The organism is Staphylococcus sp. GDY8P94P, assembly GCF_017892255.1.
GTDB classification, from domain to species: domain Bacteria; phylum Bacillota; class Bacilli; order Staphylococcales; family Staphylococcaceae; genus Staphylococcus; species Staphylococcus cohnii.
In genome coordinates this window covers 173,015-230,685 of record NZ_JAESKU010000012.1, presented here as the reverse complement: position 1 = coordinate 230,685, position 57,671 = coordinate 173,015, and the positions used below count along the sequence as shown (strand labels likewise).

The following is a 57,671-nucleotide window of genomic DNA, read 5'->3' as shown; positions in this document are numbered from 1 at the left end:
TCCATTCAAGAACAATTGATAAGTCAGATCGCCACGTTTATCGTCCGTATGGAATAATCTGAAATCATCTGTAAAACCACCGTGATTATTGATGTATGCACAGGTGCTTGGAATGCTTTCTTGCATATTCGTTGAACGATTTTCATCTTCTAATAGATTTGTGTAGCGATATTTTTCGGTTTCATCGTTGTAGTTGGCCACACCTGTATTATTGTTGTAAGTGACTGCACCGCTTCTTGAACTACGCACTACCACTGAATCGTTAAATAGTATTGAATTCATGGTATCTACACTAATGTGATTATAGATTGTATGGTAGGATTTTTGTCCTTTTGGTGACTTCGGTGCAAAGATATGTGTCGCTTTATCTATCGTATCTTTATTGGTAATAATTTCTGTGTAAGGTTGCATATGCTTATGCTGGTTTTCCAATGCTTGTGTGAATTTATCTGTCTTCACCGTTGTGGTCATGCGTACAACGTTATGTCTATCTTTACTAATCGCATAAAGTTTAATTTTGCCGTCTTGATTGTTATCTATTAACAAGCGATCAAATTTAAAGTTGTTGGGTACTTTGGCATTGATATTTAATACTTGGCCTAAATATGTAGCAAGTGGCATATCATAGGTGAAGTCCAATACTAAAAATTCATCGCTCAAGTCTGGAATAATTAAATTATGATTGCTGTGCATTTGTTCAGCGTGTAATACACGATGATTTTTTAAGGGTTTAATGATTTCTTCGACATTGCTGCGTGTTGCTTCCATACCTTCTGTGCTTTCACCTTTAGAGTGAATGACTTGGTATGGTGTGATCACTTGAGGCATTCCTTGTTTCAAAGGTTTACCGATTGTATTTGATTTCGCTTCTTTTTTACTATTGTCTTGTTTATCTACATTAGCCAAATCAGGTGAAAAGTTCCATGTCATATACGTCAAAATCGCACTCATGAGTACTAAAAGAAATAGGATAATAGATTTAATTAGTTCTTTACTCTGCATCCCAATCACCATCTTCTAGTACTTCACATGGAAGTGTAATAAAGATTGACGTACCTTGTCCTTCTACACTATTTGCCCAGATGCGACCGTTATGTGCTTCGACAATTTCTTTAGAAATGGCTAGTCCTAATCCTGTACCACCCATTTTTCGCGTCCGTGCTTTATCTACACGGTAGAAACGGTCAAAGATTTTATCTACTTTATTGATAGGGATACCAATGCCGTTATCTTTGACGCGGATGGTCATACGATTATACAGTGAGTTCTGTTTCACGTGAAACTCAACACGTTTATCACCACGTGAATACTTCATTGCGTTGGTAATGACATTGTCAAACACTTGTGTCATCTTATCTGGATCAATTTCTGTAAAGATTGTTTGTTTTGGAATCTCACGTACAAATGTTGTATCCTTCGCTGACATTTCATGGCGGTTAATAATTTTATTGATAAACATATTAAAATCGACAATTTCTTTGGTAATTTGATCTGATTCGTTATCCATTTTTGATAGTTGTAGTAAATCATTTACGAGTCGAATCATACGTTCCGTTTCTTCACGTGTCACTGATAAGAATTGTGGCGCTAACGCATCATCTTTCCATGCACCACTTTCTAATGCTTCGATATAACTATTCATGGATGTTAACGGCGTACGTAATTCATGTGAAACATTTGCCACGAATTCGCGACGTTCTTGTTCAACTTGTTGTTGTTCTGTTACGTCATGAAGTACGGCAATATAACCTGTAACGAAGCCGGTCTCTTGTACGATTGTACTGAAGTTTACACGAGCGATAATACCTTCACTTTCATTGATATCTAATAAGAAACTATCATTATTTTCTTGAATTTCATCTAATGAAAAATCTTCTTCTAATTTAAGCATATTTAACATGTAATGACCGATAATTTCTTCTTTCATCATGCCTAGCATCGTTAATGCCATATCGTTGACAATACGCACACGGCCGCGACGATCGGTTGCGATAATACCATCACTCATATGCGTAATGACAGAGTCTAGACGTCGTTTTTCACTTTCAGTATTTGCTTGTGCTTCTTGTACACGTTTGGATAAATTATTAAAGGCTAGTGCAAGTTCACCAATTTCATCATTACCGTAAATTTTAACACGTTGCGTATAGTTACCTTTAGACATCTCAACGGTTTGGTTACGCATATCGGTAATTGGCTTTGTGATTGTGCGCGCAATAAAGAAACCTAGTATCACTGTAATTAATAGCGAGATGCCTGTCCCAACAATAAATATTTGGTTGATGTTACTTAATTGGTTATAGACATCGTTGATATCTGCTTCTATATAAACATCGCCAATTGTGCCATCATCCGATGTTTTCACTGGTAAATTGTAGACCCACACACGTTGTTTTCCATTACCATAGTCTTTTAATACTGTATGGCTATTAATTTCTCCTAGAGATAGCGCTTTTTGTATGGAGCTGTCATTAGCTTTTTGATTTATTAGACTACGCGTAGACTGCTTTGAGGTAGCCATGATAATTTGATCTTTATCAATAAAACGAATTTCTTCTATTTCTTGTCTATTGGCATACTCATTCAATAAATTTTGGACTTCTTTTTGTGCATTGACTGAGTTGTCTTCGTCATAGACTTTTTCTATATTAATTTCTATTTGTTTCGCGTATTGCGAGATATTATTTTTAAATGTTTGTGTTAATTCTTTTTCTAGACTATTGGTAAAGTATAAACCGATAATCTGCATACCGATTACGATTAACAATACATAGACAATAACAAGTTTCGTGTGTAGAGATTGAAAATGTTTAAGCCACTTCATTTAATATTGTCCCCTAATCGTGTTGTTGGAGGAAGTATCCAACACCACGGCGCGTCACTATATATTCTGGATGTGATGGATCGTCTTCAATTTTTTCACGTAAGCGACGAATCGTTACGTCTACTGTACGTACATCACCAAAATAGTCATAGCCCCAAACAGTTTGTAATAAATGTTCACGTGTCATAACTTGACCCATGTGTTTAGATAAATAATGGAACAGTTCGAATTCACGGTGTGTTAATTCAATATCTGTACCACGTTTTTTAATAGAATATGCATCTGGATAGATAACAATATCTTTAATTGTAATTTCATTAGATGCATCGTTCACTTCTTGTGCTGGTTGTGAATAATGACGACGTAAGTTTGCTTTGACACGCGCAATTAATTCACGCGTGCTAAATGGTTTCGTCACGTAGTCATCGGCGCCAAGTTCAAGACCCAATACTTTATCGATTTCTGAGTCTTTTGCGGTTAACATAATTATTGGCATTTCATATTTTTTGCGTACTTCACGGCATACTTCCATGCCATCGCGACCAGGTAACATAATGTCTAATAAGACAATGTCTGGTTCTTCATCATATATTAAATCTACTGCGTCATTACCATCATATGCACAGAATACTTCATAACCCTCTTTTTTCAAGTTGAACTCTAAAATATCAGCAATTGGTTTTTCGTCATCTACTACCACAACTTTTCTAGCCATATTTATAAACCTCATTTCTAAATTGTAGTACGTTTACATATTTTTCTACGCATTTCTCTATAATATAATTTACCATTTATAGCGTGCTAATTCTATTTTTCTAAACAAAAAAATAAATTGGTATATTGTAAAATTATAACATTTTTTACTATTAATAGGTTAATTATAGATATATTAAGCCTACACAACATGATATCACTGTGCGACTATATTGCCCATAGTCTATAAAAAAGTGATACATATCTCAGCAAAGGTCATGTTATTTTGACTAAGGTATTTGAGATAACTTAGTCATAATTTGAACATGATGTCGCTTAAACTGGATATGCATCACTAATAATATTAAATATTTTTAGATTTTTTAACGAAGAGCGATAATATAAATCCGATAACTGTCAATATTACAATAAAGAAACAGGCATATTGGATACCATAAGACAGTACAACTTCTTGTTCTGCATTTGGATGGCTTGCGCCAAAGGTACGCATTGCTGTGCTATAAATCGTAATGGCAATTGCAGTACCGGCTGAACCTGCTACTTGTATTAACGTTGTAATCGTTGCTGAACCATCAGCATAAAGGTGGTGCGGCAATTGATTTAAGGCATTTGTCTGTGCTGGCATCATGACCATCGATATGCCAAAGAAAAGTACGATGAATGCCAAAATAATAGCCCAAACAGGTGTAGAAACTGAAATCATTAATGCAAACGTTAACGCTGCAATAAACATCAGTAAAAATCCGAAAATGCCAAAGTATCTAGCACCAAAACGATCAAATAAGGAACCAACAATCGGGGATAAGATTAAATTGATTGCATTACCTGGTAATAAAATTAAACCAGCAATAATCGAATTAAATAATAAAGCACCTTTTAAATATAGCGGCAACAATATACCCATAGATAGGATGCATAATATCGTAACGAAAACCATTGCAGCCCCTATGACAAACATTGGATATTTAAATACGTTTAAATTAAGCATCGGCGAATCAATCTTGAATTGTCGTACGATAAAGATAGCCAGTGCAACAATGCCGATCAATAACGGCAACCATACAATAGTACTTGTAAATGGTGCTTCAGCTAATGTGCTTAATGCAAAGATTAATCCCGCAAATCCTATTGTAGATAATGCAATAGAAATCATATCAATTTTAGGTTTGGTAATTTCTCCAACATTTTCTACTTTTGAAATTGCCATAAATAAAACGATAAGGTATAAAACCGCACTAATCCAAAAAATATAATGCCAGCTGGAAGCTGAGATAATGATACCTGACAGCGTTGGTCCAAGCGCAGGTCCAGCGGTAATCACTAGACCCATAATGCCCATCACGGCACCGCGTTTTTCTATTGGGAATATAAGCATCAATACTGTCACCATGATTGGTAGTAAAATACCTGTGCCAAGTGCTTGTACAATACGTCCTAATAATAAGAAACTAAAATTTGGCGCGAGCGCACCAATAATAACGCCTAATAGTGATAATACAATTCCTGTAATAATAAGTGGTTTCGTATTAAACCACTTGATTAAATAAGAAGAAGCAGGTACTAAACAAGCCATAACGAGTAAATATCCCGTCGTCAGCCATTGCACCACTGCAGCTGAAACTTGAAAATCAGCCATAATGTCTGTGAGCGCCATGTTTAACGCTGTTTCACTAAATAATCCCATAAATCCACCAATCATAAGTACAAGTGCGTACATGCTTGGGTTCTTTACTTTTACTTGCGTTGTCATTTTAAATACTCCTTTTTAATGGTTCCATGAAGTATAAGTATTATTAAGAGACCTAACATTGATATGTAATGCTGTCGCACGTGATAAACTTCGTACGCATTTACCTTTAAAATTAATCTCTTCGATCCATAACTTATCTCGATATACCATTCAAATTTGTTTTATATCATTGAGCATTTACAATATGAATTTTAAATGATAAACACATCTTTTCATTGATATGTATACGTTATTTGTTACTTCAAAGTAATGTCCTCGAACGATCAACTTCATTACTGTATCAAAATTTCTCTTTTATTGTCAACTAGGTTGACAATATTTAGTGCAAAATTAAAAGTATTGTAACCACTGCTTTTAAAATGGCACAATACTTCATGCTTGGATATTTTATTGTAAGTCTTCTAGTTGCCAGTCTTGATGTAAAATCGTTTTAAATAGCTGTAATTGCTCAGTTCCAATGACTTGTGCAATGTGTTTTTCAATGGATTGTTTATAAGTCATATACTGTTCAATGCATTCGATGCCGCTATCTGTTAATGACACACATTTCTCTTTTTTATTATGAACTAAGTTTTCAACTTTAACTAATTCTTTTTCTTCTAATTGTTTAATCGCTTTATGAATGGCTTGCCTTGTTAAATTAACCGATTGTGTTACTTCAACAAACGTCAGTTTACTTACGTATAATTTTGCCATGATATACCATTCTGAACTGGAGTTGTGGATCCCGTTCTTGTCATTTGCTTTGTTTTCAACAATATTCCTCAATGCACCGTGTCGTTCGCTAAGGACATCTAGCATATCTAAATTTTTCAATTCTGGATCTACAGTCATCATTGTTTCACCTCTTGTCTCACTCAATACATTTAGTTTAACCTTTTTTATTTTAATTGTATAAAAAAGTGTTATTGCAAAGCAGCATCGCATTTACAATGATACTTTTATGAACTGTGCTAATCTGCACTAACATGAAGCATTTAAATTAAGCATTCACATATCATCCGCTTGTTTCACAAACGAATGTGCACGCTTTAATGTTTATACATAAATAACTACTATCTTCAATAGAATGAAGTTTAAAATATATATCGTAGAAAATTGTACAAAAAAATGCCCATCCTATTGGATGGGCAATACGGTCTCGACGGGAATCGAACCCGCGATCTCCTGCGTGACAGGCAGGCGTGTTAACCGCTACACTACGAGACCTAAAAATGGTGACTCCTACGGGACTCGAACCCGTGTTACCGCCGTGAAAGGGCGGTGTCTTAACCGCTTGACCAAGGAGCCTCTCTTAAGCACAAGATAAATTATATCAACTCTCATTATGGTTGACAAGCTATTTTTTAAATTAATTTAGTATAATTTTCTATCATTAATGTATAAAGTAAGAAAATAATACTCGAAGCTGTCAAAACAGTATTTTATTTGCTTATTAACTCACTTTTGAGAGACATTGATGTACAATCACTACTATAATTATGTTCTTTTTCATTTTTATTTCAAAATGTAAATAATAAATACAAAATCTTTTTTGTTTTAAATTCATTTTGCTAAAATTATAATTAGTATAAATAAGGAGGCGCAATATTGGCAAAAATATTATTTGTTAATCCAGGTTCTGCTGGACATGTAAACCCAACAATTGCAGTTGTTAAAGCATTAGTTGATCGTGGCGAAGAAGTTGTTTATTACGCTAGCGATATGTATAAAGATAAATTGAAAGATACTGGCGCTGAAATTAGAACGCTACCTACAGAAGCGATTATGACAGCATTCACTGATCATGAAAATCATCATTTATTCAATGTTATCAATGGCTTATTAAAAACTGTAGATATCATTGTGCCACAAATTTTAAGAGAAACTGAAAATGAGCATTTTGATTATATGATTCATGATTCTATGTTTAGTTGTGGCTATATATTAGCCCAAAAATTAAATTTACCATCGATTTCATCTGTATCTTCATTTGCTCATACAAAGACATCTTTTGAAACATTTATTAATCATTTAACTTCTACTGTGAGCAATCAAGAAATTCAACACGCTGATGAAACCTTTAATCATTTAAAAGCCCATGTTGAATCAACATATGATGTAACCATTCCTTCTCGTTTTGAAGTTATGAATAACCCGGGAAATATTAATATCACTTATGTAATGAAAGGTTTCCAAATTGGTTATGACGCCTTTGATCCTGAATATTACAAGTTTGTTGGTCCTTCCATACTGGAACCTAAAGATTCTGGCTTTATGGACAACATTGATACCACACGACCAGTCGTCTATATTTCTCTTGGAACGGTATTTAATCAAAATATTGAATTTTTCAATCTCTGTTTTGAAGCATTTGCAAATATCGACGCTTCATTTGTTGTATCCATTGGTCATGATAATCAACTTGAAGATTTTAATGCGATACCATCTAATTTTACGGTTGCACATGTTGTTCCACAAACAGAGTTATTGCAACATACGTCACTCTTTTTAACACACGCGGGTATGAATAGTACGAATGAAGCGATGTTGATGGAAGTACCTATGTTAGCTTTTCCTCAAAGTGCAGATCAACCCGTTGTAGCTCGCCAAATCGAAAAACTACTTGTTGGTCGTCAGTTACAACTAGAAAATATAACGTCTCAAGAGTTAAAACAAATTGTCTTAGACATGTTAGATGATATACCGAACTATCAGCGTAATATTAGAAAAGTTAAATCTATACAATCTAGTAATAAAACAGGTTATCAGTTAGCAGTCGATCACATTCTAAATTTTCATGATCAATATATAACACATTCAAATATATAAATAAAAAACACCTTGTAAGATGGCCATATCAGGCTACATCAACAAGGTGTTTCTTTCATTTCAACATTTTACTTTTTAAATTTATAAATCAGTTTTTATAGGTAAATGGCTTACCATAATGATTTTAATAAGTTTGTTTGGTTACGATCTGGTCCTACAGAGAAGATTGAAATTTGAACGTCACACAATTCAGAGATACGTTCTAAATATCTACGTGCATTGTCTGGTAACTCATCTAATGAGCGACAACCTGTAACATCTTCTGTCCAACCAGGTAATGTTTCAAAGATTGGCTTACAACGTTGTAAGTCTTTTAAATTCGCTGGATATTCAGTGATTTCTTTACCGTCCAATTCATATGCCGTACAGATCTTCACTTCTTTAAGGCCTGTTAAGACATCGATAGAGTTGATTGATAAATCAGTAATACCACTCGCACGACGAGAGTGACGTAATACAACTGAATCGAACCAACCTACACGACGTGGACGTCCAGTAGTTGTACCGTACTCACGGCCAACTTCACGGATGTGGTGTCCATCATCATCAAATAGTTCTGTTGGGAATGGGCCATCACCGACACGTGATGTATAAGCTTTACATACGCCAATGACTTTAGATACGTATGTTGGACCAACACCACCACCGACAGTGACATTACCTGCAACTGGGTTACTTGACGTAACGAATGGGTATGTACCGTGGTCGATATCTAACATAACGCCTTGAGCACCTTCAAATAATACTTTTTCTTCTGCTACAAATGCATCGTCCAATACTTTTGCAGTATCCGTAACGAACTCTGCTAAACGTTGGCCTGCTGCGTAATAAGTTTCAAAGATTTCTTCAAATGAAGGACATGCTTTATCAAACATACCTTTGAAATATGCTGATTTGTATTCAATATTTTCTTTTAATAATTTTTCAAACGTTTCTTTATCTAATAAATCTGCAACACGAATACCAATACGTTGTGCTTTATCTACATAAGCTGGACCGATACCTTTTTTCGTAGTACCGATTTTATTATCTCCACGACGTTCTTCTTCATATTCATCTTGTTTAATATGATAAGGTAAAATAACTTGCGCACGGTTTGAAATACGTAAATTATCTGTTGAAATACCTCTTTCATTTAAAGCGTCTAATTCTTTTAATAGTGCTACTGGATCGACAACGACACCGTTACCAATGACTGCTAATTTTTCTTTATAGAAAATACCAGATGGTACTAAGTGCAATTTATATGTTTCGCCACCAAATTTAATTGTGTGGCCTGCATTATTACCGCCTGAAAAACGTGCAATAACATCTGCTTGTTCTGCTAAAAAGTCTGTGATTTTACCTTTACCTTCGTCTCCCCATTGTGTCCCAACAACTACGATTGATGACATATGAGCACCTCCAAGTTTTTCTCAATTAACCATTAAGTATTCTACCAATACCACACTAATAATGCAAACAAAAATCGAACATTGGTTTTTTACATTTTCTCGAATTTCATTAAATGTTTAAAAATGCAATCACACATCTTAAACATAGTGTCATCAAGGTTTTCAAAGCGATATCCATTTAATTACAACACATACTTCATTAAAAAAGAAAGAACCAAATGCAAACAAAAACCGTACGATAAATAAATAAATTTATAAATCATACGGAAAAAAATAAATTTTATTCTTTTTTCTTAACCCATGTCTGCATGTGCATAATCGATATCAGTAAATTTATTATACTGCTTCATAAAGTGTAATTTAACAGTCCCTGTTGGACCATTACGTTGCTTCGCTATTATAATTTCAATCTCACCATTATCATCATTTGTTTGTGGTTCAAAGTTCGTATCTCCATCATCATCGTCTTCATCTTCGCCACGATTATAGTAATCATCACGATATAAGAATGCGACGATATCAGCATCTTGCTCGATTGATCCTGATTCACGAATATCACTCATCATTGGTCGTTTGTCTTGACGTTGCTCTACACCACGTGACAACTGACTTAGTGCAATGACTGGACATTCCATTTCTCTAGCAATCGCTTTTAATGTACGAGAAATCTCTGATACTTCTTGTTGTCGGTTATCTGAGAATCTTGAACCACTACCTGAGATTAATTGCAGATAATCAATCACTACCATGTCTAAACCGTGTTCTTGTTTTAAACGACGGCATTTTGAGCGAATATCTGTAATTCGAATACCTGGTGTATCATCAATAAATATCTTTGTTCTAGATAATTTACCTACTGCAATTGTAAAGCGATTCCAGTCTTCTTCTGTCATCATACCCGTTCTTAAACGGTTCGAATCTACGTTACCAGAACTACAAATCATACGTGTTGCTAGTTGATCAGCACCCATTTCTAGCGAGAATATACCGACTGAGAAATGGTCTTCATGTGTAGCAACTTTTTGTGCAATATTAAGTGCGAAGGCAGTCTTACCTACTGATGGTCTGGCAGCCAGAATGATTAGATCATTACGGTTAAAACCCGCGGTCATCTGATCTAGATCTCGATAACCAGTTGGGATACCAGGTGTTTGACCACTATTTTGATCAAGTAATTCTGCATTCTCATACACTTCTCCAAGCACATCTCTAATATCTTTAAATCCATCGCTTTCACGTGTAGATGACAATTCTAATATTCGACGTTCTGCATCGTTCAATATTGTATCTAATTCTAATTCATCATTATAACCATCGTTAGCAATGCTATCGGCAGTTTGTATCAACTTACGTTTTGTCGCATGCTTAAATACGATATCTGTATAATATTGAATATTTCGAGTTGTCGGTACATTACTAGATAATTCTGCTAGATATTGTGGGCCACCCGCTTCATTCAGTCGTCCTTCATACGACAGTTGATCCATAATTGTAACCACGTCAATATCTTTATTATCTTCGTTGAGGTTCATCATGGCTCTAAAGATGTGTTGATGCGCGCCTCTATAAAAGGACTCAGGAAGTAAGACTTCCTGAGTTCTATTTATCAATTCCGGATCTATGATAATGGCACCTAAGACAGATTGTTCAGCCTCATTACTGTGGGGCATTTGATTTTGTTCATACATTCCATCCATTATGATTACACCTCATATCTCAATCCGTTTTTATTGTTCAACTGTGTGTACACGAATTGTACCTTCTACTTCTTTATCTAATTTAACTGGTACATTTGTGTAACCCAATGCATGTATACCGTTTGGTAAATCCATTTTACGCTTGTCTATTTTAATATCATGTTGTTGTTGTAATGCTTGCGCGATTTGTTTTGTACTAACTGAACCGAATAATTTTCCAGCATCACCTGTTTTAGCAGATACTTCAACTTCAATATGACTTAATGTTTCTTTTAATTTTTTAGCATCTTCAATTTCTTGTTGGCGTTCCGCTTCTGCAGCTTCATTTTTCTTTTCAAGCTGTTTTAAATTACCTGGTGTAGCTTCTACTGCATAATTTTTCTTCAATAAGAAATTGTTTGCATAGCCTACAGGTACATCTTTAACTTCGCCTTTTTTACCTTTACCTTTAACATCTTGTGTGAATATTACTTTCATGAATTTTCACTCCTACTCATTTGTTCTGTTATAGCTTGTTGTAATTGTTCTATTGCTTCATCAACAGTGACATCTTTTAATTGTGTAGCTGCATTAGTTAAATGACCACCGCCACCAAGTGCTTCCATTGTCAATTGAACGTTAACTGCACCGAGTGATCGGGCAGACATACCGACTAGATTATCTTCTCTTCTAGCAACTACATACGAAGCTTCTACACCATCTAAACTTAACAGTTCATCAGCTGCTTGTGCAACTGTTACAGGATGATAGATTTTTTCGTTCGAACCATGTGCAATTGCGACACCGTTCTCTTGTAGTTTCACTGTTTGGATTAATTCAGTACGATTAATGTACGTATCTAAATCATCTTTCAAGAAATGCTGCGTTAATATTGTATCTGCACCATGTGCACGTAAATAACTTGCCGCATCAAATGTTCTTGAACCTGTACGTAATGTGAAATTACGTGTATCTACAATAATACCTGCAAACATAATTGTCGACTCTAAACGTGTTAATCGTTGTTCTGTTGGTTGGTATTCTAGCAATTCAGTCACTAGCTCTGCAGTTGAACTTGCATATGGTTCCATATAAACAAGTAATGGACTAGAGATAAAGCTTTCACCACGTCTATGATGATCGATCACAACTTTACGATTTGCCTTGTTTAATATATTTTCGTCGATAACCATTTCAGGTTTATGCGTATCTACAATTACTAAAGTTGTCTTAGACGTCATGACATCCCATGCTTCATCAGATGTGATAAAACGCTCTTTTAGTTCAGGCTTTTCATCGACTGCATTCATCACACGACGCAGCGTCGGATCAATATCTGAATCATTTAACACAATATAAGCATCTAAATTGTTCATCATGGCGAACCTTGAGACACCAATGGCTGCGCCTATAGCATCTAAGTCTGGACGCGTATGTCCCATAATGATGACTTTGTCGCCTTCCATTAAAATATCTTTTAAGGCATGAGAGATAACACGCGCTCTTACACGTGTACGTTTTTCCATAGGGTCAGTCTTACCGCCATAGAAACGCACATTTCCGTTCATATGCTTAATTGCAACTTGGTCACCACCACGACCTAGTGCTAAATCAAGTCCAGATTGAGATAATTCACCTAAATCGATTAAGTTCTCTGAACCTTCACCTACACCAATACTTAATGTCAATTGCGCACGGTAACCCACACTTTTTTCACGTAATTGACTCAGTATACTAAAATTAGATGCTTCGATTTCATTTAGAATGCGTTGGTTTAAATAAGCAACAAATTGATCTGAACTATAACGTTTGAAATAAATGTCATATTCAGTTGCCCATCTACTTATGACGCGGGTAACCATAGAGTTAATTTCTGAACGTTGTGTATCATTCATATTTTGCGTAATTTCATCATAGTTATCTAAAAACAGTGTTGCAATAATTGGTTTAGATGCTTCATATAACTCTTGTGTATGTATTTCTTCAGTAATGTCGAAGAAATACAATACATGTTCTTTTTCTGAATATCTTACACGATAGTGATATTCATTTTCTTGAATTTCCACTTCTTGTGTTTTTTCTAACTGTTTTAATATATTAGGATATACTTCATTGACTGGATCAGAAATGACATTTCGATCTAGACGATCCGACATAAATTGGTTCATCCACTCTATGTTTTCATTTTCATCTAAGATAATCATCCCAATAGGTAACCTTTTAATAGCAGTATTACTGCTTGCTGAGATTTTTCCACTCAGATTATCTACATAGTTATCCAATTTTTGTAAAGCTTGTCTTACCATCAATACTGTCCCTACAATTATGATAAGTAATACAACAGTAGCTATACCTGCAATCAATTGGTTAAAAATAAACCAAACGACGACAAGCGCTATCGCTGTAAGCACCATAATAATAAATGGTAAAATCAACGCTTTTTTAGTGGATTGACGGTTCATTTTTCCACCTCAAATCATTTTTTAATGATACGTTTTAAATTGATACATAAATCTACAAATCCCAGGAGACTCACAATATGTGTTAATGGCATTAAAATTGTCCCTATCACCATTAATATCACAGTAAGTGCTGGCGGCATTGATTTCGCTTTTCCGAAAAAGTGAATCACACTTAACCCCTGAATGTACATACATAATGATAACACAATTTCAAAGTTTAAGACGATCGTTTGAAACGCACTTGGTTGCGTTGAAAACATAACACAAATTAATACAATAACATACATCCATAAGATAGAACGCTTCATTTGCCAAGCATATAATGGTTTAAATATGGGTGTAGCGATTTTGAATTTACGCAAGATTGGAAAAGTGATAATTAAATTGATTAATATAAGTAGAAATACGCCAACAATCATATAACTTGGTAGTTGCACTGCTGATTGGCGGAAAGCCTCTTCAAACATTTGTTTATAATCCGCGTTGACTGAAGCGCTAGAAATTATGTTATACATCTGTTCTTTAATCGGTTTGATTAATGATGCAGCACTTGGTATTTTTTTAAATGCTTGTAACACCATAAATGCAATTAATGCAATGATACTAATAAACGTTGTTGTTATATAAAGTATACGTTCTTTTGATGTACGTTCTTTTAATAATTGACCCACTACAACACTCACTACGAACAAGAGGATCATGATACTTAACACGAATATATTACCTAATAACGTAGTTAGCACAACTGTAATGACTGCTGTTAAGCCAAAAGATTCTACAGATTTATGCCATAAAATAATACCTGGAATTGTTGCAAATAAACTCAACACGAGTCCAAGTAGCGGTAATATATGTAAAGCTAAAGCTACTATAATTAACGTGATTACACTAAGTATAGTGGCTTTAGTATGTATTTTAGAAAACAAATTCGCCACTCCTATACAATTTTTGTCTATGTTTATTATTTTAACCTCTTTAAAACTTTTATACAATTATTGACAATTCTTTTTGTCAGAAGTTCAATATCAGCGACAAAATCTGAAAATGAGCACCTTTTTAAATTACATCTCCTCGTTAACGCCAACTTCAAATTTCACATTTTACTCACCATAAAAATAAGACATCATAGGAACACAGTTATTTCCACTTTCATTTAAGTATAAAATAACTATCCCAGACGTCTTATAATACAAAATGAACTAAAATGTAGCATATCGTCATTTTCTTTTGAACTTAGAAACTTTTAAAAAGTGATACAAATTGGGTGCCCAATCATTAAAGTTCAGTAAGAAACCATCATGTCCTACATTATCTGGCACAAAGCAATGCTTATGATATTTAAATCGTGCACCTGTAGCATATACTAAATCGTCTGGATATAATAAATCATCCGTAAAACCCATAGTCATAACTTTAGTATCTAGACGTCCAAACACTTCATCTACATCAGTACGATCTCTATCTATATCATGGCTATCTAAGACGTCTAGCAGGGTTAAATAACTCAATGGATCAAAGTGCTTTTTGAACTTATTTCCCTGATGCTTCTGGTAGTTTACAACTTGGTCTGGTGTAAATCGTCTATCGTAACTTTTAGAAGAACGATACGTTAAGAAACCAAGTTGTCTTGCAATACTCATACCTTCACCATGATCTAATCGAATCGCCTGTCTCGCAATTTCATTAAATGCGCGACTATATGAGGAAGTCTTGTCTGTTGCAGCTAAAATGACTGCTTTATCTACTTCAAATTTATGATTATACAATAATTCCAGCGCTTGCATACCTCCTAAAGACCCACCGATTAAAATACTAATTCGATCAAACCCTAATGTTTGAATACCTAATTCTATTGCATTGACAATATCACGCAATGTTAAATGCGTGGGGAAGTCAGCATCTGTAAGTGGCGAACTCGAGCCATATGGACTACCTATCACGTTGAATGTTAAAAATTGATAATCATGTATTGGCATGTACCCTCCATCTATAATCTCTCGCCACCAACCAGGATTGTCATCCGTCCCGTATGTCAAATGATTACCTGTCAGCGCATGGCATACAAGTACAAGTGGCTGCCCTTCATATCCAACATGTTCATAACGTAATTTTAAATTTAAGATCGTTTCACCTGATTCAGTTGTAAATGGTCCCAATTCTAATGTATCAACCGTATAATTTGTCATCATTTACCTCCTACTTAGTAAAAAAACTTCCTACCTATTTATAATAAGTAAGAAGTTACAATACTTATTATTCGAGCGAATCGTTGGTATTAGCACCGTGCTTCTAAAGTCGGTTGCTGAAGCTTCATTGGGCCAAGTCCCTCTGCTTCTCGAAATAAGATTTAATTTTAATTGTAAAAAGCTGTGTATAAATCAAACATCTATTTTAACAAGTATTCCTTTAAAATTATCAAAATTTTCTAATTATTGCTATTCTAACGGATAATGTGAACCACTTCAATAATATATTTAAAATATCCATCTTAAAACTGCCATTATTAAAATACCACTGACAATCGTAATCGTTAAACTCCGTGTAATAATGGCAATGATTATTGTTAGAAGCATCGTCACTAAAAACGGTAAATTAATACTATACACCATTGAACCTTCATGTTGTTCTAGGACGCCGTCTACAATCAATGCCGTAAATAATGTAATAGGAATGAAGGAAAGCCACTTTACAACTGTCTCAGATAGTTTAATTTTTGTAATTAATATAAACGGTATAATTCGTGTTAACCAAGTGACCACACCACATAAAACAATGATTAATAGCATATGTAAGGTCGTTGTCATTTATCGATCACCACCCCTAACCCCGCAGTAATTGTCGAAGCTAAGATAATTGCTACATATGAAGGCATAAAGAAACTTAAAATGAGCATTAATATGATCACACAAACAATTAATACTAAATATGTTTTAAATTGTGATTGCTTAATAGCATCAAATTGGGAAACAGCTAAGAATATAAACATTGCAGTAATAGCAAAATCTAACCCAAATGCATCTGGGTTTGTTATGTATTTACCAAAAACAGCACCAACAACACTTGCAAATGTCCAAAATAAATAAGCTGTGATATTTAATCCATGCAGCCATCGATCATTGATTTTTTCACCTTTTAGATGTGGTGTAATAGCGACACCAAATGTTTCATCTGTAATCAAAGAAGACATACCTATACGGTTCCAAAACCCATATCCTTTATAACTTGGCGCTAAGGTCATACTTAATAAAAACATCCTAGAATTTACAATAAATGTCGTTAATACAATTGCAGAAATTGGAGTTCCAGCAATGACTAACGCACAAATAATGAATTGTGCCGCGCCAGCATAGACAAGTAAGCATAATAAAATGATTTCAATCAAATTGAAACCTGAAGTAACTGCAACAATACCAAATGAAAGACCAACACCAGCATAACCTAACAAAGTCGGTACACATTCTTTTACACCTTGCTTAAAAGTTAAATGTGTTGCCATCATGCCACCTCCCACACATTTTATAAAAATAATAGAATTAGTTTAATACAAACTGAAATATACATTCAATGTTTTTAGACCGACGTATGTATAACCTAAGGCTTACGTTTGTCTAAAAATACTGTTATTATAGTATTTTAAATTCTAGAATATTGTGTTATTATTTTAGACTTACCTCTCATTTTTTGAATAAAATAAGGCCTTCAATAAATGAGATAACCTACAAAACGAGATATTTAACACCTCCCCTACCCTTTCTTTACTTTAAAAGTATTTAAGGTATTTAGAAGATCAGAAGGATCATTGTTCATATAAAATGAGAGGTTGAGACATCCATTTGTCTCAACCTCTATTTGCATTTCATCATTTTGTAGCATCTATTTTGAAAGTTCAACACTTGAGCTAACTCAAATACCGCTGATGATATTCATTACAACTAATCTTATTTTTCTTTAACTGGGTGAATCACTGTTTTACCACCCATATATGGTACTAATGCATCTGGAATAGTAACTGAACCATCTTCATTTTGATAGTTTTCTACGATTGCAGCAAACGTACGTCCTACTGCTAAACCACTACCATTCAATGTGTGCACTAATTCTGGTTTTGCTGTTTTATCACGTTTAAAACGAATGTTAGAACGACGTGCTTGGAAATCAGTAATATTTGAGCAAGAGCTAATTTCTTTGTACTCATTATAGCTTGGTAACCAAACTTCTAAGTCATAAGTTTTACTTGAGCCAAAGCCTATGTCACCTGTACATAAAATAACTCTACGATACGGTAAGCCTAACTCTTCTAAAATTGCTTCTGCATGTTCTGTCATTTCTTCTAATGCTTGCCAAGAGTCTTCTGGTTTTTCAAAACGTACCATCTCTACTTTATCGAATTGGTGTAAACGGATTAACCCTCTTGTATCTCTACCAGCTGAACCCGCTTCACTACGATAACACGCTGATTGCGCTGTGAATTTAGCAGGTAAGACATCCGGACCAATAATTTCATTACGATAATAATTCGTTAATGGTACTTCTGCCGTTGGTATTGTATATAATCCTTCTTTTTCAATTTTGAATAAATCTTCTTCAAATTTTGGTAATTGTCCAGTACCGTACATTGAATCAGCATTTACTAATTGTGGTACCATCATTTCTGTGTAACCATGTTGCGTCGTATGTTTCGTGACCATATAGTTCATTAATGCTCTTTCTAACTGTGCACCTTCGCCAGTTAAGAACACAAATCTTGCACCAGAAACTTTTGCACCGCGTTCAAAATTAGCCATTTGTAATGACTCTACTAAATCCCAGTGTGCTTTTTCATCAAAATCAAATTTTCTTGGTGTACCCCAACGCTTTAATTCTACATTCTCTTCATCAGAATCACCCACAGGCACATCATCATGAATTGTATTTGGAATACGAGATAATAAGTCTTCTAGCTCTTTATCCACATTATTTAAATCATTATCTAACAGTTTGATGTCGTCACCTAATTTTCTCATTTCCGCAATAACATCATCTGCATTTTCTTTATTGCGTTTTTTTTCCGCAATTTCACCGCTCACTTTGTTACGTTCAGCTTTCATTTCCTCAGCTTTACGAATTAATTCACGGCGCTTGTCATCAAGTGATAATACATCATCTACTACTTTTGTATCCATACCACGTTTTGCAACTTTGTCTTTTAAAAACTCTGGGTCATTACGAAATAGTTTAATGTCTAACATGTCATTTTCCATCCTTTCAATTTCTATTTTTTAAGAATAGAACACAAAAAAGACCACATCCCTGCACAAGGGACGTGGTCTTTACGCGTTGCCACCCTATTTAACAGCCAAAAGAGACTGCACTTTCACCAAAATAACGGTTAAACCCGATTGTTCTCATATAGTAGGTAGATTCACATTGACCCTGATTACTTGTTCTCACTAACCACAAGCTCTCTGAAACCAGAAGTACAATACTACTTAGCCTACGAACAATAGCTTTATTAACTTGATTTTAATATAGCAAATAACCTATCACTTTTCAAGGCCAAGGATATGCAATCGCTGAATGTTCATTAAAAATTCACTCAACCTTAATTAGCATAAGCGTGATCTAATAAATACTGTGAAACAGCTTCTATGTCTTTATGAAATTGGCGGTCTTCAGTGATAGATGGTACCACTTTTCGTAAAGCTTGATATTTTTCATAGGTTTTAGGTGATAATTTTTCAATATCTTTATATTCTACTGCTTGAAGTGCGATGATTGTTTCTATTGCTAAAACACGTCGTGCATTTTCAATCATTTGGTAACCATGGCGTGAAGCAAACGTCCCCATAGAAACGTGGTCTTCTTGATTAGCTGATGATGGAATAGAATCTACACTAGCTGGGTGTGCGAGTGTCTTATTTTCCGAAACAAGACTTGCAGCTGCATATTGCATGATCATTGCACCACTCTGTAAACCCGGTTGAGGGCTTAAAAACGCCGGTAAACCATTGTTCAATTGTGGGTTTACTAATCTCTCTAAACGTCTTTCTGAAACATTGGCTAATTCACTTACGCCTAACTTTAAGAAGTCTAACGCGAATGCAATCGGTTGACCATGGAAATTACCTCCAGAAATAACTAATGTCTCATCATCTTCATCAAATATTAATGGATTATCGTTCGCCGCATTCATTTCAAATTCAAGCTTTTCTTTTACATAATTAAAAATTTGGAAGCTTGCGCCATGTATTTGTGGAATACAGCGTAATGTATAAGCATCTTGTACCCGAATTTCTCCCTGTGTCGTTGTTAATTTAGAACCTTCAAGCCAGTCTAACATGCGCGAAGCAACATCTATCTGTTCTGGAAAATTTCGGACGCGATGCACTTTTTCATGATATGCATCAGTAATACCATTTAATGCTTGATGCGTAAGAGCAGCAATCCACTCCGCTTGGTAACCAATATCTTCCGCTTCTATATAATTAATTACACCTTGTGCAGTCATAGCTTGCGTACCATTAATTAAAGCAAGACCTTCTTTAGCCTGTAAGCTCAAAGGTTCACGATTTAATAAATTTAAGACATACCGACTGTCTACTTCTTCACCTTTATAATAGACGCTACCTTCTCCAATCAATGCCAAAGCTAAATGTGAAAGTGGTGCTAAATCACCTGAAGCACCAAGAGACCCCTGTTGTGGAATGACTGGAATAATTCTATTGTTAATAAAATATATGATTTGATTCACTAAATCGATTGTCACACCAGAATGACCTTTTAGCAATGTGTTTAGACGTAAAATCATCATCACTAACGCGACATCCTGTGAAAAAGGTTTTCCGATACCACATGCATGTGAACGAATTAAATTTACTTGTAATTGGTTATATTCTCCCTCATCAATACGCACATCACTGAATAAACCAAATCCAGTCGTTATACCATAAATTGTTTCTTTATCATCTATAATCTTTTCTACTGTTACCCTGCTCTGTTTTACACGTTCATATGCATCCTCTGTTACTTTCACATCATCACTTTGATATAAAAATTCTTTAATTGCATTAATTGTTAAATTTTCACCATTAAGCTGTAATGTCATTTCCCCATCTCCTTACTTCTGATGATTTTCAATTAATTAAAGTATACGCTTCCATATTTTTAAGAACAATAGGTTCGTCCATATCCGTAACATGGTATTAAATTAGTATTTTAATAAGATAAAGAAGGCAAATTTATTATTTCTAAAAATAAACAAATTCTTAATGCTTTTACCTATTGACTAAAATGCAAAGCAGGTATAATATTTTCTATTGTATTTAAAAAGTAGATTAATAAAAAAGCTACAGAGAAAACCTTTCATAAAGCTTATAAATATATAATTCTTATCAAAAAGTACAAACTTACGAATCAACAAAATAATGATCAAATATACAAATTAAAAGTTGAAATAACTAATATGATTAAAGGGGGTTTCAATGTTGGAAACAATTTCATCAGTAAGCATTCCAAAACGTAAAGATGAAACGCATAAAGGTGATTATGGCAAAATTCTTTTAATTGGAGGTAATGCGAATCTAGGTGGGGCAATCATGCTTGCTGCACGCGCTTGTGTCTATAGTGGCAGTGGTTTAATTACGGTAGCTACACATCCAACAAACCATGCTGCGCTACATTCACGTTGTCCTGAAGCAATGGTAATTGATATCAATGATACTAAAATGCTCACTAAAATGATTGAAAATACAGATTGTATCTTAATTGGTCCTGGATTGGGGTGTGATTTCAAAGGAAATAATGCTATCACGTTCTTATTACAAAACATTCAACCGCACCAAACACTTATAGTGGATGGAGATGCTATTACTATATTTAGTAAATTAAAGCCAGATATTCCAACTTGCAATGTTATTTTCACACCACATCAAAAAGAGTGGGAACGTTTAAGTGGTATCGCAATAGAAGAACAAACCTATGAACGTAATCGCGAAGCTGCTGATAGAATTGGAGCAACGATTGTATTAAAAATGCACGGCACTGAAATCTATTTCAAAAACGGAGATTACAAACTACCAATTGGTACACCTGCGATGGCTACAGGCGGTATGGGTGATACACTTGCCGGTATGATTACAAGTTTTGTAGGTCAATTCAATGACACGAAAGAAGCGGTTACGAGTGCTACTTATACACACAGTTATATTGGTGAAGAGTTATCAAAGAAAATGTATGTCGTACCACCTTCTCATTTAATTAGCGAAATTCCATATGCTATGAAAGCATTGGAAAGTTAAATAAGCACCTGTGATATAAATATATTAAACCAAAATAAAATGAGTCTGGAACATAAAGTTCTTGGACAAGTGAAAAGGCAATTTCTATTGAAATAATATGGAAATTGCCTTTTTTATTATTGTTTTGGTTATATTTATTTCTTTGAACTACTACTTTTCTAATATTAAGTGCCGTCAATACAAAAAGTTAAAGATGTTAATAGGGCATCTACTTTAGTATTTACTCTAAAACGATTAATTGTATTAGAAGAAGGCGTTTGATTTTGTGATAGCCACATCATTCGGATACAATCATTAAGTAGTTTTTCTATTTTATGACTAGAGATTTTGTAATGTGCGGACGCCCGGGGGAATAGTATGAGTGAGAGACTACAGGCTCGAGCCATATACCCAGGCAAGCATGCACAGTCAAAATCGTAAGATTTTTATATAAAATGGACTCATCCATCGTGTGTATTCATATTAAGTTATATCTTTTGGTTAATTAAAAATATGACTTTCTATTAGTTGTATAAGTTAAATAATATGAAGCTTTTTTCTATTGTATTAAAAAACATCACTTATAGAGATTTTGCATCGTGCTGACGCCCGGGGAAATGATATGAGCGAGAGACTACAGGCTCGAGCCATATACCCAGGCAAGCATGCACGATCAAAATCGTAATATTTTAAATATAAAGAGGACCAATCCATATTAAGGATTGGCCCTCTTAATTTGAGAATAGGGATTTATGTCCCAGATTCATTTGTATATTTAAATTTTTCAATTTTAAATGTAGCTGTTGGTTTACTTATAGAAATTGAGATTATTCGTCATCTTCGTTTTCAGTGTCTTCATTATCACTATTATCGATGTCTTCATTGATACGATCCATAAAGTCTTTTCTCACTTCTTGACGACCATCTTCATCTGTATCTTCTTCAACTTCGGTATGAACGATACCTTCTGATAAATCATCAGTTACTACAGATTCTGATTGTTGACCGTCACTTGAAGAGCCTTCAATTTGTTCATTCTCTGTTTCTTGAAGTTCAATTTCTTCAGCTTCTTTTTCTTCTTCATCTACTTTAGCAACTGTAGAAACAAATTGATCGTCGTTTAATTTAATCAATCTTACACCTTGAGCTGCACGTCCATTTTGTGAAATATCTTCAACGCCGATACGGATAATTACACCAGCATTTGTAACAATCATCAAGTCTTCTTTACCTTCGACGGATGTGATACATACAACTTGACCGTTACGTTCTGTAATCGTAGCAGTCTTAATACCTTTACCGCCACGATTAGATAAACGATATTCACTAACTGGTGTACGTTTACCGTAGCCATTTTCAGTCACGACTAGAATTTCATCATCTGTTTCTGCTTTAGTAACATCTAATCCAATGACGCTGTCGCCTTCTCTTAATGTAATACCTTTAACACCAGCAGCTGTACGACCTAAAGGACGTAATGCAGTTTCGTTAAAGCGAATTAAAGAACCATGAGCAGTACCGATTAATACATCATCTTCACCATCTGTTAATCTCACTGCAATCAATTCATCATCTTCTTTGAAACCAATCGCAATCTTACCGTTTTTATTAATGTGTGAGAAATTACGTAATGCTGAACGTTTAACGATACCATTTAACGTTGCAAATACTAAGTAGTCTTCTTCACTTTCTAAATCTTTGACGGCAATCATTGTACTAATCGTTTCATCATTATCCAGTTCAATCGCATTGACTACTGGGATACCTTTAGACTGACGGGAGAGTTCTGGCACTTCATAACCTTTAAGTTTATACACTCTACCTTTATTCGTGAAGAATAAGACATGATCGTGTGTACTCAATGTAACAAGTTGACTTACAAAATCTTCTTCTAATGTTTGCATACCTTGTACACCACGACCACCGCGATGTTGAGCTCTATATGTTGAAACGGGTAGACGTTTAATATAGTTATTGTGACTTAATGTGATGACGATTTGTTCTTCTGGGATTAGGTCTTCGTCTTCAATATTGTCGAGACCACCCATTTGAATTTCTGTTTTACGTTCGTCACCATAGCGTTCACGAACATCAATTAACTCATCACGAACAAGTTGTAATAGTTTTTCTTCGTCTGCAAGAATCGCTTTTAATTCTTCTATATATGCAATTAATTCATTATACTCAGATTCAATTTTATCTCTTTCTAAACCTGTTAGACGTCTTAATCGCATATCAAGGATGGCTTGCGCTTGTCGTTCAGTAAGTTTAAATTGTTCTTGCAAGCTTACCATTGCAACTTTATCTGTATCAGATTCACGGATCACACGAATAATTTCATCAATGTGATCTAAAGCAATTCTTAAGCCTTCTAAAATATGTGCACGGTCTTGTGCCTTCTTCAAGTTGTATTCTGTTCTTCTTCTTACAACTATCTTTTGATGTTCAAGATATTCAACCAATGCTTCTTTAAGGTTAATCAATTTCGGTCTGCCATCAACTAAAGCAATCATGTTAACACCAAATGACGTTTGTAATGGTGTCTGTTTATACAAGTTATTTAATACAACACTGGCATTGGCATCTTTACGTATGTCAACCACAACACGCACGCCAGTACGTAAACTTGTTTCGTCACGTAAATCTGTAATGCCATCGATTTTTTTATCACGTGCTAATTCAGCAATTTTTTCAATCATGCGGGCCTTATTTACTTGATATGGAACCTCTGTTACAACGATACGTTGACGACCGCCACCACGTTCTTCAATTTCAGCTCTTGCTCTCATTTGAACTGAACCACGTCCAGTTTCAAATGCACGGCGTATACCACTTTTACCAAGAATAATACCTGCTGTAGGGAAGTCTGGCCCTTGAACATCTTCCATTAATTCTGCAATCGTAATATCTGGATTATAGCTTAAACTTAATACGCCATTGATTACTTCAGTCAAGTTATGTGGAGGTATATTAGTTGCCATACCTACTGCGATACCTGATGCACCGTTTACAAGTAAATTTGGAAATCTTGAAGGTAAGACTGCCGGCTCTCTTTCGTTACCGTCATAGTTATCAACAAAATCAATCGTATCTTTGTTAATATCTCTCAACATTTCGAGTGTGATTTTAGACATACGCGCTTCTGTATAACGCATCGCCGCTGCACCATCACCATCCATAGAACCAAAGTTACCTTGGCCATCAATTAAAGGATATCGATAGCTGAAGTCCTGGGCCATTCTAACCATAGCTTCGTAAATTGAGAAGTCTCCGTGAGGGTGATATTTACCCATAACGTCCCCAACAATACGCGCAGATTTCTTATATGATTTATCAGGTGTCATACCTTGTTCGTGTAAGCCGTAAAGTATACGTCGATGTACTGGTTTTAAACCATCTCTAACATCTGGTAGCGCACGTGAAACGATAACGCTCATCGCATAATCTAGGAACGATTCACGCATCTCATTCGTTATATTTCGTTCATTTATTCTTGATTCAGGTAATTCAGCCATCAAGATATCCTCCTTCAAAAATTCAGTTCATTGTCTTAGAAATCTAAGTTTGCATAAACTGCATTATCTTCAATAAACTGTCTACGGTTCTCAACAACATCGCCCATTAACATTTCAAAAACTTGGTCAGCTTCAATCGCATCATCTAATGATACTTGTAACATAGCTCTGTTTTCTGGATTCATAGTTGTTTCCCATAATTGATCAGCATTCATTTCACCAAGACCTTTGTAACGTGCAATAGACCATTTTGGACTTGGATCCAATTGAGCTTTAAGTTTTTCTAATTCACGTTCGTTAAACACATAGTATTTCTGTTTACCTTGTGTCAATTTGAATAATGGTGGTTGTGCAATATAAACATATCCAGCTTCAATTAACGGTCTCATAAAGCGATAAAAGAATGTTAATAATAAAGTTCTAATATGTGCACCATCAACATCGGCATCTGTCATAAGGATAATCTTGTGATAGCGTGCCTTACTTAAATCAAACTCTCCACCAATACCAGTACCAAAAGCAGTAATCATAGAACGTATTTCATTATTATTTAAAATTCTATCTAAACGTGCTTTTTCAACGTTCAATATCTTACCACGTAATGGTAAAATGGCTTGCGTTTCTGAGTCACGACCAGATTTTGTAGACCCTCCGGCAGAGTCACCTTCGACGATGAAAATTTCACTTCGAGAAGGGTCTTTACTAGAACAATCTGCAAGTTTCCCTGGTAAACTTGAAATTTCTAACGCAGACTTACGACGTGTCACTTCACGCGCTTTTTTAGCTGCAAGACGTGCTTGTGATGCCATAATCCCTTTTTCTACGATTGTTCGGCCTACTTGTGGATTTTCGTATAAAAAGCGTTCAAACAACTCGGAGAATGTACGATCAACAACTTGACGTACTTCGGAGTTACCTAGTTTAGTTTTAGTTTGTCCTTCAAATTGTGGGTCACCATGTTTGATTGAAACAACAGCCGTTAAGCCTTCACGTGTATCTTCACCTGAAAGTCTTTCTTTATCTTCTTTCATGATTTTACTGTTAAGACCGTAGCTATTTAACACACGAGAGAGCGCTCGTTTAAAGCCTTCTTCATGAGTACCACCTTCATAAGTGTGAATATTATTCGCGTATGTTAAAAGATTTGTAGCATAGCCTTTATTGTATTGAAGCGCGATTTCAACTTCAATATCATCTTTTGATTGATGTACATAAATCGGTTCTTCATGAATAGGTTCTTTATTTTCATTTAACATTTCAACGTAAGATTTTATACCACCTTCGTAGTGATAAGTATCTTCACGAACCTCTTCTTCTCTTTCATCTCTTAATGTAATTGAGATACCTTTATTTAAAAACGCCAGTTCTCTGATACGTTGTTGCAATACTTCATAATTATATGTTGTTGTTTCAGTGAATATCTCAGGATCAGCTTTAAAACGAATCGCAGTACCTGTAGAACCAGTACTTTCATCAGTTTCACCAATGATTTTTAAATCAAACTGAGGTATGCCTTTTTTATATGCTTGATGATATATATTTTCATCCTTGTATACATACACTTCCAAATCTTCTGATAAAGCATTTACAACAGAAGAACCTACACCATGTAGACCACCGGAAACTTTATAACCGCCACCGCCGAATTTACCACCAGCGTGTAGTACAGTTAGAATAACCTCAACGGCAGGTCGTCCCATTTTTTCTTGTATACCAACAGGAATACCACGACCATTGTCTGTTACTTTTATCCAATTATCTTCTTCAATAATAACGTCGATTTGGTCAGCATAACCTGCAAGTGCTTCGTCAATACTGTTATCAACAATTTCCCAAACTAAGTGATGTAGTCCTCTTTCTGAAGTTGAGCCTATATACATACCTGGTCTCTTACGAACCGCTTCTAGACCTTCTAATACCTGAATCTGACCAGCACCATAATCTTCCGTGTTGTTCACATCTGACAATGCTTCCACCTTCACTTTCCGTTACTTTATAATTTCGCCATTATTAATGCGATAAAGTTTAGCGTTTTTCATAATTTCATGATCAATGCCATCAACTGATGTTGTCGTCACAAATGTCTGCACCTTGTGTTGAATTGTGCTCAATAAATGAGACTGACGTGAATCATCTAATTCACTTAACACATCATCTAGTAATAGGATGGGATACTCACCTACCTCAATATTCATCAGTTCGATTTCTGCAAGTTTGATTGATAAAGCCGTCGTTCTTTGCTGTCCTTGCGAACCGTAAGTTTGAGCATCCATACCATTTACGTTGAAACCTAAATCATCTCTGTGAGGGCCAAACAAACAGACACCTCTATCTTTTTCACGATCTTTATTATCATCTAGTAAAGTTAAGACTTCCTCTAAGCGTTCCGTCTCACTTTTTTCTTCCGCATCTAATTTGATACTAGGAAGGTACCTTAATGATAGTGTTTCATTCTCGTCTGTAATACCAGAATGAATAGGTTTGGCTAATGATTCAAGTTCTTTAATAAAATGTTCACGTCTTAATGTAACTTTGAGTGCATATGTTGCAAATTGTTGGTTTAAGACATCAAGCATAGTGCTGTCAGTCTTTTGACCATATTGCAATTGCTTCAAATAATTATTCTTTTGTTTTAAAATTCTTTGATATTGAGACAAATCATTTAAATATACAGCTGAAATTTGTCCAAGTTCCATATCTATAAATCTACGTCTTATTTGAGGTGCGCCTTTGACAATATTCAAATCTTCAGGTGCAAACAAGACAACGTTTAAGTGACCGATATATTGTGTCAGTCTACTTTGTTCTAAGTGATTGATTTTAACCTGCTTACCCTTTTTAGTTATAAACATCGTTAAAGGCATTTCTCCATATCTATAACTGAGTTCACCCTCTATTTTAGCATAGTCTCGATCAAAACGTATGAGTTCTTTATCATTTGATGTTCTGTGACTTTTGGCTAATGCTAGTGTATAAATAGATTCCAATAAATTAGTCTTCCCTTGCGCATTCTCGCCAATCAATATATTGACTTCAGGGTGACAATTTAGAGTAATTGACTCATAGTTACGATAATTGTCTAGCTGGAGTGTCTTTAGTTTCATTCTTCACCTTGATGTATAATCAAAAATGAACCGACTTCTGGTATAACGATGTTATCTTGATGGTTTAATTTTTTACCACGACGCATTTCGCGCCCACCATTGATCATTACTTCAAAATCTTGCAGGAACCATTTCGCTTGACCACCAGATTCAATAATACCTTCTGTCTTTAGAAATTGCCCTAAAGTAATGTCTCCATCAACAATTACTTCTTCAACCAAATCAATCACTCCATTCCTTTTAAACTCATCTATATATTATACCTTTTTTCGAGAAAAATTTCATGCAAAATGCAGATAGAAAGCGTTTTCTTATGTATAATTTTTACTATTATTGAAATTTATTTACAAAAGTACTTTTAACAAGGTAACACTCATATATTATAACAAACTTTTCTTCCTAATATTCTATCTTCTTAAAAAAAGATTCTACTTAAAAATTATTAATGTTTTTAACTACGCAATATTTCATAAAAAATTTTAATATGCGTTCAACGACAATGTTATGATTTTGAATTTTAATGACTTTCTCAGCTTAATTATTAGTTTTAGGTATCATAAGTCTAAAAAAGTTTAAATTGCTTATATTTAAGCTCTAAATAGCATGTAAGTAGCGTTAAATGTTTATGATTAATATATCTCTATCAATATACACGTTTTATTTTATGAAATTACTTCGAAATAAAAAAGAGTGAAGCAATGGTTTATATGTGACAGAGGTTGAGACATAATAGATTCGCCTCAAACGCATTTCATATTGGCAGTAGATGACTGAATTGAAAATGGGTTTTAAATCAAGCTTCTGTCCACACCTCTAAGTTATGCTTACTATGATTTAAATATCCACAATATAAAAAACCCGAGACATAAATCTGTCTCAGGCTCTATCTCTTGAACAAAAGCTTAATATGTTCTAATTGGTAAAATTAATTGTGTAACTGAATCGTCATCTTTTGGTTTTAAAATAAATGGTTTCATCGTACCAAAGAATTCAACTTCAACTTCATCGTTATCGATTGCTTTAAGTGCATCCATCATATATTTAGAGTTAAATGAAATTTTTAAATTGCCGCCATCAACGTTATCCGCTTTTACTTCTTCTTTCACAGTACCAATTTCTGGTGATGTAGAAGATAACTCGACTAATTCATTACCTGTACTTAATTTAATAACATTGTTTCCACCTTCACGTGCTAATAGAGATGCACGATCAATAGCATGATAGAATTCTCCGTTATCTATGCCTATTTTAATTTCATAGTTTTCTGGGAATAAACGTGAAGTATCTGGATAGTGACCTTCTAAGAGACGTGAAATAAAGTTTACATTTCCGACTTTAAATAATACTTGGTTTGATGCAAAGAAAATATCGATATCTTCTTCACTATCAGACATAATTTTATTTAATTCTGCTAAAGCTTTACCTGGAATAATGACATTTTTATTTTCAGATTCATCTTCTAAAGCTACTTTTCGCACAGCCAAGCGGTGTGAGTCAGTCGCTGTGCATATTAATTCATTATCTTGTATAAGCCAGTTAACACCAGTGAGTACTGGGCGTGTTTCTGAGGTGGACACTGCGAAATTCGTTTGTGCTATCACGTTTTTAAGCACTTTTACAGATAATTGAATGGCATCATCACGAGAAACTTGTGGTAATAAAGGATATTGATCTGGATCTAAACCACTTAAATTAAATTCTGAATGTCCAGAAGTTATTAAAGTTTGGAATTGTTCATTTGTTGATAATTTAACTTCTTTTCCTGGTAGTTTTTTAATAATATCTACAAAGAAACGACCAGGGAGTACAACTGAACCAGTTTCTGTAATTTCAATAATGTCTTCTCCATCTACTTGTTTAGGAATTGTAATTTCTATTGAGATTTCTGAATCTGAACCAGTAAGTATGACTTCATTGTTTTTAACTTCAATTTTTATACCCGTTAGTATAGGTAATGTAGTTCTTGGTGAGATTGCTTTTAATGTGTCATTTAATTGATTTATAAAATAATCTCTTCTAATTGTAAATTCCATTTTTAAACTCCTTCCAGTCGTTTATATAATAATTATATAGGTTTTAAACCCGTAGTAATAGTAGTAGGGCTTGTGGATTAGGGGATAACTCAAATTAATACAATCATGTCATTGTTTGACGACTGTGGATAACTTGTGCACAGTGTGTATTACTTTTGCACATTGTCCACAAAGTTAAAAAATAAGTTATTTTGTTATACCTCTAAATTGATTTATTAATCTGTTATAGTACAGATTGTTTTATTGGTTTCTAATTTCTTTTTCAAGATTTTCAACTTCTTGCTTAAATGTCGGATCATTATTGATATCTTTTACTATTTTTTCATGTGCGTGAATAACAGTAGTATGATCACGTCCACCAAACTCTTCTCCGATTTTAGGCAGCGAAAAGTCAGTTAATTCACGTGATAAATACATAGCAATTTGACGTGGATAAGCAATCGATTTTGTACGTTTCTTGGCACTAAAGTCTTCTATTCTTACACTATAGTATTCTCCAACAACTTTTTGGATATCTTGTATAGTAATTTTTTTAGATTTAGGTGCTTGGATGATATCTTTCAGTGCAGCTGCTGTTAATTCAGTTGTGATAGGTTGCCCTTGTAACTTTGAAAAGGCCAATACACGATTAAGTGCGCCTTCAAGTTCACGTATATTTGATTGTATTTGATTAGCGATATACGTTAAGGCTTCAGTAGGAATATTTATATTTTCTTCACCAATTTTTTTCTGCAAAATAGCCATTCTGGTTTCGTAGTCTGGCGGTGTAATATCTACTATCAATCCCCACTCAAAGCGAGAACGTAGTCGATCTTCTAATTTAGCAATTTCTTTAGGAGGTCTATCACTAGAAATAACAATTTGCTTATTCGCTTGATGTAAATCATTAAATGTGTGGAAGAATTCTTCTTGAGTTTGTTCTTTGTTTTGAATGAATTGTATATCATCTATTAAGAGCACATCGATATTACGATATTTTTCTCTAAAACGTTCTGTTTTATTGTCTCGGATAGATTTAATGAATTCATTGGTAAATTTTTCACTAGATGTATAGATGACTTTGGCATCTGGATTATTATCTAAGACATAATGGCCAATAGCATGCATTAGATGGGTTTTACCTAATCCTACACCACCATATATAAATAATGGATTATATGCTTGGGCCGGTGCTTCGGCTACAGCTAAACTCGCAGCGTGTGGGAATCTGTTTCCGGGACCGATGACGAATGTTTCAAATGTATTGTTGATATTGAATTGTTCATCACCAACTTTTGCTACATCAACAGTATCAAGGTCTACTTCTTTTTCATTAGCACTTTGTTTAACATCTTGTTTTTTTTCAGATTTTAAACTTTCTAATTCATCTTCAGAGTAAAATACTGGCATGATTTCGTGACCAATAGCTTCATATAATGCAGATTGTACGATTTCAACATAATGTGTTTTTAACCAATTAGCTACAAAAGGATCATCAATGACTACAATAGCTTCATCATTTTGTAACGAATAAAGTTTTGTATCTTTCAAAAAAGTTTGATAGCTAGGATAGCTGACTTTTTCTTGAGCTAAGGTTAAAACTTTTTCCCAAATTTCTTGTTCTGACATAATAGCAAACTCCAACTTTCTATATTTTAAAAGTTATACACAGAAATAACATGTGTGAATAAACATAATCACAAGCTGTTAATAATTATCCACAAGTTACACACAATCAGTGGATAACTCATTATGGATTATAAGTTATACACAACCATTTAGGATATATCTCCATAATATAATCCCTTATTTATCAATATTTACATAACTTATCCACACAATTATACTTTTTAACAAACACCTCTGTCAAATGGCTGTGAATATGTTGTTAAATCGTAAATAACCCTGTGCATAGATGAAATATTATCCACAAAATAAGCATGCGTATCTGTGAATAAGTGGATAACTTACAAGAATGAATAGTATATCAAAAATTAAACGATTTGTGGGCTTGGGAAATAATTTATAAAAAGTGTATGGAATTTGTATAATTAAAAATTCTCTAGATTTGAAATGAAAAATATTTATATGATAAGGTGAATCTTCTATATTAATAGACGTATTTATCAATACAGTTTAAAAATATCTAGTACTCATTCATATTATAATGAGATGAAAACATGCTTGAAATTGATACTTGCTTTATAAAAAAGATTTTGTTATATTGTAGTAGTTGCTTGAATTATGACTAGAAATTAATAATATTAAATCAAGACTTGAAGCAAAAAGCTTATATTAATTTATCTATTATAATATTTAGATAACCGAATACAGATGGAGGTGTTTTTGCATGGTAAAACGTACTTATCAACCAAATAAACGTAAACATAGTAAAGTTCATGGTTTCAGAAAACGCATGAGCACAAAAAACGGTCGTAAAGTTTTAGCGCGTCGTCGTCGTAAAGGCCGTAAGGTATTATCAGCATAAGATCACTGACTCATCAGTGGTCTTTTTTTTGGTTTAAAATAACGAAAATAAGTAGCAAAATTATTGTTATTATTAAAAAATACAACACATGTTAGGTATATAATAATAAATGTAATGAAAAGATAAGCGAGTGATGTTTCGTGGAGAAGGCATACCGAATTAAAAAGAACAGTGATTTCCAATTTATATATAAAAAAGGAAAATCAGTAGCAAATCGTCAATTTGTAGTCTATACGAAGTCTAATAAAGAATTAGAACACTTCAGACTAGGTATTAGTGTTTCTAAAAAATTAGGTAATGCTGTTGTTAGAAATAAAATTAAGCGTGCTATTCGTGAAAGTTTCAAGGTACATAAACAAAATATATTACCAATGGAAATTATTGTGATAGCCAGGCAGCCAGCTAAAGATATGGATACACTACAAATCCAAGCAAGTTTAGAACATGTTTTAAAAATAGCTAAGGTTTTTAATAAACGAATTAAGTAGGGTAGGGGGATAATTTAGACTGACGTCAGTCTAACGTCACACAACCCTAAGACTAACTTATTAGAAATTTTGAACAAGATGTTAGCTTTTTGATCCAAAACTATTTACAATATTATAATGATAAATTTTAGAATAAAGGAGGCGAGATGGATGATGGATTTAGATACGATAACGAGTATATCCACACCTATGGGTGAAGGTGCTATTGGTATTGTACGTTTGTCAGGTGTTGACGCGGTAAATATTGCAGATAAATTATATAAAGGGAAAGAACCATTAGAACATGTACCTTCTCATACAATAAATTATGGGCATATTGTTGATCCTGAGACAAATGAAGTGGTCGAAGAAGTGATGGTGTCTGTCTTACGTGCACCGAAAACATTTACTAGAGAAGATATCGTTGAAATTAATTGTCACGGTGGTATTTTAACCATCAATAGAGTGTTAGAGTTAACGATGACACACGGTGCAAGAATGGCTGATCCAGGTGAATACACAAAACGTGCGTTTTTAAATGGTCGTATTGATTTATCTCAAGCCGAAGCGGTGATGGATTTTATTCGTTCTAAAACCGATCGTGCATCTAAAGTTGCAATGAATCAAATTGAAGGTCGTTTAAGTGATATGATTAAGCGACAGCGACAATCCATTCTCGAAATCCTTGCACAAGTAGAAGTTAATATAGATTATCCAGAATATGATGATGTGGAAGATGCCACAACAGAAGTTTTATTAGAAAAATCAAATCAAATTAAGACAGAGATTAATAAGTTATTAGATACAGGCACACAAGGGAAAATAATGAGAGAAGGTTTAGCAACGGTCATAGTTGGTAAGCCGAATGTTGGTAAGTCATCCATGTTAAATAACCTGATCCAAGACAATAAGGCGATTGTTACAGAGGTGCCTGGTACGACTAGAGATACTTTAGAAGAGTACGTAAACGTTCGCGGTGTACCTTTAAGGTTAGTAGATACTGCTGGGATACGTGAAACGGAAGATATCGTTGAACGTATTGGTGTAGAACGTTCACGCAAAGCTTTAGGTGAAGCGGATTTAATCTTGTTTGTGCTAAATTATAACGAATCATTAACAGAAGAAGATCGCAAGTTATATGAAGTTATTAAAAATGAAGATGCCATTGTCATAATTAACAAGATGGATTTAGACAAACAATTAGATATTTCAGAAGTAAAAGAAATGGTTGGAGATATGCCAATCATTCAAACATCAATGTTAAAACAAGAAGGTATTGATCAGTTAGAGATACAAATTAGAGATTTATTCTTTGCAGGAGATGTCCAAAATCAGGATATGACATATGTATCGAATTCAAGACATATTTCATTGTTAAAACAAGCGAGAAACTCAATTCAAGATGCTATAGATGCTGCAGAAGCTGGTGTGCCAATGGATATGGTTCAGATAGATTTAACGAGAACTTGGGAAATTTTAGGTGAAATTATCGGAGAATCCGCAAGTGAAGAATTGATAAATCAATTATTTAGTCAATTCTGTCTAGGAAAATAAAAGGGAGGAAAAAAGTATGGCTCAAGAATATGATGTAATAGTAATTGGAGCCGGACATGCTGGTATTGAAGCTGGACTTGCTTCAGCAAGACGTGGTGCCAAAACGTTAATGTTAACAATAAATTTAGATAATATTGCATTCATGCCATGTAACCCATCAGTTGGTGGCCCGGCTAAAGGAATAGTAGTTCGTGAAATAGACGCATTAGGTGGCCAAATGGCGAAAACAATCGATAAAACGCATATCCAAATGCGTATGTTAAACACTGGCAAAGGCCCGGCAGTAAGAGCACTTCGCGCACAAGCTGACAAAGTACTTTATCAACAAGAAATGAAAAAGGTAATTGAAGATGAAGCAAACCTTGATATTATGCAAGGTATGGTGGATGACTTAATTATTGAAGATGAAGTCATCAAAGGCGTACGTACGAATATCGGCACAGAATACTGGGCAGATGCAGTCATTATTACAACTGGTACATTTCTACGTGGTGAAATCATTTTAGGTAACATGAAATATTCAAGTGGTCCAAACCATCAATTACCATCTATTTCACTAGCTGACAATCTTAGAAATCTCGGATTTGAAGTAGTGAGATTCAAAACTGGTACGCCACCGCGTGTTAATGCCAAAACGATTGATTATTCTAAAACAGAAATACAACCAGGTGACGACGTTGGTAGAGCATTTAGTTTTGAAACAACGGAATATATTTTAGATCAATTACCTTGTTGGTTAACATATACCAATGGAGAAACACATCAAGTTATAGATGATAATTTACATTTATCTGCGATGTATTCAGGCATGATTAAAGGTACAGGACCTAGATATTGTCCATCAATTGAAGATAAATTTGTAAGATTCAATGATAAGCCTAGACATCAACTTTTCTTAGAACCAGAAGGTAGAAATACCAATGAAGTTTATGTCCAAGGTTTATCAACAAGCTTACCTGAACATGTTCAACGTCAGATGTTGGAAACAATTCCAGGCTTAGAAAAAGCGGATATGATGCGTGCAGGATATGCAATTGAATATGATGCACTTGTACCGACACAACTGTGGCCAACACTAGAAACTAAAAAAATTAAAAACTTATATACTGCAGGACAAATCAACGGAACTTCTGGTTATGAAGAAGCGGCAGGACAAGGTATCATGGCTGGAATTAACGCAGCATCAAGAGTACTAGATGAGGAAGAAGTCATCTTAAGCCGTTCAGACGCCTATATTGGTGTTTTAATAGATGATCTTATAACAAAAGGTACCAATGAACCATATCGTTTATTAACATCTCGTGCAGAATATCGTTTATTATTAAGACATGACAATGCAGATTTACGATTAACAGATTTAGGTTATAAATTAGGTATGATTTCTGAAGAACGTTATGCGCGTTTCAATGAAAAACGTCAAATGATAAAAGATGAGCAAGCACGCTTAAATGAAATTAGAATAAAACCGCACGAACGTGTACAAGAAATTATTGAAGCGCAAGGCGGTTCACGCTTGAAAGACGGTATATTAGCCTTGGAGTTATTGCGTAGACCTGAAATGACGTATAACTTGATTCTAGAAATTTTAGAAGAAGAAAATCAATTACCTAGTGATGTTGAAGAGCAAGTTGAAATTCAGACAAAATATGAAGGCTATATCAATAAGTCGTTACAGCAAGTTGAAAAAGTAAAACGTATGGAAGAAAAGAAAATTCCAGAAGACTTAGATTATAGTAAAGTTGATAGTTTAGCGACTGAAGCACGCGAAAAATTAGCGGAAGTTAAACCGTTAAATATTGCGCAAGCATCTCGGATTTCAGGTGTAAATCCTGCAGATATTTCGATCTTATTAGTGTTCCTAGAACAAGGTAAAATACAAAGGGTGGAAAATTAAGATGAGTGTAAAATGGTTAACTGAGCAACTCAGCACACAAGATATCGAACTTACAGAAAAACAACAACATCAATTTCAAACGTATTTTCAAATGCTCGTTGAATGGAATGAAAAAATGAATTTAACAAGTATTACTGAAGAACATGAAGTGTATTTGAAACATTTTTATGATTCAATTGCACTAAGTTTTTATACGGATTTGACACAAGAGCTAACAATTTGTGATATTGGTGCTGGTGCTGGTTTTCCAAGTATTCCATTAAAAATTATTTATCCTAATTTAAAAATTACAATTGTAGATTCATTAAATAAACGCATCCATTTTTTAAATCAATTAGCAGAAGCATTAGATTTAGAAAATGTGAATTTTGTACATGATCGCGCAGAAATTTACGGAAAGGGAGACTACAGGGCGTCTTATGATATTGTAACTGCACGTGCAGTTGCTAGACTTTCCGTATTAAGCGAATTGTGTTTACCGTTAGTTAAAAAGGGTGGACAATTCATTGCTTTAAAATCAGCTAAAGGCGAAGAAGAATTGGAAGAAGCGCGTTTTGGTATAGGAATCCTCGGTGGTAAACTTCAGGATGTCATTTCATATGAATTACCAGAAGATGCTGGTGAAAGGCAAATGATAAAGATTGATAAGAGAAGTGAGACACCAAAGAAATATCCAAGAAAACCAGGAATGCCCAATAAGTCTCCATTACTTGAAAAAGAAAAGTGATTTAATACAACTAATTTAGAGGGAGCGCATAAAATATGAAGAAACCTTTTTCTAAATTATTTGGTTTGAAAAATAAAGATGACATTGTTGGTTATATAGAAGAGGATCATAATAGTGTTGAATCTATTCATACTGAACGTATTGTGCCAAATCGTTATCAACCAAGACAAGTATTTGAGCCAAATAAGATTAAAGAACTCGCAGAATCAATAGATGAGCATGGATTGTTACAACCGATTGTAGTACGTCCTATAGAAGAGGATATGTTTGAAATTATTGCTGGAGAGCGTAGATTTAGAGCCTTACAATCGTTGAATAAGACATACGCAGATGTCATTATCAGAGATTTAGGTGATGAAGAAACTGCAGTGGTTGCTTTAATAGAAAATATCCAACGTGAAAATTTATCTGTTGTAGAAGAGGCAGAAGCCTATAAAAAACTTTTAGAACTAGGCGATACTACACAAAGTGAATTAGCTAAAAGTGTAGGTAAAAGTCAAAGTTTTATAGCAAATAAATTGAGATTATTAAAATTAGCGCCAAAAGTGATAGAACGTTTACGTGAAGGCAAAGTTACAGAACGTCATGCACGTGCGATGCTAAGTTTATCAGATGAAGATCAAGAAACATTAGTGGAAACGATTATAAGCCAAAAGTTAAACGTGAAACAAACTGAAGCTAGAGTAAAACAAAAAGTCGGCCCTGAAAAAGTGAAAGCGCAAAGTTTTGCATTTGAAAAAGACTTAACAGATGCACGTGAAGCGGTAGGCAAAAGTTTAGAAGAAATTGAAAAAAGTGGCATCAAGTTTGAACATCAAGCTAAAGACCATGATGATTATTATGAAATAAAAATTAAGCTTTATAAAAAATAACAGTTGAGTTTAATTGAACATATCGCTTATTCAAAAAGTACAACTTCGTTTTAATTTAAATGAGGTTGTACTTTTTTTATTTATTATAAGTGTTAATGAGTCAGATATCATTTAAATGTAAAGATTATTTTAAAAGTATATTTTATTTTATATTCCCCTATTCAAAAAGTACAACTTCGTTTTAATTTAAATGAGGTTGTACTTTTTTTATTTATTATAAGTGTTAATGAGTCAGATATCATTTAAATGTAAAGATTATTTTAAAAGTATATTTTATTTTATATTCCCCAAAAATTAAAAATAAATAAATAAAAAACATTTACAGGATTGTCGAATAATAAAATATGTGATTAAATTAAGAAAACGCTTACATATTATTAAAGGGGGATGTTAAAATGGTAACGTTTATTGTATCTATTATTTTATTAGTTATAGGTTATTTCACTTATGGGAAGTATATCGACAAAATGTTTGGCACGAAACAAGATAGACCAACACCAGCATATAATCAACGTGATAATGTCGATTATTTACCTATGAAGACATCATCAAATTCACTCATTCAACTATTGAACATTGCAGGTGTAGGACCGATTTTCGGACCGATTATGGGGGCATTATATGGACCTGTAGCATTTATATGGATTGTTGTGGGATGTATTTTTGCAGGTGCAGTACATGATTATCTGACTGGAATGATTTCAATTAGAAATAAAGGGGCACATTTACCGGAGCTTGCTGGTAAATTTTTAGGTCAGGTCATGAAACACTTTGTAAATATCTTTTCAATCTTATTATTATTGCTAACTGGAACAGTTTTTGTAACAAGCCCGGCATTGTTACTACATAATTTATTAGATGGTCGAATCGCATTAGGTATCATTATCTTTGTCATTTTTGTTTATTATATTTTGTCTACAATTTTACCTATAGACAAAATCATTGGACGCATTTATCCAATTTTCGGTGCATTGCTATTAATTAGTGCAGTAGGTATAGGTTTCCGTCTTATTCAAACAGGTGCACCGATACCTGAAATTAATTTGAAAAATATGCATCCAGATGGCGCTCCTATATTTCCACTACTATTTTTTACAATTACTTGTGGTGCTTTATCTGGTTTTCATGCTACACAAACGCCTATTATTTCGAGAACGACAAACAAAGAGAAAAATGGTCGTTTCATATTCTATGGAATGATGATTGCAGAGGGTATTATAGCAATGATTTGGGCAGCTGCAGGCATGAGTTTATTTAATGGATATAGTGGATTAAGTGATGTTTTAGCACGTGGGGAAGCGGCTCTTGTTGTAAGTGAAGCATCACATCTATTATTGGGTTCTGTGTTTGGTACGATTGCAGTACTGGGTGTTATTGTCTTACCAATTACAAGTGGTGATACATCTTTCCGTAGTGCACGTATGATTATAGCTGATTATTTAAATTATGGTCAGCGCAGTATGTTAAAACGAGTGATTGTAGCTGCACCATTATTTGTCGTAAGCTTTGGTTTGACTCAGGTAGACTTTACCATTTTATGGCGCTATTTTTCTTGGGCAAACCAAACTACAGCTGTTGTCGCTTTATGGGTAGGTGCAATGTACTTACTTATCGCGAAAAAGAATTTTTGGGTGGCAGCAATTCCAGCAGTCTTTATGACTTGGAATATTTTCACTTATATTTTAAGTCAGAAGATAGGTTTAGGTCTGGATCTTAATTTAAGTTATGGCCTCGCATTTGTATTTACAATTTTATGGATTGGCTACTTTACTTATCAATATAAAAAAATTACTGCAGGTGCTTCATTTGAATTAGATCATCCTATACCATATCAACAACAACAAACTGCGACATAAATATAAAATTATGATGGGATACTGATTTCTTAACGCTATGATACAGGTTAATTAAATAATAATAATGATAGGAGTAAGATACGTGATTAAAAACATGATTTAGTTGCGGTCTTACTCTTATTTCTTGTAAGTCTAAGGGAGGTCTAAAAAAGACGCTATAGCTATATGACAAAAACTTTTTGCATAATTAAATGTGCGCATGTCAATACAATTTGGTAGTCTAAAATAGAATCACACTATAGTCTCAAGTTAAAGGAGCTTGGCAAATGAACATAGGTAATCAAATTAAATTTTTTAGACAGCGTGACCATTTATCACAAGAAGAATTAGCTGCAAAATTGTATGTTTCACGACAAACAATTTCAAATTGGGAAAATGATAAAAGTTATCCAGATATACATAATTTGTTAATGCTTAGTTCTTTGTTTCAAGTTTCTTTAGATAATTTAGTTAAAGGAGACATAGAGATTATGGAACAAAAGTTAAAACAGAGCAAATTTAATTTATGGAGTCATTTAATGATTTGGCCTATGTTATTATCCGCAATTTTAGCAGGTCCAACACTCTACTATTGGACGACATTATGGATTTCAGCTGAACTTATACTCTTAATAACTATGATTATTGCATCATTTAAAGTAGAAGCCTTAAAAAAATCGTATAGAATACAAACGTATGACAGGATAGTTGCTTTTATGCATGGGAAAGACCCTAATGATGTTTATAGTAGTAAATTGCGTAATACTGTAACTTTTATGTACAGTTTTATAGTTTGTGTCGGATTATTTATTATAATTGTGCTATTAAGCATGCATTTTTTTGATGTATTGTAATAGTTACTTTTCATAACACCTTGTAGTTAAAGATTTATCATAACTATGAGGTGTTTGATTTATGAAATCTTTGATTATTGCGATCGTATACCCCACGCATTAGTAAATATTATTTCTTACAATAATAATATTCAAATCTTAATAATAGTATTGCTTTACTAACTGGGAAATATTAATATTAAGTAAATAATTTGTAAATAAAATGTTAAGAAAAAATAATTGCTAATTTAGGGGTGATTGTATGTTTCGTTTTTTAAAGCCAGCAAAACATGTGGATCCTTTACCATCTGAAAAGGTAGATGATACATATAAAAAGTTACGGTTACAGGTTTTTTTAGGTATTTTTATCGGTTATGCGGGTTACTATTTGCTGAGAAAAAACTTTTCATTAGCAATGCCTTCATTAATTGAAGATGGTTTCAGTAAAGGAGAGCTTGGTATTGCGCTATCAGCCATTTCAATCGCTTATGGATTTAGTAAATTTGTAATGGGAACCGTAAGTGATCGCAGTAATGCGCGTGTATTTTTAACTTTAGGTTTGATGCTTACGGCAATTGTTAATTTACTATTAGGATTTGTACCATTTTTTACTTCTAGTATAACAATCATGTTTATTATGTTATTTCTAAATGGATGGTTTCAAGGTATGGGATGGCCGCCATCAGGACGTGTACTTGTGCACTGGTTTAGTGTTAGTGAACGTGGTAGTAAAACGTCTATTTGGAACGTGGCTCATAATGTTGGTGGAGGACTAATGGCACCGATCGCAACTTGGGGAATATCTATGACTGCCCTTTATAATTTTGGTTATTTAAGAGGATTTGAAGGCGTATTTATATATCCAGGATTACTGGCAATTGTTATCGCAATTATTGCATATTGTTTAATTAGAGATACACCTCAGTCACAAGGTTTACCTCCTATTGAACGCTTTAACAAAGATTACTCAACGACGTCACATGAAACACTTGAAACAGAGTTAACAACAAAAGAAATATTGTTTAAATATGTATTAAATAACAAATGGGTATGGGCCATTGCTTTTGCTAATATTTTTGTCTATTTTGTACGTTATGGTGTGTTAGATTGGGCACCTACTTATTTAAGTGAAGAAAAGCAATTCAATTTAAGTGAATCAGGTTGGGCTTATTTCCTTTATGAGTGGGCAGGCATTCCAGGTACACTACTTTGTGGTTATATTTCCGATAAAGTATTTAAAGGGCGCCGTGGTCCTGCAGGTTTCTTCTTTATGCTTGGCGTTACAATTTTTGTATTAATTTATTGGTTAAACCCACCAGGTCATGCATGGTTGGACAATTTATCATTAATTGCAATTGGATTTTTAATCTATGGGCCAGTGATGTTGATTGGTTTACAAGCATTAGATTATGTACCTAAAAAAGCAGCCGGAACAGCTGCAGGTCTAACGGGTTTATTTGGTTACTTATTTGGTGCTGTGATGGCAAATATTGTTTTAGGTTTTGTCGTACAACATTTTGGATGGGATTTTGGTTTTGTCTTATTAACAGTTATTAGTATTTTAGCGATGTTAAGCTTTATTTTAACTTGGAATAAACGAGGCCAAGAACAATTACATTAATAAAACAAGCATTATAAGGCGTGACTATGAGATCAATGAAATGATTTTGATTTCATAGTCATGTCTATTTTTTATAAACGAAATCTATTTTTGAAATCATTATTGTGAGTGTTATTTGTGTATGTAATCAACAAGCTATAAGTATTTTGAAACGCTGAATATGAAATATTTCATTATTAATGGTTATTTAATGAATAATTTATATAAAATTGTGGTAATTAAATAATAAGTAAGTACACTAAAAATTTTTTATGGTATGGGTACATCATTGATTTAATGCAAAAAGTTGCTCAATACTTCAGTTGTTTCACTAGTAAAATACGCATTAAGGCACCAAAAATATATTTAAACGAGCAAAACTACATGAGACTGTTTTGCAATAGTTTAATTAAGAAAGGTGATTTATTATGTATAAAAATATTTTACTACCATACTCTTTTGAAAATGATTTCGATAACATTCCTGAGAACTTAGCGAAATTAGTTGGAGAAGATTCCACTGTAGTTGTTCATAATGTCATGACTGAAAATGATTTATTGGCAAGTGTACGTTATGAAAATAAACATAAAGAAGATATCATTAAAGAAAAGGAAGAAGAACTTACTCCATTTCTTGAAAAATTAAAAGAGCAAGGTATTAATTATAAAGTAGCCATCGAATTTGGGCCTGTAAAAGATACCATACTTGAGAGAATCAGTTTTGGAGATATGGATGTAGGCGATTTTGATTTAGTTGTAATGAGTAACCATCGAGTAAGTATAGATATCAAACATGTACTTGGAGATGTAACACATAAAGTTGCTAAAAGAAGTCCTATACCAGTACTTATAGTGAAATAATATTGAAGTCAAAGTATTGAAATGCTTTTATTATAGCGATGAGCGTTATGTTTCCGCATAAAAACATCATATTTTAGACTAGAATGTAATGGTTAAAATTACTTTCTAGTCTTTTATTTTTTAAATTAAAACATGAACAAGTTTATTTTAAAGTTAATGAATTCAACTTTAATAAATATATTTATAGAAATATTGAATTTTTATGTTTAGTTTTGTAATCCTTTTATGACGGCTTTAGCCACACGATATATATGAAAGCAAATGTTAGTGCTGTTGTTTTCATATATAAAGTCTGTTATTCTGCCTAATGTTCAATTATAAGGGAGGTTACTAATTTTGGAAAATAAACAACATAATGCTAGTGGGAAGAAACTGTCTTCTGTTTTTACTTATAGTATTATTATTACCGCAATAGTTGTATTGTTAGGTGCAATATTTCCAAATCAGTTTAATTCAATAGGGACAAATATTACTGGTTGGATTACTGAATACTTTGGTTGGTATTATATGGTTATTGTAGCTCTAATGATATTCTTCTGTGTCTTCTTGATATTTAGCCCAATCGGAAAATTGAAATTGGGTAAACCTGAAGATAAACCAGAATTTAACACAATTTCATGGTTTGCGATGCTATTTAGTGCTGGTATGGGAATTGGTTTAGTATTTTGGGGAGCAGCTGAACCAATCAGTCACTTTGTATCACCACCATCTGGAGAACCACAATCAGCACATGCTTATAAAGAAGCTTTAAGAGGTGCATTTATGCAATGGGGCTTCCACGCATGGGCAGTGTATGGTGTTGTTGCGTTAGCGTTAGCTTACTTCCAATTTAGAAAAAATGAACCTGCATTAATTTCAAAAACATTACGTCCAATTTTCGGAAATAAAGTAGACGGTCCGCTTGGTACAGTTATTGACGTAGTGTCTGTTTTCGCTACTATCGGTGGTGTAGCGGTATCTTTAGGTCTAGGCGCTATGCAAATTGCAGGTGGTCTAAACTACCTATTTGATATCCCGAATAATATTGTGACTCAAGGTATTATTATTGTAATTGTTACAATCTTATTCTTAGCTAGTGCATGGTCAGGATTAAGCCGTGGTATCCAATATTTAAGTAATGCTAATATTGGTTTAGCAGGCATAATCTTATTATTTATTTTTATTGTAGGACCAACCGTTTTAATCTTAAACATGTTAACAAGTTCAACAGGTGAATATTTGAATACGTTATTATTTAACATGTTTGATACTGCACCATTAGATCCACAAAAAAATGAATGGATGAAATCATGGACTTTCTTCCAATTAGCTTGGTGGATTAGTTGGAGTCCATTTGTTGGTATATTTATTGCACGTGTATCTAAAGGACGTTCAATTAGAGAGTTCGTATCTGGAGTTATGTTAGCACCGGTACTTGTAAGTTTAGTTTGGTTTGCAGCATTCGGTGTTCTAGGTATCGAAACTGCAAAAGACAATCCAAAAATATTTGATATGCCACCAGAAACTGCATTATTTGGTGTGTTTAATGAAGTACCATTAGGCTTTGCGCTGTCCATTGTGACATTGCTCTTAATAGCAACGTTCTTTATTACGTCAGCCGATTCAGCGACATTCGTATTAGGAATGCAAACAACATTTGGTTCATTAAACCCATCAGCAATGATTAAAGTGGTTTGGGGTGTTGCACAAGCATTGATCGCATTTATCTTATTATTCTCAGGTGGAGATAATGGATTAAATGCCCTTCAAAACATGGCAATCATGACCGCCTTACCATTCTCTATCATCATTCTTTGTATGATGGTCAGTTTCTATAAAGATGCCAATAAAGAGCGTAAGTTCTTAGGTTTAACACTATCACCAAACAAACATAGATTAGAAGAATATACGAGAATTGCAGAAAATAGAGGCGCCAACAAATCAGAATAATTATTAAATATAAGAAATATCTGAGACACAAACCTCAATCTCAAAATAAAGGACTAATTCGTTTTCAAACGGATTAGTCCTTTTTATATGAAAATATTACGATTTTGATCGTGCATGCTTGCCTGGGGATATGGCTCGAGCCTGTAGTCTCTCGCTCATATCATTTCCCCGGGCGTCCGCACGATGCAAAATCTTTATAAGTGATGTGTTTTAATATAATAGAAAAAAGCTTCGTATTATTACACATGATGGATGAGTTCATTTTATATAAAAACTTACGGTTTTGATCGTGCATGCTTATTCGAGTAAGTTGTAGCATAGTTCGCGAATATCCTTTCTCACTCATGTCATTTCCACAAGTAACAGTACAATGCAAAATTGCTACAATGATATATAGTCACGCAATGAGTACCGATGTTCTATAGCAACAAAACAAACGTCAATGCCTATCATTGTAATAGAAATTGACGTTTATGTTTGAATCAGGGATAGTAATCTCCCTATTTCTTTTTTATAGTTAAAATTATAATAAATAAAGAACTGCGTATTTAGTTGTAAAGTAGCATAAGTTTTTACAAATACTTCAAAACTTAGCGCTTTCTTATTTTATCTTTTTGATGTGAATCAAACATTATGAAAAGATTTGAGTATGCTGTCACTTTTACAAAAATTGATGAACTTATCTAACGTGACAGGTAGTTATAATGTTTTCTTTCCTGTATGACACCCATTTTTAGAGCCACAAGAGTTACATTTACCAGCTTTAGCTTTCTTGAAAAAGTTGAATAATGTAAAAACAACATAACTAATAATAGCTAAAAAGATAACTACATTGATAATAATCGTCATTAAATCACATCCTTAATAAAATAATAATCCGATTTGATAAAAGACAAACGAAAGTAAATATGCAGTGATTAATGGATATGCTACAGCCAGTACAGTCCATTTAAGAGAATATGTTTCTTTGCGAATGGTTGCGACTGTAGATAAACATGGTATATATAACAAGATGAAAATCATAAACGAATATGCCGATAATGGTGTGAAATGACTTTGTATAATGTTTACAAGACCAGCTTCGTCTGATGCCTAGATAATTGCCATCGAGCTAACGATAACTTCTTTTGCTAAGAATCCAGGTATTAATGTAGCACCCGCTTGCCATGAACCAAAACCTAATGGTGCAACTAATACAGCAAAGAAACTTCCAATTGAGTGTAAAAAGCTATCATTAACGTCTACATTGAAACCGCCAGGACCTGTATAATTCAATAACCAAATAATTACCGAACCAGCAAAGATAAATGTTCCTGCTTTTTTAACAAAACCTTTAGCCTTTTCCCATGTACTTCTCCATAGTGTTTTGACTGATGGTAATCGATAAGTAGGCAATTCGACGATAAATACAGAGTCATCATTTTTTAATACCGTTTTCGTTAATAGTACACTTGTTAATAAAGCCACAACAATACCAAGTACATATAAGCTTAGGACGATGAGTGCCTGATGAGATTCAAAAAACACACCTACAAACAATGCGTAAACGGGTAATCTCGCAGAGCAAGACATAAATGGTGCAATCAAAATCGTTGTAAGTCTTTCCTTCTCACTTTCAATACTACGTGCTGCCATAATACTTGGCACGTTACATCCAAATCCTATAATCATTGGTATAAAAGATTTACCACTAAGACCAAAGTATTCCATAATTCGATCCATTAATATGGCAATACGAGACATATAACCAGAGTCTTCTAAAAGAGAAATAAAGAAGAAAAGCACCAGTATTTGTGGCACAAATACAAGTACTGCACCTACACCAGCAATAATACCGTCATTGATTAAATCTTGTAAAAATGGAACGAGACCTAATTTATCCATCAAGTTTGATACCGTATCCGTAAAGGTGCCACCTAAAAATTCATCTAATGCGTCGGATATAGGTGTACCGATCCAAGTGAAAGTAACGTGGAAAATCAACTACATAATGATTAAAAAGATTGGGATGCCTAAATATTTATTTGTTAAAATGCGATCTATCTGATGCGTGAAATATTGTCGTTCCTCATCAGGATATTCAACTGTATCTTTTAAAATATTGTCTATATATGTATTGCGTATTGCTTGTATCTCATCACGTATAGAATTATCTAATTCTTCTGATAAATTTTGACGTAATAATGTTATTTCTTTCAAAACAGTATCATCTAGAAATTCATAAATTTTTGGGTTCTCTAATAAAAATTGTATTGATATAAAGCGTCTTAAATGTTTATCAATAGAGGTGCTTGATGTTAAATGTGCTTCAATTTGTGATATCGTATCTTCAATGTTCTTACCATAATTTAATTTCAATGGTCTGTTTTTTGATAAGCCATTGTCTTTCAAAGATTCTAATAATTGATGCGTCCCTTTACCATTTCTTGCTATGATAGGTAGTAATGGCAATTTTAATTTTTTCATAAGTGTTTGTTGGTTGATACGAATACCACGTTTTGTAGCAACATCAACCATATTTAATCCAATAATTAAAGGTGCACCTAATTCCATGAGTTGAACGGTTAGTTGTAAGTTACGTTTTAATTGGCTTGCATCTACAATATTAATCATTCCAGAAAATGAATTATTCAATAAATAATCCGTCACAACCATTTCGTCTTTAGAAATAGGTGACAATTCATAAATGCCTGGTAAATCAACTAGGTTTCCAACATGTTGTTTGAGGCGCCCTACTTTTTTCTCTACAGTTACGCCACTCCAGTTTCCTACATATTCGTATGTGCCAGTCAATGCATTAAATAAAGATGTTTTACCGACGTTAGGGTTTCCTAAAATACAATAACTATTAGTCATTGGCTTCCTCTAATTCAATCTGACATGCATCACAACCACGAATACTTAAACATTGACCATTCACTTCTAATATACAAGGACCCTTGAACAGGCACTTTTGCTTAATTTTTAATTTAGTACCATTCACTAAACCAAGTGCATTTAATCGATGGCGCATGTGTTGATTTTTAATGTTCATTTCTTTGATTTTGTAATTCTTTTTTAAGTCTCCACTTTTTATGCTTAACATAAAACTCACTCTTTCTTATAATGAGATAATAATAATCATTATCAATTATACAATTTTATCAAAAATAATAGAAGTAAATTTAATATAATTTTGTGAATGTTTTGTTAAGCATTATTGTACGTAACATATATTGGGTTAATTTTTTGCTTTTGAAAAATAAATGACCAATAAATGAGCAAAGAAATTGATATAAATACAATGTAATATTACACTTAGGTTAAACAATAATTTCCTGAATATGAGATGACATGACCTTAGTCCAAAAGATGGTTTGATGATTGACTGTTGTTCAAAATTTTTGAGCTTCGGATATGAATCATGAATCGTTATATAAAATATGTGTTTTTAAAATTGATTTACATATTGAGATAGGAGGGATTCAAATGGTTATCCGTGATAATAAACGCATAAAAGTAAAACGTTTAAATGAAACGCGCTCAAGTGGGATTTCTGTCATGATTGAAGAAGGTGGTTTGGGAGCTGACCAATATTATCAAATTGAAAAGCAAAATGCGAAAACATCTGAAGAACATTTACATCAATTTGAACATGAAGTGAGTGAAAAAAATAATGCTGAATTGATTGATCTCCTAATTATAAATGCACAGGAGAGTACGAATAAAGCCTATAATGAAGCATTAAAGACAATTCAGCAAGAAGTGTTAAACCGAATGAAATCATAAATAATGTATTTGTAACCAAAGACAATAAAGATTGAAGGTTAACCATTTAGACTATTGATAAAGCTATTTAACTGCTGTATCGATAGTCTTTTTTGTATTTAAATATAGGTAAGACTTAGGGTGCGCTATATTAAGGTATAAAACATTAGAAGTAACAAACATTAAACGAATATAGTTATAAGCTAAATAATCATAAATTTATTAAAGATTCTTTTTTAAAAGGATATGTACATTATAGTTAAAAATCACTATACTGTAATACGTGTTTGTACATAATTAGCAAGGAGAAAATTAATGAATCTTTTAAAACAAATCTTCAAAAAAGAAGATATTTCTAAATTTCAAAACAAAGATGCTCATTTAGAGCGCACGTTAAGAATAAGAGACTTTTTAGCTTTAGGTGTAGGTACAATTGTTTCTACTGCTATTTTTACATTGCCTGGTGTTGTAGCTGCTGATCACACAGGTCCATCAGTCAGTTTGTCCTTTTTAGTAGCAGCTATTGTAGCAGCTTTGGTGGCATTTGTTTACGCAGAAATGGCATCTGTTATGCCTTTTGCTGGATCAGCATATACATGGATTAGCATATTGTTTGGAGAATTTTTCGGATGGATTGTAGGTTGGGCTTTAATTGCTGAATATTTAATTGCTGTGGCTTTTGTAGCATCAGGATTTTCAGCTAATTTGAGAGGTTTACTAGAACCTTTTCATATATCATTACCTAATTCATTATCTAACTCTCTCGGTACAGACGGAGGTATCATTGATTTATTAGCAGCTGTCGTGGTGATTATAACGGCGATATTACTATACAGAGGAACGTCAGAAGCGGCACGTGTTCAAAATGCACTCGTGATACTTAAAGTATTGGCTATTCTCTTATTTATAATCGTAGGTTTATCAGTCATTGATATTGGTCATTACATACCTTTTATTCCAGAGTACCGTGAAACTGCAGCAGGCGCGTTTGGTGGCTGGCAGGGTATATATGCAGGTAGCTCTGTCATTTTTGTTGCTTATATTGGGTTTGATTCTATTGCTTCAAACTCTGGTGAAGCGATTAATCCGCAAAAAACAATGCCACGAGGAATCTTGGGCTCTTTACTGATTGCAGTTACATTGTTTATCGTCGTTTCACTTGTATTAGTGGGGATGTTTGATTATGCGCAATATAAAAATAATGCTGAGCCAGTAGGTTGGGCTTTACGTATGAGTGGACATAGTACTGTTGCGGTCATAGTGCAGGCAGTCTCAGTAATTGGTATGTTTACTGCTTTAATTGGTATGATGATAGCAGGTTCTCGCTTGCTTTATTCGTTTGGTAGAGATGGTATCTTACCGTCTTGGTTAGGAAAATTAGATAATAAAAATTTACCAAATCGTGCATTAATCATACTATCGATTGTTGCAATTATTATTGGCTCTGTTTTTCCATTTGGCTTTTTAGCACAATTAATTTCAGCAGGTGCGCTTGTAGCGTTTATGTTTGTTACAGTAGGTATTTTTTCATTGCGTAAAAGAGAAGGCCATGACCTACCAGAACCAGCATTTAAATTGCCATTTTACCCAGTGATGCCAGTGATTATATTTATTTGTGTATTTATTGTGTTCTGGGGATTAAGTGGTCAGGCTAAGATCTATACATTGATTTGGTTTTGTATCGGCATCATTTATTATGTACTGTATATTTTAAAAAATCTTAAAAACATCAAAAATTAATATGTTAAAGATAATAAAACGCTCTTTAAAATTTTCACTTTTTAGTGTCTATTTTAGAGAGCGTTTTTTTAATGTGTGTAAAGTATTATAGATATTATTAATTGGTAGTAGGATAAAAAGTATAATGCTGGCTATCACAGCATCTTATAAGTTTATATATCATGTTTTGAGTTTAAGTTGAATTGTTTATTCTATGTTATGTTGTTTTTTTAAGGATAAAGCTAAAATGAGTACGATAATCAGTAGAATACCAATAAGTTGAAAACTACGAAATGTAACATTAAGCCAAAGCGCGCTTGCTAATATGGCCATAACAGGTTCGATTGTGCCGAAAAGTGTGGTTTCTTTTGCTGATAAGTAATTTAAACTTTCAATAAAGAAAAAGAATGCTATAGCAGTTCCGGCAATAATACCAAAAGTTAAATAAAGTGCAGTCGATCCTGTTAAATTGGACCAATCAAACTGCCATATAGGTGCTTTGAAATTCATGACAATGCCTGAAATTAACATTGCCCAACCGACAACTAAAATAGACGGAAACCGAGTTAATAATTGTGTTGCGTAAAGTGTATAGAATGCAAGTGCTAAACCAGATATAATCCCCCAAATTACACTCGGTGTAGATACCACAAGTTTACTAAAAGATCCGTTGGTTAGTAGCAAAAAGGTACCTGATAATGTAAGGACAATCCCGATCAAATCAAAAAGTTTAAAGCGCTCTTTACGTCTGATAACATACCAAATAATGATATATACTGGCGCTATATATTGGAGTAAAGTAGCGATTGCCGCATTACCGAAATTGATAGACGCCATATAAGCGTATTGAACGAGCAACATACCAAAAATTGAAAAAATAAAAAGTTGGAATAGGCTATGTTTATTTTTAAATATATCGAATAATGAAGATTTTCTATTAATTATTTTGTAAATCATTAATAAGAAGAAGCCACTGATTAATAACCTCGCAGTTACATACCAATTGATATCAATGTCCCTTTGTTGAAAAAGAAAATCTGATACTGTGCCACCGAGTCCCCAAAAAGATGCTCCTACAATAGCTAATAAAATACCTACGATTCGAAATTTTGTTTCATTTACCATATACTCACCTGTTAAATATTAATATATTCATACTATAGCGTGAAAATAAGCGATATAATATATAAAAATAAGCTTAAAATAGCAAAATATTGAGGTGTCTAATTTATGTATCAAGAAATTATCGTAGAAAATACAAGAGAAGAGTTAATACAATTTCCTGATAAACAATGGAAACATATTATTTTACATACGTATTTAAATCGCACGATATTTGGCTACATTCCTATACATTGGCACCACGCATTGCAATTCATGTATGTGATTAATGGAGCACTCAATGTTTCAATTGGTGACGACACATTTAATGTTAAAAAAGGTGACGGGCTTTTTATCAATTCAAATGTTGTGCATGAGTTAACAAGTGAAGTGTCGCATACAGAGTATTTTTGTTGGAATATTGAGATACCAGAAACTACCAATTATGTAGAATTTAATTATGTGTCAGAAATTATGAATAAAGCACATCATGTGCCGTATATATACTTATCTCAAGATGACAAACAGCAACAAGAACTTATAGAGATTATTAACTCAGCTGGGCAAATATATGAAAATCAAAATTTATATTTTGAACTAGAGATTACTGCTAAATATTATAAAGCAATAAAATGGTTATTGTTACATTCAGCAGTAGTAAATGAACAAAAACGATACTATTTTGACTACCGTATTAAAAGACTGATGACGTTTTTACAAAGTCATTTTCACAAGAAAATTTCATTACAAATGTTAAGTGAAGAGATTCATATGAGTAAATCTGAAACGGTTAGATGCTTCAAATACTATGTAAACCAAACCCCTATGCAATACTTAGTGAATTTACGATTAGAGCACAGCGTAAGAATGTTGCGTAGTAAATATCCCTACACAATTACAGATATTGCAATGGCATGTGGTTTTTCAACAACGAGTTATTTTATAAAAGTTTTTAAAGAAAAATACAAGTTAACACCAAAACAGTTTCAGAAAAAGCAAATTGCCACTAAGTAATGATTCAATGTTTATTAGAAAAATTGTTAATTATAATGATAAGTAGATAAAATGAGTTTAATGCTAAATAAAGGGGGATTTTTTATGAATATTAAACTGATTGTCGTAGATATGGATGGCACATTTTTAAATGATGACAGCCAATTTAATAGTGAGACTTTTCAACTGTTAAAGGAAAATTGTGCAGATCAAGATATCCGCTTTGTTTTTTGTACTGGTAAACAATGTGAACGTGTGGAAAATATCGTAGGAGACCTCGCAACAAATACATTTATTGTAGGTGATAGTGCAACACGAATTAAATATAATGGAGATTTTATTTACAATGCAGAGATAGAAAATGAAAAAGCAAAAGAAATTATTGATACGATAAGGGAAATTGATGATACACAAACTATTCTGGCTTGTTCAAAAACTGGCGCTTATGTGTTAGACAATATTTCGGAGTCAGAGAAAAGGCACGTGCATGGTTCTTATCAACATGTGAACTATATTAAAGATTATAACGATATTGAAGAAGATTTATTAAAAATTACAGTTCATGATGCAAGTGGTCATTGTAAAGAGACTGCCGACCGTCTAAAACATTTTGAAAAAGACGTTTATATCGTAGCTTCAGATGAGGCATGGATTGATATTGCAGACTTGGGCGTGAATAAAGGAACCACAATTAATCGAATTCAGAATTTACTTCAAATTACGCCTGCAGAAACTATTGCATTTGGTGACGGATATAATGATTTAGATTTATTTAAAGCTGCCAAATATAAAGTCGCAATGGATAATGCCTATCCCGAATTAAAAAAAGAGGCTAATTTAATTGCAATTAATAATAATGAAGATGGTGTTGTACAAACTTTAAATTTACTTTTAGGATTCAAATAAAAGTAAATTTTTAATTGAATTAGAAAAATAGTAAAAAATCATAAAATAAATTGTACTTTGTATGATAATATCTATCTAGTGCGTATTTTTATATGCAATATTTAGATGAGGAGGCTCATGCATCGTGAGTACAAAGCAACAATCAAACAACAAATTGATTTTAGCTATTGTGTTAAGTGTGTTAACGTATTGGCTTTTTGCCCAATCGTTTATTAATATATCTACACAGGTTCAAAATACCTACCAAACAACACCAGGTGTTGTTAACTTATCTGTCAGTTTAGCATCATTTGCTACTGGTATTTTTATGGTAGGTGCAGGTGATGTTTCTGATAAAATAGGAAAACTAAAAATGACTTATATTGGTATCATTTTTAGTATTTTAGGCTCATTACTCATTATTGTATCTAGTGTGACAGCGTTCTTATTGGTAGGACGTATGCTGCAAGGACTTTCTGCGGCTATTTTACTTCCTTCTACTGTAGGCGTGATAAATGAGCAATTTAAAGGTAAGGAAATGCGTAGAGCATTTAGCTACTTGATGATTGGTAGTGTTGGTGGTATCGGTTTAGCATCGATGGTTGGTGGATTGATAGCTACATATGTCAATTGGCAATCTAACTTTATCATCTCTATTATTATTTCAATTATCGCATTTTGGTTATTGTGGGGAACAGAAGAAGTAGAAAAAGAAAAAATTGACACAAGACCATTTGATTATATTGGGATGTTTTTATTTGCAGTTTTAATAGGAAGTATTACTTTATTTGCTACACAAGGATTTGAACAAGGATGGTTCAGCACCTTTTCAATTATGTGTCTTGTAATTTTTGTACTTTCTACAGTTGTCTTTATATTCTTTGAAAGACAAAAACATGCACCATTCATTGATTTTTCACTATTTCGAAACCGTGGATTTGTGGGTTCTTCAATGATCAATGTTGTACTCAATTCTGGCGTAGGTACAACAACAGTATTTAATATGTATGCGCAGACAGAGTTAGGGTTAAATGCCTTTCAAGCAGGTCTTGTGACTGTACCTTATGTCATTATGGCAGTTGTGATGATCCGTTTAGGAGAAAAATTATCCTTACGCTTTGGTGGTAAGCCACTGTTATTAGTAGGACCATTATTTCCAGCAATAGGAATTATGTTTATTAGTTTAACTGTATTACCAACAGATTGGTACGTAGGCATTGTCGTGTTTGGCTTTGTCATTTGTGCTATAGGAAATGGTTTATGTGCTACACCAGGAATTACAGTTGCAATTTTAACCATACCTGATGAAAAAGTTGGTTTAGCTTCAGGTATCTACAAAATGTGTGCAACACTAGGTGGCGCGCTAGGAATTGCGCTTAACACAACTATTTTTGCAGCAGTACAAGTCAACCATAGTGCTAGTGTAGCTGCGACTACTTCATTTTTAACAGGTTTATCAATTATGATTGTTGGTGTGATTCTGACTCAAATCATTATACCTAAAAATATAAAAGCTTAAGCATTTATTTATAAATGATACTGCGCTATAAATTTCATATTTAAAAAAAAGGACTAATCCATTATCTTATGGATTGGTCCTTTTATATTGCAGTTATAATGAATTTGAATATATATGTTTGGTAAGCGCATGATTTAAACTTTTAAATTACTTAAACAATCAGTTACGGCTATTGATGCTTATCCTATATTATTTATAATGTGGAATCTATAGTTATCACTAATTCTATAACTTATATGATTTATATTTATTATGTTGATTTCAATCACGCATCAGTTAAATGAACAATAAATGTTTTAACGCTAACGGCTGTTCCAGTTATTTTTATATCCCATTCATTATCATTAAAAGTAACGCTAACCTTCACCTTACCGTTTTTACCAATTTCTTGGCCTTGTTCAACGATAAGATTGAGTGGATTGTCTGAAATGTTATATATGTATTTAACAAAGTAAGCCCCCATAACTCCAGAAGCTGTTCCAGTAACTGGATCCTCTATTGTTCCAGAGAAAGGTGAAGAGAAATGACGCGCATGCATATTAGAATATGGATGATATGTTTCAAAACAAAATGGATGAATAGACACTTTAGGCTTTTCGTTTAATATAGAAGGGAATAGGGCATTGTTGGGTTTCATTTTCTGACAAACAGCTAGACTTTTCACTGGAACAAGTAGTGTCCAAACACCTGTACTTCCATATAAAACTGGTAAATTTTCGTCGATATCTTCTTCCTCGATATCTAGCGCATAAGCTAATGCTTTCTTAGAACCATGGAATGTTTCAAATTGTGGTGTGGCATGTTGCATAGTGATATATATTTGGTCATTATGAGATACATTCATTCTAATAGTTAAAATTCCTGCCTTAGTTTCAATTGTAAGTTCGTTTTTATTTTTTAGTAATTGTTTTTCTTTTAAAGCATAGATCGTGGCAATTGTTGCATGACCACAAAGGTTCATTTCATGACCTGGCGTGAAAAAACGTATTCTATGGTCTGCCTTATCAGATTTAACAGGAAACGCAGTTTCATTAAACCCAACTCTCGATGCAATTTCTTGCATTTCCCAATCTGTTAAATTTTCTGTGTCTAATACAACGCCAGCAGGGTTCCCTTTATTGGCTTCTGTACTGAATGAATCGTAATGATAAACCTGCACGGATTTGACCATCTTATTCCTCCTGATTTTTAATTCTCTATAAATTGTAGAACAATTTACATGAGTTTGCTTAGCAATGTTTTACTGGTTATAATTGTAAAAAGTAAAATATTTTATCAGATTATTTTTACTTTTTAAAAATAACAAAAGAACTTGGAAAATTAATTTATTCCTATTTTGCACATTTATACAACTCTTTTACCTTTTGAATAATTGTATTTCTATTTTTCTCTAATCACAATTTCGTGGTTTTCGATTTTAATTTACTTAATCATCTGTGAATCTTATTTACTAAAATCAGTAAGTTGAGTTGTCGAATTAACAAAAATATACCGATTTATATAAGAATATGCCAACAGTATGTAAAAACCATTGTATAAATAACATAAATATTTATAATTGGATAGTTACAGCACATCCTAATGATACAAAGATACCACAAAAAATAATTAGTATTTTTCAATAATCTCTTGCTTGATATCGCACTCTAAGGTTTATGGTTGGAATATATTCAAAGGAGGTTATATAATATGGGTAAATTTAATAGTCTACAGGACAAAGTTGTAGTTATTGCTGGTGGTGCTAAGAACCTTGGTGGTTTATTAAGTACTACTTACGCTAAAGAAGGAGCCAAATTAGTAATCCATCACCATGATGAAAAATCTTTAGATGATGCAAAAGCGACACTTACAAAAGTTGAAAACTTAGGCGGAGAAGGTACATTATTTTCTGGTGATTTGACAAACGTTAATAATGTCCAAGCTTTATTTCAACATGCTGAAGAGACATTTGGAAAAGTTGATATTGCAATAAATACTGTTGGTAAAGTGCTTAAAAAACCTATTTCAGAAACGACTGAAGAAGAATTTGATAGTATGGCAGACATCAACGCGAAATCAGCTTATTTCTTTATTAAATATGCTGAAAAATCTATGAATGATAATGGTAAAATCATCACTTTAGCCACTGCAT

At 33.5% G+C, this 57,671-nt stretch carries 44 protein-coding genes, 2 tRNA genes, 2 pseudogenes, 1 riboswitch and 1 other annotated feature (2 of these 50 running past the window's edge); of the genes and pseudogenes, 19 read left to right on the top strand and 29 right to left on the bottom strand.

The genetic code is table 11. The annotated features are described in order from the left end of the window. From KA926_RS08750 to KA926_RS08720, 7 genes are all read right to left on the bottom strand, one after another. Positions 1 to 1,002, bottom strand: partial view of a YycH family regulatory protein gene (locus KA926_RS08750; protein WP_210144127.1) — the 5' portion only. Its footprint begins 339 nt before the window's first position; only the first 1,002 of its 1,341 coding nucleotides appear in the window; it begins with the start codon at positions 1,000 to 1,002; its stop codon lies off the left edge, out of view. After that, a complete protein-coding gene (gene walK, locus KA926_RS08745) occupies positions 992 to 2,824 on the bottom strand; it encodes a cell wall metabolism sensor histidine kinase WalK (protein WP_046207189.1) in 1,833 nt (610 codons plus the stop codon). The genes KA926_RS08750 and walK overlap by 11 nt, the downstream gene beginning before the upstream one ends. A 13-nt stretch (positions 2,825 to 2,837) precedes the next feature. After that, on the bottom strand, positions 2,838 to 3,539 hold the full coding sequence (gene yycF, locus KA926_RS08740) for a response regulator YycF (protein WP_019468531.1): 702 nt from the start codon (positions 3,537 to 3,539) through the stop codon (positions 2,838 to 2,840). A gap of 342 nt (positions 3,540 to 3,881) precedes the next feature. Beyond that, on the bottom strand, positions 3,882 to 5,288 hold the full coding sequence (locus KA926_RS08735; protein ID WP_210144125.1) for a DHA2 family efflux MFS transporter permease subunit: 1,407 nt from the start codon (positions 5,286 to 5,288) through the stop codon (positions 3,882 to 3,884). Positions 5,289 to 5,675: 387 nt separating this feature from the next. Continuing rightward, positions 5,676 to 6,125: a MarR family winged helix-turn-helix transcriptional regulator gene (locus KA926_RS08730; RefSeq protein ID WP_192945678.1), complete on the bottom strand. Its 450-nt coding sequence runs from the start codon at positions 6,123 to 6,125 to the stop codon at positions 5,676 to 5,678. Between the two features lie 299 nt (positions 6,126 to 6,424). Then, positions 6,425 to 6,497: transfer RNA gene (locus KA926_RS08725), tRNA-Asp, on the bottom strand. A 6-nt stretch (positions 6,498 to 6,503) separates the two neighbouring features. Next, positions 6,504 to 6,578 (bottom strand) — tRNA-Glu (locus KA926_RS08720). Positions 6,579 to 6,878: 300 nt separating this feature from the next. Here KA926_RS08720 and KA926_RS08715 point away from each other — a divergent pair. After that, positions 6,879 to 8,099, top strand: a complete 1,221-nt coding sequence (locus KA926_RS08715; RefSeq protein ID WP_150821834.1) for a macrolide family glycosyltransferase — start codon at positions 6,879 to 6,881, stop codon at positions 8,097 to 8,099. A gap of 110 nt (positions 8,100 to 8,209) precedes the next feature. Here KA926_RS08715 and KA926_RS08710 read toward each other — a convergent pair whose 3' ends face one another. The 10 genes from KA926_RS08710 to hutH all read right to left on the bottom strand — a co-directional run bounded on the left by KA926_RS08710 (position 8,210) and on the right by hutH (position 20,715). Then, the gene (locus KA926_RS08710; protein WP_064264657.1) at positions 8,210 to 9,493 is read right to left on the bottom strand and encodes an adenylosuccinate synthase; all 1,284 of its coding nucleotides are present in this window, start codon (positions 9,491 to 9,493) and stop codon (positions 8,210 to 8,212) included. A gap of 293 nt (positions 9,494 to 9,786) precedes the next feature. Then, positions 9,787 to 11,190: a replicative DNA helicase gene (dnaB, locus tag KA926_RS08705; protein WP_019468526.1), complete on the bottom strand. Its 1,404-nt coding sequence runs from the start codon at positions 11,188 to 11,190 to the stop codon at positions 9,787 to 9,789. 30 nt (positions 11,191 to 11,220) lie between these two features. Further along, on the bottom strand, positions 11,221 to 11,667 hold the full coding sequence (gene rplI, locus KA926_RS08700) for a 50S ribosomal protein L9 (protein ID WP_019468525.1): 447 nt from the start codon (positions 11,665 to 11,667) through the stop codon (positions 11,221 to 11,223). Continuing rightward, on the bottom strand, positions 11,664 to 13,631 hold the full coding sequence (locus tag KA926_RS08695) for a DHH family phosphoesterase (RefSeq protein WP_107386092.1): 1,968 nt from the start codon (positions 13,629 to 13,631) through the stop codon (positions 11,664 to 11,666). Before KA926_RS08695 ends, rplI begins: the two co-directional genes overlap by 4 nt. A 14-nt stretch (positions 13,632 to 13,645) precedes the next feature. After that, positions 13,646 to 14,572 (bottom strand): DUF2232 domain-containing protein, encoded by a 927-nt coding sequence (locus KA926_RS08690; RefSeq protein WP_191904818.1) that lies wholly within the window; start codon positions 14,570 to 14,572, stop codon positions 13,646 to 13,648. 276 nt (positions 14,573 to 14,848) lie between these two features. Next, on the bottom strand, positions 14,849 to 15,817 hold the full coding sequence (gene metX / locus KA926_RS08685) for a homoserine O-acetyltransferase MetX (protein ID WP_019468522.1): 969 nt from the start codon (positions 15,815 to 15,817) through the stop codon (positions 14,849 to 14,851). A gap of 61 nt (positions 15,818 to 15,878) precedes the next feature. Continuing rightward, positions 15,879 to 15,978, bottom strand: a riboswitch (SAM riboswitch). A 127-nt stretch (positions 15,979 to 16,105) separates the two neighbouring features. Further along, entirely contained in the window at positions 16,106 to 16,435 is a 330-nt protein-coding gene (locus tag KA926_RS08680; protein ID WP_150821832.1) for an AzlD domain-containing protein, read from the bottom strand. Beyond that, on the bottom strand, positions 16,432 to 17,127 hold the full coding sequence (locus KA926_RS08675; protein ID WP_210144123.1) for an AzlC family ABC transporter permease: 696 nt from the start codon (positions 17,125 to 17,127) through the stop codon (positions 16,432 to 16,434). The genes KA926_RS08680 and KA926_RS08675 overlap by 4 nt, the downstream gene beginning before the upstream one ends. 442 nt (positions 17,128 to 17,569) lie before the next feature. Beyond that, positions 17,570 to 18,859, bottom strand: a complete 1,290-nt coding sequence (serS, locus tag KA926_RS08670) for a serine--tRNA ligase (protein ID WP_150821831.1) — start codon at positions 18,857 to 18,859, stop codon at positions 17,570 to 17,572. Between the two features lie 65 nt (positions 18,860 to 18,924). Continuing rightward, positions 18,925 to 19,115: a binding site (T-box leader), on the bottom strand. A gap of 97 nt (positions 19,116 to 19,212) precedes the next feature. Next, positions 19,213 to 20,715, bottom strand: a complete 1,503-nt coding sequence (hutH, locus tag KA926_RS08665) for a histidine ammonia-lyase (RefSeq protein ID WP_210144121.1) — start codon at positions 20,713 to 20,715, stop codon at positions 19,213 to 19,215. 376 nt (positions 20,716 to 21,091) lie between these two features. Between hutH and KA926_RS08660 the strand changes: the two genes are divergently transcribed. Beyond that, entirely contained in the window at positions 21,092 to 21,907 is an 816-nt protein-coding gene (locus tag KA926_RS08660; protein WP_432582164.1) for an NAD(P)H-hydrate dehydratase, read from the top strand. Between the two features lie 188 nt (positions 21,908 to 22,095). On the opposite strand, the pseudogene KA926_RS14080 reads toward KA926_RS08660, so the two are convergent. The 7 genes and pseudogenes from KA926_RS14080 to dnaA form a co-directional block, all read right to left on the bottom strand. Further along, positions 22,096 to 22,293 (bottom strand): annotated as a pseudogene (locus KA926_RS14080) (transposase); the annotation flags it as partial. A 420-nt stretch (positions 22,294 to 22,713) separates the two neighbouring features. After that, on the bottom strand, positions 22,714 to 25,401 hold the full coding sequence (gene gyrA / locus KA926_RS08650) for a DNA gyrase subunit A (protein WP_210144119.1): 2,688 nt from the start codon (positions 25,399 to 25,401) through the stop codon (positions 22,714 to 22,716). Between the two features lie 35 nt (positions 25,402 to 25,436). Next, complete coding sequence (gyrB, locus tag KA926_RS08645) at positions 25,437 to 27,377, bottom strand: DNA topoisomerase (ATP-hydrolyzing) subunit B (RefSeq protein ID WP_182478554.1); 1,941 nt, start codon at positions 27,375 to 27,377, stop codon at positions 25,437 to 25,439. A gap of 12 nt (positions 27,378 to 27,389) precedes the next feature. Beyond that, on the bottom strand, positions 27,390 to 28,505 hold the full coding sequence (gene recF / locus KA926_RS08640) for a DNA replication/repair protein RecF (protein WP_019467931.1): 1,116 nt from the start codon (positions 28,503 to 28,505) through the stop codon (positions 27,390 to 27,392). Next, complete coding sequence (gene yaaA / locus KA926_RS08635) at positions 28,502 to 28,735, bottom strand: S4 domain-containing protein YaaA (protein WP_191904817.1); 234 nt, start codon at positions 28,733 to 28,735, stop codon at positions 28,502 to 28,504. The genes recF and yaaA overlap by 4 nt, the downstream gene beginning before the upstream one ends. 672 nt (positions 28,736 to 29,407) lie before the next feature. Continuing rightward, on the bottom strand, positions 29,408 to 30,538 hold the full coding sequence (dnaN, locus tag KA926_RS08630) for a DNA polymerase III subunit beta (protein ID WP_019467929.1): 1,131 nt from the start codon (positions 30,536 to 30,538) through the stop codon (positions 29,408 to 29,410). Positions 30,539 to 30,778: 240 nt separating this feature from the next. Continuing rightward, positions 30,779 to 32,146 (bottom strand): chromosomal replication initiator protein DnaA, encoded by a 1,368-nt coding sequence (dnaA, locus tag KA926_RS08625; protein WP_107386351.1) that lies wholly within the window; start codon positions 32,144 to 32,146, stop codon positions 30,779 to 30,781. Between the two features lie 721 nt (positions 32,147 to 32,867). Between dnaA and rpmH the strand changes: the two genes are divergently transcribed. The 11 genes from rpmH (at position 32,868) to KA926_RS08570 (ending at position 45,576) form a co-directional block, all read left to right on the top strand. Then, positions 32,868 to 33,005 carry a 50S ribosomal protein L34 gene (rpmH, locus tag KA926_RS08620; protein WP_000240855.1) on the top strand — a complete coding sequence of 46 codons (138 nt, stop codon included), beginning with the start codon at positions 32,868 to 32,870 and terminating at the stop codon, positions 33,003 to 33,005. 140 nt (positions 33,006 to 33,145) lie between these two features. Next, positions 33,146 to 33,493, top strand: coding sequence for a ribonuclease P protein component (rnpA, locus tag KA926_RS08615; protein WP_107386350.1), 348 nt, complete (start codon positions 33,146 to 33,148; stop codon positions 33,491 to 33,493). Positions 33,494 to 33,646: 153 nt separating this feature from the next. Continuing rightward, positions 33,647 to 35,026: a tRNA uridine-5-carboxymethylaminomethyl(34) synthesis GTPase MnmE gene (mnmE, locus tag KA926_RS08610; protein WP_181187421.1), complete on the top strand. Its 1,380-nt coding sequence runs from the start codon at positions 33,647 to 33,649 to the stop codon at positions 35,024 to 35,026. 16 nt (positions 35,027 to 35,042) lie between these two features. Then, the gene (gene mnmG / locus KA926_RS08605; RefSeq protein ID WP_107384809.1) at positions 35,043 to 36,920 is read left to right on the top strand and encodes a tRNA uridine-5-carboxymethylaminomethyl(34) synthesis enzyme MnmG; all 1,878 of its coding nucleotides are present in this window, start codon (positions 35,043 to 35,045) and stop codon (positions 36,918 to 36,920) included. Between the two features lies 1 nt (position 36,921). After that, positions 36,922 to 37,647: a 16S rRNA (guanine(527)-N(7))-methyltransferase RsmG gene (rsmG, locus tag KA926_RS08600; protein WP_107384810.1), complete on the top strand. Its 726-nt coding sequence runs from the start codon at positions 36,922 to 36,924 to the stop codon at positions 37,645 to 37,647. A 35-nt stretch (positions 37,648 to 37,682) separates the two neighbouring features. Next, the gene (locus KA926_RS08595) at positions 37,683 to 38,519 is read left to right on the top strand and encodes a ParB/RepB/Spo0J family partition protein (protein WP_040030046.1); all 837 of its coding nucleotides are present in this window, start codon (positions 37,683 to 37,685) and stop codon (positions 38,517 to 38,519) included. Positions 38,520 to 38,914: 395 nt separating this feature from the next. Beyond that, positions 38,915 to 40,375 (top strand): carbon starvation CstA family protein, encoded by a 1,461-nt coding sequence (locus KA926_RS08590; RefSeq protein WP_107517828.1) that lies wholly within the window; start codon positions 38,915 to 38,917, stop codon positions 40,373 to 40,375. A gap of 266 nt (positions 40,376 to 40,641) precedes the next feature. Then, positions 40,642 to 41,208 carry a helix-turn-helix transcriptional regulator gene (locus KA926_RS08585; RefSeq protein WP_107385339.1) on the top strand — a complete coding sequence of 189 codons (567 nt, stop codon included), beginning with the start codon at positions 40,642 to 40,644 and terminating at the stop codon, positions 41,206 to 41,208. 241 nt (positions 41,209 to 41,449) lie between these two features. Then, positions 41,450 to 42,808, top strand: coding sequence for a glycerol-3-phosphate transporter (glpT, locus tag KA926_RS08580; RefSeq protein WP_107386058.1), 1,359 nt, complete (start codon positions 41,450 to 41,452; stop codon positions 42,806 to 42,808). A 407-nt stretch (positions 42,809 to 43,215) separates the two neighbouring features. Beyond that, on the top strand, positions 43,216 to 43,647 hold the full coding sequence (locus KA926_RS08575) for a universal stress protein (RefSeq protein ID WP_107385344.1): 432 nt from the start codon (positions 43,216 to 43,218) through the stop codon (positions 43,645 to 43,647). A 333-nt stretch (positions 43,648 to 43,980) separates the two neighbouring features. After that, the gene (locus KA926_RS08570; RefSeq protein ID WP_107384179.1) at positions 43,981 to 45,576 is read left to right on the top strand and encodes a BCCT family transporter; all 1,596 of its coding nucleotides are present in this window, start codon (positions 43,981 to 43,983) and stop codon (positions 45,574 to 45,576) included. A 699-nt stretch (positions 45,577 to 46,275) separates the two neighbouring features. Here KA926_RS08570 and KA926_RS08565 read toward each other — a convergent pair. The 3 genes and pseudogenes from KA926_RS08565 to KA926_RS08555 all read right to left on the bottom strand — a co-directional run bounded on the left by KA926_RS08565 (position 46,276) and on the right by KA926_RS08555 (position 48,661). After that, entirely contained in the window at positions 46,276 to 46,425 is a 150-nt protein-coding gene (locus KA926_RS08565; protein WP_107386057.1) for a FeoB-associated Cys-rich membrane protein, read from the bottom strand. A gap of 12 nt (positions 46,426 to 46,437) precedes the next feature. Beyond that, a pseudogene (gene feoB / locus KA926_RS08560) lies at positions 46,438 to 48,432 on the bottom strand (ferrous iron transport protein B). Continuing rightward, a complete protein-coding gene (locus tag KA926_RS08555; RefSeq protein WP_040030384.1) occupies positions 48,425 to 48,661 on the bottom strand; it encodes a FeoA family protein in 237 nt (78 codons plus the stop codon). The pseudogene feoB and the gene KA926_RS08555 overlap by 8 nt, the downstream one beginning before the upstream one ends. Positions 48,662 to 49,044: 383 nt before the next feature. Here KA926_RS08555 and KA926_RS08550 point away from each other — a divergent pair, with 383 nt between their 5' ends. Both KA926_RS08550 and KA926_RS08545 read left to right on the top strand, forming a co-directional pair. Beyond that, positions 49,045 to 49,344 carry a hypothetical protein gene (locus KA926_RS08550; RefSeq protein ID WP_107384176.1) on the top strand — a complete coding sequence of 100 codons (300 nt, stop codon included), beginning with the start codon at positions 49,045 to 49,047 and terminating at the stop codon, positions 49,342 to 49,344. Between the two features lie 294 nt (positions 49,345 to 49,638). Next, positions 49,639 to 51,063, top strand: coding sequence for an APC family permease (locus KA926_RS08545; protein WP_192945674.1), 1,425 nt, complete (start codon positions 49,639 to 49,641; stop codon positions 51,061 to 51,063). 186 nt (positions 51,064 to 51,249) lie between these two features. Here KA926_RS08545 and KA926_RS08540 read toward each other — a convergent pair whose 3' ends face one another. Further along, on the bottom strand, positions 51,250 to 52,167 hold the full coding sequence (locus KA926_RS08540) for a DMT family transporter (protein WP_107386054.1): 918 nt from the start codon (positions 52,165 to 52,167) through the stop codon (positions 51,250 to 51,252). 105 nt (positions 52,168 to 52,272) lie between these two features. On the opposite strand from KA926_RS08540, the gene KA926_RS08535 reads away from it, so the two are divergent. The 3 genes from KA926_RS08535 to KA926_RS08525 all read left to right on the top strand — a co-directional run bounded on the left by KA926_RS08535 (position 52,273) and on the right by KA926_RS08525 (position 55,540). Continuing rightward, positions 52,273 to 53,157 (top strand): AraC family transcriptional regulator, encoded by an 885-nt coding sequence (locus tag KA926_RS08535; protein ID WP_107505073.1) that lies wholly within the window; start codon positions 52,273 to 52,275, stop codon positions 53,155 to 53,157. 84 nt (positions 53,158 to 53,241) lie between these two features. After that, a complete protein-coding gene (locus KA926_RS08530) occupies positions 53,242 to 54,042 on the top strand; it encodes an HAD family hydrolase (protein ID WP_107386052.1) in 801 nt (266 codons plus the stop codon). Positions 54,043 to 54,163: 121 nt separating this feature from the next. Beyond that, a complete protein-coding gene (locus tag KA926_RS08525; RefSeq protein WP_394862910.1) occupies positions 54,164 to 55,540 on the top strand; it encodes an MFS transporter in 1,377 nt (458 codons plus the stop codon). 265 nt (positions 55,541 to 55,805) lie between these two features. Here the strand turns inward: KA926_RS08525 and KA926_RS08520 are convergent, their stop codons facing one another. Further along, positions 55,806 to 56,711 (bottom strand): PhzF family phenazine biosynthesis isomerase, encoded by a 906-nt coding sequence (locus KA926_RS08520; protein ID WP_107386050.1) that lies wholly within the window; start codon positions 56,709 to 56,711, stop codon positions 55,806 to 55,808. 518 nt (positions 56,712 to 57,229) lie between these two features. Between KA926_RS08520 and KA926_RS08515 the strand changes: the two genes are divergently transcribed. Then, positions 57,230 to 57,671 carry the 5' portion of an SDR family oxidoreductase gene (locus tag KA926_RS08515; protein WP_107386049.1) on the top strand. It continues 317 nt past the right edge of the window, so only the first 442 of its 759 coding nucleotides appear in the window; its start codon is at positions 57,230 to 57,232; its stop codon lies off the right edge, out of view.

Excerpts from the sequence above, each read along its gene's own strand:
- KA926_RS08590 (WP_107517828.1), top strand. The coding sequence starts at position 38,915 with ATGGTAACGTTTATTGTATCTATTATTTTATTAGTTATAGGTTATTTC.
- walK (WP_046207189.1), bottom strand. The coding sequence starts at position 2,824 with ATGAAGTGGCTTAAACATTTTCAATCTCTACACACGAAACTTGTTATT.
- dnaN (WP_019467929.1), bottom strand. The coding sequence starts at position 30,538 with ATGGAATTTACAATTAGAAGAGATTATTTTATAAATCAATTAAATGAC.
- mnmE (WP_181187421.1), top strand. The coding sequence starts at position 33,647 with ATGGATTTAGATACGATAACGAGTATATCCACACCTATGGGTGAAGGT.
- KA926_RS08520 (WP_107386050.1), bottom strand. The coding sequence starts at position 56,711 with ATGGTCAAATCCGTGCAGGTTTATCATTACGATTCATTCAGTACAGAA.
- rsmG (WP_107384810.1), top strand. The coding sequence starts at position 36,922 with ATGAGTGTAAAATGGTTAACTGAGCAACTCAGCACACAAGATATCGAA.
- recF (WP_019467931.1), bottom strand. The coding sequence starts at position 28,505 with ATGAAACTAAAGACACTCCAGCTAGACAATTATCGTAACTATGAGTCA.
- dnaA (WP_107386351.1), bottom strand. The coding sequence starts at position 32,146 with ATGTCAGAACAAGAAATTTGGGAAAAAGTTTTAACCTTAGCTCAAGAA.
- rpmH (WP_000240855.1), top strand. The coding sequence starts at position 32,868 with ATGGTAAAACGTACTTATCAACCAAATAAACGTAAACATAGTAAAGTT.
- KA926_RS08585 (WP_107385339.1), top strand. The coding sequence starts at position 40,642 with ATGAACATAGGTAATCAAATTAAATTTTTTAGACAGCGTGACCATTTA.
- KA926_RS08735 (WP_210144125.1), bottom strand. The coding sequence starts at position 5,288 with ATGACAACGCAAGTAAAAGTAAAGAACCCAAGCATGTACGCACTTGTA.
- serS (WP_150821831.1), bottom strand. The coding sequence starts at position 18,859 with ATGTTAGACATTAAACTATTTCGTAATGACCCAGAGTTTTTAAAAGAC.
- KA926_RS08710 (WP_064264657.1), bottom strand. The coding sequence starts at position 9,493 with ATGTCATCAATCGTAGTTGTTGGGACACAATGGGGAGACGAAGGTAAA.
- mnmG (WP_107384809.1), top strand. The coding sequence starts at position 35,043 with ATGGCTCAAGAATATGATGTAATAGTAATTGGAGCCGGACATGCTGGT.
- KA926_RS08545 (WP_192945674.1), top strand. The coding sequence starts at position 49,639 with ATGAATCTTTTAAAACAAATCTTCAAAAAAGAAGATATTTCTAAATTT.
- KA926_RS08530 (WP_107386052.1), top strand. The coding sequence starts at position 53,242 with ATGAATATTAAACTGATTGTCGTAGATATGGATGGCACATTTTTAAAT.
- gyrA (WP_210144119.1), bottom strand. The coding sequence starts at position 25,401 with ATGGCTGAATTACCTGAATCAAGAATAAATGAACGAAATATAACGAAT.
- KA926_RS08660 (WP_432582164.1), top strand. The coding sequence starts at position 21,092 with ATGTTGGAAACAATTTCATCAGTAAGCATTCCAAAACGTAAAGATGAA.
- hutH (WP_210144121.1), bottom strand. The coding sequence starts at position 20,715 with ATGACATTACAGCTTAATGGTGAAAATTTAACAATTAATGCAATTAAA.
- KA926_RS08550 (WP_107384176.1), top strand. The coding sequence starts at position 49,045 with ATGGTTATCCGTGATAATAAACGCATAAAAGTAAAACGTTTAAATGAA.
- rplI (WP_019468525.1), bottom strand. The coding sequence starts at position 11,667 with ATGAAAGTAATATTCACACAAGATGTTAAAGGTAAAGGTAAAAAAGGC.
- yycF (WP_019468531.1), bottom strand. The coding sequence starts at position 3,539 with ATGGCTAGAAAAGTTGTGGTAGTAGATGACGAAAAACCAATTGCTGAT.
- KA926_RS08565 (WP_107386057.1), bottom strand. The coding sequence starts at position 46,425 with ATGACGATTATTATCAATGTAGTTATCTTTTTAGCTATTATTAGTTAT.
- KA926_RS08695 (WP_107386092.1), bottom strand. The coding sequence starts at position 13,631 with ATGAACCGTCAATCCACTAAAAAAGCGTTGATTTTACCATTTATTATT.
- KA926_RS08555 (WP_040030384.1), bottom strand. The coding sequence starts at position 48,661 with ATGTTAAGCATAAAAAGTGGAGACTTAAAAAAGAATTACAAAATCAAA.
- KA926_RS08575 (WP_107385344.1), top strand. The coding sequence starts at position 43,216 with ATGTATAAAAATATTTTACTACCATACTCTTTTGAAAATGATTTCGAT.
- KA926_RS08680 (WP_150821832.1), bottom strand. The coding sequence starts at position 16,435 with ATGACAACGACCTTACATATGCTATTAATCATTGTTTTATGTGGTGTG.
- KA926_RS08595 (WP_040030046.1), top strand. The coding sequence starts at position 37,683 with ATGAAGAAACCTTTTTCTAAATTATTTGGTTTGAAAAATAAAGATGAC.
- KA926_RS08675 (WP_210144123.1), bottom strand. The coding sequence starts at position 17,127 with ATGGCAACACATTTAACTTTTAAGCAAGGTGTAAAAGAATGTGTACCG.
- metX (WP_019468522.1), bottom strand. The coding sequence starts at position 15,817 with ATGACAAATTATACGGTTGATACATTAGAATTGGGACCATTTACAACT.
- KA926_RS08540 (WP_107386054.1), bottom strand. The coding sequence starts at position 52,167 with ATGGTAAATGAAACAAAATTTCGAATCGTAGGTATTTTATTAGCTATT.
- dnaB (WP_019468526.1), bottom strand. The coding sequence starts at position 11,190 with ATGGATGGAATGTATGAACAAAATCAAATGCCCCACAGTAATGAGGCT.
- glpT (WP_107386058.1), top strand. The coding sequence starts at position 41,450 with ATGTTTCGTTTTTTAAAGCCAGCAAAACATGTGGATCCTTTACCATCT.
- KA926_RS08730 (WP_192945678.1), bottom strand. The coding sequence starts at position 6,125 with ATGATGACTGTAGATCCAGAATTGAAAAATTTAGATATGCTAGATGTC.
- KA926_RS08535 (WP_107505073.1), top strand. The coding sequence starts at position 52,273 with ATGTATCAAGAAATTATCGTAGAAAATACAAGAGAAGAGTTAATACAA.